Consider the following 56713-nt stretch of genomic DNA (forward strand, 5'->3'; position numbering starts at 1 on the left):
GATTTCCCTTTCCTCCTTGAGAATGCGGTTCTCGCGGCGCAGCCGATCATTCTCTTGGATGAGGCTCAAATCCTCTTTCGACACCACGTCCGTCTCTCGGTTTGCCGTGATCCACTTGTTCAGCGTCGACATGCCGACACCCAGATCGTCAGCCACCTGCCTGCGCGTCAGCCCACTGGTCAACGCGATCCGCACCGCGTCCTTGCGGAATTCGTCCGTCCGTTTCAGTCCCATAGCCAGTCTCCTTTGTTGCAGTAAATGCTATCAAAGGAGCGGCATCAAACCGCGACAGGTCCACAACGCGCTCCATGAGAAGGTGAACCCCTATGGTGCCGGTATCTCCGCCAGCGGTTTGACCAAGCGGATGGCCCAGTCCGACTTGGTCGCACAGGCGACAGGTCTCGACATGGTCGAGGCGGGTTGGGAGCCGACGGTCGATACCTACCTGAACCGCGTGCCCAAGGCACGGATCCTCGAGGCCGTGCGCGAGGCGAAAGGGGAGGGGACGGCGCAACTCCTCGATCACCTGAAGAAGGGCGAGATGGCGACCGAAGCCGAGCGTCTGCTGAAAGGCAGCGGTTGGTTGCCAGAGGTTCTTCGCCGTCACGACCTGGTAGCACTCGACGGTGCGGAAGGGCAGGGGGCGCCTGAGCCCGTTTCCGACGCCAGTCAGACCGAGGATGTCGACCTTCCCGCCTTCCTCACCGCTGACCTGCCGGGTGATGATGCGTCGATGATGGCTGCCGAGTGATCCGCGCCATCCGAGGGCGGGGAAACCCGCCCTCAATCAAATAAAATATAACAATATCAATAAGATGAATGCAAAATGACGCATTCAGGATGAGGAATCATGTCTGCAACCACCATTCTCGAAACCGCGCCCCTGGGCGCGCTCATTCGCTACACCGATAGCACAACGAAACCGCCCGCCCGGTTCACAAAGAAGCTCGCGGCCTGGGAACGCTCGAACGGCGTCGGCCGTCTTGTCAAGAAGGAGCCGCCGCGACCCTATCCGACCTGGACTGCGCCGGCGTCGTTCACGCTGCACGAGGGGAACTTCTCTTCGGACGGGGTCATTCTCGTGACGATCATGCGGACTCATTCGGCTGACAGTGCCTTGACCTTCGAGGTCGCTGAGGAACCACAGCCTGGGCAGGTGCGTGTCCTGCTGGATTTCGGCGGTTGCACGGAGCTGCTCCACCTGGCCGAGTCTGTCACGGCTGCTGAACTCTGGATCGCCAAAGAAGGCTATCGCAACGCGCGGCTGGAGATCGTCGGCAGCGAGGACGGCGATAGGGCAGGGGGCGCGGAGCTTGCTGCCTGAGCCCATGTAGAACCCAAGGGGCCCGCCAAAGCGCGGGCCTCTCACCCATCACGACCCTTTCCCGCGAGATCGCGGGGCACCATAGAATCCAATCCAACACGGAATGACGTATTCCTTGAAAAGCCTGCCCGGGAGGCTGGCACCGATGGCATCAGCGGGACACCCGGCTCCAGTCAGCCGTCGCACCATCCCCCGCTCGCCATTCCCTTCCTTGCCCCGAATCCCGTCTTCGAGATCAACCCGCGAGGGGTCGGACTACGGGCGAGCCCGTGCCGCCGGGTGGATTCGGACGAGCCGAACGCACCCGGTGATGTCAGCCAGTCTTCGGGCCTGCGGGGTCCTGTCGCGCGGGGGATGGTCCTCCGCCTCCAAGACAGGAGCCAAACAGATGTCCCGCAAAGATGCTCACGCCTTCGCCGCCTCTCTCGCCGCCACGCTCATGGTCTCGATCGTCGTCTTCCAGGCCGGTGATGGAACCTATGGCGCCGTCCCCGCGGATGAAATCGACGGCGACGAGGTTCAAGTGATCGCTGAGGTCGACCCGTGGGCATGATGCCCACGGGTTCTCCCGAGAGCTCGGCATCGGGGCAGGGTCCCCGATCCGGGCCTTGCGCCCCGGTCAACCGCTCCGGTCGACCGTACGGAAGCGCCGCCACGTCGTCGGCGGCGCGTCCTTGGAAGTCGCTTGATCATCGAAAGCGTTCGTCGGAAGTTGAACAAAACGGCGCGGGGTTCGATGGAATGCTATATAAATCATTGATTTCGTTATACGGATCGTCGCTCGCGGGTAAGTCGGGTCCTAAAGACGATCTGATATGGCACTTCGCACCGTCCGACGACCTGCGGCAGTTCCGCGTTTACGCGCTTGAAGCGCTGCAGCGGGCCAAGGTGTTCCTGCTCGATCACCAAGCGGCCGCCTACACTGACACACTTCACGATGCCGTCTCGAGGCAGGCAGAGGAAGCTGGGGTGCCCGCCATGGCGATCCTCGGTGAGGTGAAACTTCCCGGTTCCGTCGTTTGGGTAGAGTTCGACGATCGCGAGCTGGGCGTTGCACGATTTGAGCGCGCTTCACCTGTGACCCGGCACGATGAAAAGCCTTTGGGCACGGGCCTACGCGGCTATCTCCTGGACGACCGCAACGAGGGCCATCTGCGCATTACGATGTTCCACCGCCGTGAGAGCTCGCGTGTTGTCGATCCGATCTGTGCGCTGCTCGTCAAGCGGACACCGACAGGACAGCTGAACTATGACGACGTCGAGGTCGAGCTGAGCCGATCGGTGGTCGATTTCCGCGTTCGGAGCGGCGATACGATGGAAATGATCCAAGGCCGCCGCACGGTGCACCAGGTTGAAACTGGGTATGACCTGTTCATTCCCTACGCTCTGTTTGCAATGCTGGTCTCACCGGATCTTGGCGGGATCATCCCAACGGAAACCGAAACCTTCACCGTCAAGGACACCAAGACTGCCCGGAAGTTTGGCAAGTCGTGGATCCTTGGCGCCCAGAAATCACATCTGACGATCCGGATCGGCCCGCAGGCCGCTGCGCACATGGCGGAAAGAACCGCTCGCCTCGAATTCGAGAGGCAGACGCTTGAGGCGCGGAACGGCCCTGTTCGTCATTGGGTGTCCGAGCATGAGCGGCACTACCGAAGCGGCAAAGTCGTTCTGGTCAAAGGGCATCACCGGGGCCAAGCACCTGACCCCAATCTGCCGACACGGGTGATGGGGCCGAAACGCGAGGAGTTTGAGTTTGACCTCCCCGAGGTCGTCCGATCAAAATCCGAATGATCGAGCAGCAGACAGCTTAATGCGGCTAGATCGTCTTTCGACTTCCCTGCCTCCAGCGCCTCCACGAACCACTGCGGTTTGCGCCCACGACCGGACCACGTAAGTGCCGGGTTCTCAGGGTGCCGGTATTTCGCAGCGGCTGGTGCACGGGAGGATTTCGTCTCGGGTCCGACAAGTTCGGCAAGGGAGTAGCCCAGGTCCCGGGCGAGAGCTTCCACCTTGGCGCGGGCTTCCGCCTTTTGCCGATCCTCGAATGTGAAAATCGCCTTGGCGACGTCCTTCTGCATTTTCTTCAGCTCGCCGAGCGACAGTGCCTCGAGATCGTAATCAGCCATTGATGCAGTCCATGTCCTGAATGTCCCGGTATCGATAGCCCGTCGCGGCAGGCTGCCGCAACTCCCGGAAGGCAAGGGCAGGGGTGGCAAAGGCTGGTGATCGCCGTCGTCGTCGCTAGTGAGCTGCGGAACTGGGGGTCAGGCTGTCCCGATGGGCAAGGTAACTGGGTCTGGCATGGGCTCCCCGCGCATCTCTGTCTTCTGGGCCATCCCTTCGACTGACAATCCCCTAATCCCGTTCGGGCTCCTGCGCGCAACCCCGCGTCAGTCCGGGCCGTGTTGCCCCTATGGGGCTGCCCGCTCCGCCCCGGTCCTCTGGGGGTTTCCGGCGTCCGTTCCGTCCACCGTGCACGCGTCACCCGACGGGCTTTTCCCGGGTCTTGTCGAAGGGACGGTCCCGAAGACAGGACACACAGGAGCTTACCATGCAGAACATCGTCATCCTCGCCGGCAACATCGGTCAGACCCCCGAAGTCCGCACCACCCAGGGCGGCACCAAGATCACCAACTTCAGCCTCGCCACCTCCCGCCCCCGTCTCTCGGAAGGTCGCGTCCTGCGCGACGAGAACGGCTACCGGGTGATGGACACGGAATGGCACCGCATCACCTGCTTCAACGGTCTCGGCAAGACGGTCGCGGAGCATTGCGAAAAGGGCATGAAGGTCCTCGTCCACGGCCGCATCCACTACACCAAGTGGATCGACAGCATGGGCAACGACCGCTACGGCTGCGAAATCATCGCCGAGAAGGTCGATTTCCTGAGCCGCCCGAAGTCGGCCGAGAACGAAAACCCCGAGCTGGTCGACCGCGACGACGAGATCCCGTTCTGAGGAACGGGGTCTCCCCCTCGGGCCCGGTGGGAAAACCCGCCGGGTTCGGAAAAAAACTTGATCGGGCAGTCGTATTGCCAGCTATCGTCACAGCACATCTTCTACAAGCCGACCGCCCGAATTAGAGTGCGATTGTGCAAGTTTCGCTTGGATGCCCGGCGCATGACCGATGCCCGTCATCTTCGCAATTTAGCGCACATATTTGGAAGCCCGGTGAGGTTCATCTGTGAAAGTGGAAAATGATTGAACGTATTCAACTCCTTAGAAATATTGGTCAGTTCGATAGTGTCAGCCCGCCGCCGCAGACATCCCTGACCCCGTTCTCCCTAATTTATGGTGAAAACGGTCGCGGGAAGACGACGATCGCCGCTGTTCTGCGCTCTCTTGCAACGAACAATCCCAGCTTGGTCACGGACCGGCACAGGCTTGGAGCGCAGCACCCGCCCCACGTTGTTATCGGTCATGCAGGTGGGCAAAGCGTCTTTCTCAACGGTGCCTGGACACAGCCGCTGCCGCAGGTTGCCATATTCGATGACGCTTTTGTCTCTGCGAACGTCTGTTCCGGCATCGAGCTACAGACGGCACATCGCCAGAACCTGCATGAGCTTATTTTGGGGGCCCAGGGCGTTGCGCTGAACAGCACACTTCAAGGCCATGTCACACGCATCGAAGAACACAATACCAGACTTCGCGAGTTGTCTGACGCGATACCTGCGAACGCGCGGGGCCCGTACAAGGTCGATACCTATTGTAGTCTGGAGCAAGACCCGGCCATCGACGCGAAGATTCAGGACGCAGAGCGCCGTCTGGCTGCTGCACGCTCCGCTGATGCGATACGTCAGCGACCAGGATTTCAGGAAATCGGTCTGCCGGATTTCGATTTCGATGCAATTGACGCCGTGCTGGATCGCAGCTTGCCCGACCTTGATGCTGCTGCCGCCGATCGAGTTCGCGCGCACATCGCAAAGCTCGGACGCGGCGGCGAGGGCTGGGTCTCAGACGGCATGGCACGTATCGAACCGGTGTCCGAGGGTCTTGACGAGGAGATTTGCCCCTTCTGTGCTCAGGACCTCGGCCGCTCCGATGTGATTGCTCACTACCGAGCCTATTTTAGTCAAGCCTACGAAGACCTGAAGTCTGCCATCAGGCAGACAGGCGTTTCGATACGCGATACGCATGCCGGAGACATTCCGTCTGCCTTCGAGCGTGACATTCGCACCGCTGCTCAGGCTCACGAATTCTGGAAGGACTTCGCTGACCTACCGGAAATCGATGTCGATACCGCCGCAATCGCCCGTCAGTGGAACGCTGCCCGCGAGGGGGTGCTGGAGCAGCTTCGCGCTAAGGCCGCTGCGCCTCTGGATCGCATGGCACTTTCGCCCGAGGTTCGTCAGGCCGTAATGGACTTTCGCGCGCGCATTGCAGAAGTAGCTGCTCTGTCCCAGCGTCTCGGTGCCGTCAACGCGCGGCTTGATATTGTGAAGGAACAGGCGCAAGCCGATGATCTCGCGGCTCTGACCAATGACCTGGCGAAGTTGAAGGCGCAGCAGGCCCGCTTCGATCCCACCGTCATGCCGCACTGCGATGCCTACACGGCAGAAAAGACCGCCAAGGCGGCAACGGAAACTCTCCGCACCCAAGCTCGCGCGGCGCTCGACCAGTATCGGGAACAGATTTTTCCTGCCTACGAGACCGCGATCAACGAATACCTGCGGCGCTTTGCGGCATCCTTTCGTTTGGGGGACGTCCAGTCCGTCAACAATCGCTCCGGCTCATCCGCGTCTTACTGCGTCGTCATCAACCAGCAAAACGTCAACGTTACGGCAGACCAGGGGCCGTCTTTCCGAAATACGTTGAGCGCGGGAGACAGGAACACGCTTGCTCTGGCTTTCTTCTTTGCATCGCTGGATCAGGACCCCGACCTCGCGAACAAGATCGTAGTCATCGATGATCCAATGACCAGTCTAGACGAACACCGCACCCTGCGGACACGCGAAGAAATCATGGCGCTGACTGCAAGAGTGCAGCAAGTGATCATGCTGTCCCATTCGAAGTCTTTTTTGTGCAACCTGTGGGAACAGTCTGACCGGAACGTTTCGACGGCACTGCGCATCAACCGGGCTGCTGTCGGTTCGGAGATTACTGTTTGGGATGTTCGTAACGATAGTATCTCGGAACATGACAAGCGCCATGAACTCGTCAGAGGTTATTTACAGGCAGCTGATCCCGACAAAGAACGTCAGATTGCTGCGGCGCTTCGACCAATTCTGGAAGCCTTTATGCGTGTTGCGTATCCCGAGTATTTTCCGCCGGGAACGCTTCTTGGTCCCTTCCTCGGATTGTGCGAACAGCGCGTAGGCGGGAACAACGAGATATTGTCGGCTGGCGACATTGTGGAACTAAGAGCGTTGCTCGGGTATGCGAACCTTTTCCACCACGATACGAACCCCGCCTGGCAAACGGCCGCGATCAATGATGCCGAATTGACTGATTTCGCGGAGCGAGCACTACTATTTGCTTCGCGGCGGTGACCTTTTGAGAGTGAAAGGAGTGCCGGTTTCCCGGTGACGGGTTGAGGGCTGGGAGAGTGGCTTCCGGCGCCCGTCGCGGGAGATAGCCGATGGGCGTTGTGGAAGTTCTGGAACCGGTCGCACCGACGCGGGCAGGTGGCTGGAAAGTGGATGTGAGCCGGGGTGAGCGGAACGGGCGGGTGTCGTCCGAATGGTTCAACCGGCCGGATGACGAGCGGTATCTGTCGCTCGATGACCTCTGGGCCAATGTGAAGGGCCGCTCCGATCGCAGCCGCAGCCGCGTGGTGCAGACGGCTGACATCCGCGTCGAGGCCGCGCGCGACAACCCCGAGCGGCTGCACCTGATGCTGCCGAAAGCGCAAGAGCCTGTCGCGCCCACCCATTGGGCCTTCGGCCAACTGGCCAGCATCGTCGGCGCTCCTGCCTCCTACCTGCGCCAGCTGCCCGCGCCGCTGGCAGGGATCAACCTGCAATACGGCCTGACCAACCACCGCGCCGAGCAGGTGAAGACCTTCGAGACGGAAGACGGCCGGATCGAACTGCGTGCGGTGACCGGCCCCGACTATGGCCGTATCCATGACCATGAACTGGTCGAGTCGGTGCAGCGCATCGCGGGCAATGGCACGGGCGACACGCGCTGGAAGGTGCCGGGCGTGCTCGACTGGTCGACCGGGGTCTACAACCCCGATGTCGAGATCAGCCGCGACACAACCACGCTCTATGCCTCGGACCGCGACGTCTTCCTGTTTCTTGTCGACGACCGCAACCCGATCGAGGCAGGCCGTCTGCCGGACGGCTCCCCCGACCTCTACTTCCGAGGATTCTATTGCTGGAATTCCGAGGTGGGGGCCAAGACCCTCGGCATGGCGAGCTTCTACCTGCGGGCAGTGTGTCAGAACCGCAACCTGTGGGGCGTCGAGGATTTCCAGGAGATCAAGATCCGGCACTCGAAATACGCCGCCTCGCGCTTCGCCCATGAGGCGGCCCCGGCGCTGACGCGATTTGCCAATTCCTCGCCGCAGGGCTTCGTGAATGGCATCAAGGCGGCGCGGCAGCAGATCGTGGCGCGCAGCGACGAAGATCGTGCGGATTTCCTGAGGAAGCGCGGCTTCTCGAAAGCCGAGTCCGGCAAGATCATCGAGAAGGTGCTGATGGAAGAGGGCCGCCCGCCCGAGAGCATCTTCGATTTCGTGCAGGGCATCACGCGGCTTGCGCGCGACAAGACCCAGCAGGATGCGCGCCTCGACATGGAAGGGCGCGCCAAGAAGCTCCTCGACCGGGTCGGCTGACGCCGGGCCCGACAACGCGACCGCCTCGCGCGCGGCGGCGGTCGCACTTTCCCCTTCCACAGGCACGCCACTGGCCCCGCCCCGAGAGGGCAAGGGGCTTCGGCCTGCGCAATCAGCGAGAACCTCCATGACCCCCCAGGAAGAAACTGTCATCCTCGAGGCCCGTGACATCCTCGGCCGATACCTAAGCCAGAACCCGGTCATCGGCAGCTGGCAGGCGCTGCTGGACTATTGCGCGCTCACCGTCCGCGGACCGGTCGAGCGCTTCCACGTGCTCTACCTCGACCGCAAGAACCGCATCATCTCCGATGAGCTTCTCTCGACCGGCACGGTCGACCATGTCCCGGTCTATCCGCGCGAGGTGATCAAGCGGGCGCTGATGCTGAACGCAAGCGCCCTGATCCTGATCCACAACCACCCCTCGGGCGATCCGACGCCGTCGGAGGCTGATCTCAGCATGACCAAGGAGATCCAGAAGGGGTGCAAGTATCTCGGCCTGACGCTGCACGACCACATCATCGTCGGCGCCGGGACCGAGCTGAGCTTGCGGGCCCTCGGCAAGCTCTGACGCTGCGGCCAGATATATCACCGTCGCCCCTTCGAGGAAGAGGGCGGCGGTTTGGTCTTTGACGGATGAAGCGGGGAGAGCGGCTTCCCGCGCCGTCGGAGATCTTCCCATGTTTGACCTGCCCTTGCCAATCCAGCCGACCGCCCAAGCACGGGGCGTTCCGCCGCATTTTCCTTCAGGCGAGACAGACCCCAACCGCCCCTTTGCCCTGACCCTGTCGCGCCGCGCGCCGGCCGATCTCATGTCGGGCCGGGCCGCGCCGCTGATCCTTTCCCGCTTTGCGACTCTGGCCGAGGCCATGCAGGGCGCGATCGACCATGCCGAGGGCATCGTCCCGGATGCTCCGCCCCAGCTTCTGGCCATCCTCGACCGCGACGAACGCCTTGTGCTGGCCGGGGCCGCCAGCGACCACGCTGTCGCCTGGTGCCACCCGGTGACGAGCGCGACCGAGGCGCGGGACGTCGTGACCGAGGCAAGCCAGCTGCGCGCGCAAGCAGGCCGTGCGGCCGCCTGGGGTGAGCCCGATCTGGCAGTTCGGCTGCGCCACCGCGCCGATCTTCTGGATGCGCGGCTCGTCGACCCGCTCTGGCGCGCCTTCGCCGCCCGGGCGCTGCAGATCGCTGCGTGACGCCCGAGAGACAGAGGAGGGCAGGGGGAATTTGGAGTTCGTCCGGGGGAGAGAGATCGCCTCAGCCTGCTCCGATCTCTTCCCCTTACCGGAGACACAAGATGACCCTGACTGAACCCACCCTCACGCCGCCGATGGCACTCTCGTCCGTCGACATGGCGCAGATCTTCGCGGCGCATGCCGAACGCAACGCCCGGATCGAAGCGCTGCGCCCCGGCAACAAGGATCGCCTCTTCGACGGCCTCACGGCCGCCGGCATCACCCATGTCACCGTGACCTTCGACGGGGCCGGGGACAGCGGCCAGATCGAAAGCATCGGCGCGTGGTCCGGGGAGACCGCCGTCGATTTCCCCGCGACCGAGATCGACTACGCCGCGCTGACCTCGGACGACCCCGAGGTCGAGATGCGGCAGCTCTCGCTCGAAGATGTCGTCGAGCAACTGGCCTACGACTTCCTCTCCGACACCCATGGTGGCTGGGAGAACAACGACGGTGCCTGGGGCGAGTTCTGCTTCGACGCGGCCGCCCGCTGCATCCACCTTGAGTTCAACGAGCGCTTCACCTCGTCTGAACTCTACACTCACGATTTCTGAGGGGCGGCGATGGCACATCCCTATCACCACGCCCTCTCCTCGGTGAAGAAATGGGGCGGCACGGTCGACGATTTCATGGCGGTGCATGCCTGGTTCGACCAGAGCAAGGAGATCACCGCCGACTTCCGGCACCGGGCGCTGCGTCACCATGCGGAGGGCATCTTCATGGCTGAGACGATTTTCGGCCCGACCCTCACGCTCTCGACCGGACGCATCATCCCGACCCGCTGGGTCGGCGAGCAGCATGTGAAGGAGGACCTCGGCTTCATCCCGAGTTTTGCCGACTGGGTGAAGGCCATCCGGCCAGAGCCGTGGATGGGCCGGACCGCGCGGATCGAGGCCCTGGTCGATCCGCATCTCGCCTCGCCCGTGGTCGAGGTCAGCTGAGATGACCGATCCGGCCTATCAGCGCCTCGGCCTGCCGGCGACGGCGTCGCCCTATACGGTCCTGCGGGCAGCGGTCCGGGCGCTGCATCCCGACACGCGCGCGGTTCGCGGCTTCCGGGCCGCGCGCAAGCGCTTCTACCGGCAGATGCTCTGCGAGCATACCGCGCGACAGGCGGCGGGCGACACACCAACCGGCTGATCGCCCCAACCACCCCTTCATCCCGACACAACGCCCGGCCGCTCTGCCGGGTCTTCCCCATTCAGGAGGTTCCCATGGCGGATTACTTCACCCATTTCTCATGCCTGCTCGACGTCGGCACCCCCGACAACGCCGCCCGCGCACTCGCCCTGTTTCAGGAACTCCGCGCTGCGGATCAGGACGCCGACGACCCGGAGGTCGCGGGCTTCGACCTCGTGCGCCAGGACGCGCCCGAGGGCAGCGCCCTCTGGATCCATGACGACGACCACGGCGATGTCGAAGCCGTCATCCGCTTCGTGCTGCGCCTGGCGGACGAGCTCGACCTCATCGGCCTCTGGGGCTTCCAATACGCCCTGACCTGCTCCCGGCCCCGCCTCGATGCCTTCGGCGGCGGCGCGCATGTCATCGATCTCGGTGCCCGCAAATCCATCGGCTGGATCAGCACGCAAGAGTGGCTGGCCGCCGCCCTGAACGGGGAGGACGTCGATGCCTGAGGTGATCTGCACCACGGTCTACCAGTTCCCCGAACTCTCGGAGGCCGCCAAGGAGAAGGCCCGCAACTGGTATCGCGACCTTGGACCCCACGACGACTGGTGGGATGCGGTCTACGAGGATTTCGAGCGGGTCTGCGAAATCCTCGGCATCTGCCTGAAGACCACCGCCGTCCGCCTGATGGGTGGCGGGGCGCGGGCCAAGCCTTGCATCTGGTTTTCCGGTTTCTGGAGCCAGGGCGACGGCGCCTGCTTCGAGGGCTACTGGTCCCACGCCAAGGGCGCGGCCACGCGCATCCGGGACTACGCCCCGACCGACGCGACGCTGCATGGCATCGCCGACCGTCTGCAGGCCATCCAGCGGCGAAACTTCTACCAACTCGCCGCCGAGGCCAGCCACCGTGGCCGCTACTACCATGAATACACCATGTCGATCGACGTCACGCGGGACAGTCCGAGGTGGCAGCCGCCGACCGAGGACGCCGAGGAGCTCGTGACCGAGGCGCTGCGCGATCTGGCCCGCTGGCTCTACCGCCAGCTCGAAGCCGAATACGACCACCTCACCTCGGACGAGGCCATCGAGGAGGGGATCATCGTCAACGAGTATACGTTCACGGAAGGAGGGCGGCGGTTCGGGTAACAGTGATCAAAGCGCAAGGTTCATTTGATCTTTACAGTAAGTCCATATGGACTATATTAAAGCCAATGGAGGACGCCATGTACGTTGCAGAGAAAATCCGGGAACCCGCACAGATCAACACCGTCGCGTTGAAAGCTTATGCACGCGTGGCCGATGCTTGGGGTCTCAGTCTCAAGGAAGCGGCTGGCCTTGCCGACATGTCAGAGAGCACATGGAAGCGCGCCAAGAAGCCGGATTTCGCCGGAGAGCTCACCAAGGACCAACTGCTGCGGCTCAGCGCTGTAATTGGCATCTTCAAGTCGCTCGAACTCTACTTCTCGGAGCCGCTGGCAAAAAGCTGGTTCACCCGACCGAACAAGGGGCCGCTCTTTGGTGGAAGCCGACCAGTCGACACCGCCATCGACGGGGGTTTGCCGCAGATCCTCGCGGTTCGGACCTATCTTGATGCGTTGCGTGGTGGGGCATGAAGCAGACTGAGATTTCCGATCGCGGTCTCGTTCGTCTCCTGCCCGCCACCTACCACAAGCCACCATCGCTGCGCGGTCTCGTCGATACCGATGACGAGATGGAGATCTTGGCAGAGATCGAGGGCCTGACCAGTGGGCGTCTACAGGCCGAACGCGGGCGCAACCCGCATCTGGACCCGCGCGAACTCGCTTGGCAACGCCGCAGCCGCGATCTGCGCATCTATGGGGACAGTCACGTCAACGCAGCCTTCACTTACACCCGCGTCGGCGGAAACCGCTTCAACGCCGAGGAGCGCGGCGCGTGGTACTGCGCATGGGATGTGAGGGTTTCTGTCAGCGAAGTGGCCTGGCACCGCACACGCGAACTCGGCTTTACCGGCAGCTTCCACGATAGCGCCCGCTATGTGGAATTGCTGGCCGACTTCATCGGCGTCTTCGATGACATGACCGGTGAGGCAGATCATCCGGCGCTGCATCCGGATCCGGCTGTCGGGTATCCCGAGGGCCAAAGCCTGGCACAGCATCTGCGTCGGGGCGGATCCAAGGGCCTGATTTACCCTTCGGTCCGGGCTCCTGCACCGGGCGGGAATTGCCTGGTCTGCTTCGAACCCCACGCAATTCAGAACGTTCGTCCGGGCGCGTCTTGGGATCTTGTGTGGGATGGGACACCGCACTACTCGATTGCGGCTGTCGGCTGACAAGTTACAGCGCATGCGCCTTTGGGGGTCCGAAAAATGAAACAGGCAAACGACAACAGCGCGGACGTCACGAACTTGAAGCCATGTGACCATCAGCCGTTCTTTGAGGCGTTGGACTGTCCGCCCCCACCGACCGACGCACTACGAGCAGCGTTTCGTAGGCGGAAGGAAGCCTTGGTGGATTCGTGCGCCGACTCGCCATCCACCAACTGACACCCATCACTTATTCCCGTCGATCCACTTCGACATGAGCCCCTTGTCGCGGAAGCATTCGTCCGGAACGGCGCGCCGTTTGATCCGGGCGAGTTTCTCCGCGAAGGCTACTTGCTTGGACGTGGGCAGCCGGTCCATGTCCGATACAGGCTTCAGCCGGGCCTGAGCCTCGATCCAAGCGCTCAAAGATCGCCGGTCTTGCTGAACCTCCCAGGGCAGGAGCGTCCGGTTGCGCAGGGCGAGCGACCGCGCATAGGCAATCTGCTTGGGCGTTACGGGCAGAGCGTGCTTGGTGCTTTCCATGGTGGAACCCCCCCCCTTTCTGGCTTGGTTCTAAATAGAACATAGCAAGAACAAAATCAAGCCAAGCGTCGGGAACACCTTGGTGCGAGAGGGAGAGAGAGGCCGGGAAAGATCGGGTCCGAGGCTGCCCGAGAGAGGGTGTCCGGGCCTGATCCTGTCCTTCATTCCGGAGTTTCCCGATGACCCATCTTGCCCCTGTTGCGCAGGCGTCCTTGCCTGCGCCCATTGTCTCGTTGGCAGCAAATCCTGCCTCTGCGATCGTTGCTGTTGCCGAAGCGCTGCAGCCCGATCTGGCGCAAGGGCTTCAGATCGACGCGCTGCGCCTGCGCTTCGAGATGGAGCGCGCCTTTGGCGGTTCCGATGCGACCGGTGCCTGGGACTGGAAGCTCGCCTATGAGGCGGGCGAGGTGGCGCTGATCCTCTTCCTGCGAAAGTTCGGTCGGGCGCTGCTTGCGCGTGCCGGCTCGCCTGCGGCGCTGTTGCCGATCCTCGCCAAGGTGGCAGGTCTCTTGCCCACGCACACCCGGCGGTCGGAAGAGATGGAGCGGTTTCAGCAATTCAGCACGCCCTTGCCCATGGGACTGGCGGCACTGGCGGCAGCACAGATCACGCCCCGCGACCTGGTCCTCGAGCCGTCTGCCGGGACCGGGCTCCTGGCGATCCTTGCCGAGATCGCGGGCGGCAATCTTTCGCTGAACGAGCTGGCCGAAACCCGCGTCGATCTCCTTCGGCTGCTTTTCCCGGGCCGACCGGTCACCCGGTTCGATGCCGCGCAGATCGATGATCATCTCGACGCCTCCTCAAGCCCGAGCGTCATCCTGATGAACCCGCCCTTCTCGGCCCAAGCCAATGTCGATGGTCGGTCGACCGAGGCGACGGCCCGGCATCTGCGCTCGTCGCTCGCGCGCCTGGCCCCCGGCGGGCGGCTCGTCGCCATCACAGGGGCCGGTTTCGCGCCGGATGCGCCGGCCTCGGCCGAGACCTTCGGCCGTCTGACCGAGACCGCCCATCTCGTCTTCACCAGCGCGGTGTCGGGCGCCGCTTTCGCCAAGCACGGCACCAGCTTCGAGACGCGGATTTCTGTCTTCGACAAATGCCGCGGCGGCGAGCCGGGCGGCACCACCGCAGACCTGCGCCAACCCATGTCTAGGGACGTGGCGCATCTGATGTCCCGGGTCACTGCAGAGGTTCCGCCGCGCCTCGAACTGGAACAGGCCGCAAATGCAGGTCTGTTCCATTCTTCCCTCTTCCCAGGAAGTTCTGCCCGCGCCACACACACAACCACCAGCCGATCGCGCGCGACCTCTACGGCTAAAATGGCGAAACCCGAAACGCCGATTGAGGCCGAAGAACTGTACTACGATCTCCGCGACGCCGCCGGGGACGAAGATGCCGCACGGCTGTCCGACGCGATCTACGAGACCTTCCGTCTGCAGGCTATCGACATCCCAGACGCCGCATCGCACCCGACCAAGCTTGTGCAATCGGCGGCCATGGCCTCTGTCGCACCTCCGAAACCCACGTACCGCCCCAAGCTGCCCCCGGCCGTCCTGCGCGAAGGCCTGCTGTCCGACGCGCAGCTCGAGACCGTCATCTACGCGGGGGAGGCGCATGGCGCGCATCTCACTGGGTCTTGGACCGTCGATGAGACCGGTGACATGGTGTCCGCCGCACAGGACGATGACCCTGACGCCGTCCGCTTTCGCCGGGGTTTCTTCCTCGGTGATGGCACCGGGGCGGGCAAGGGTCGTCAGTCGGCCGGGATCCTGCTCGACAACTGGGCCCGAGGAAGACGCAAGGCGCTCTGGATCTCGAAGAGCGACAAGCTGCTGGAAGATGCGCAGCGGGACTGGTCGGCGCTCGGGCAGGAGCGCCTGCTGGTCACGCCGCTCTCGCGCTTTGCCCAAGGCCGCGACATCCCGCTGACCGAGGGCATTCTCTTCACCACCTATGCGACGCTGCGCTCGGAAGAACGGGGTGCCAAGAAATCCCGCGTCGACCAGATCGTCGACTGGCTCGGGGCGGATTTCGACGGGGTGATCCTCTTCGACGAAAGCCATGCCATGGCGAATGCTGCCGGGGGCAAAGGCGAGCGGGGCGATACCATGGCCTCGCAGCAGGGCAGGGCGGGTCTGCGCCTGCAGCACAAGCTGCCGAATGCCCGCGTAGTCTATGTCTCGGCCACGGGCGCGACGACGGTCCACAACCTCGCGTATGCGCAACGCCTCGGCCTCTGGGGTGGGGAGGATTTCCCCTTTCAGACCCGGGCGGAATTCGTCGAAGCCATCGAGGCGGGCGGTGTTGCGGCGATGGAGGTTCTGGCCCGCGACCTCCGAGCGCTCGGCCTCTACACGGCGCGCTCGCTGTCCTATGCCGGGGTCGAGTACGAGATGCTCGAACACGCGCTGACCCCTGAGCAGCGCGGCATCTACGATGCCTATGCCGGGGCCTTCGCCATCATCCACAACAACCTGACCGCGGCGATGGAAGCCGCGAACATCATGGGCGACAGCGGTACGCTGAACCGTCAGGCCAAATCCGCCGCGCGGTCAGCCTTCGAGAGCGCCAAGCAGCGCTTCTTCGGCCATTTGCTCACCTCGATGAAGACCCCCACGCTAATTTCCAGCATTGAGGCCGATCTGGCTGCGGATCATGCTGCGGTCATCCAGATCGTCTCGACGGGTGAGGCGCTGATGGAGCGCCGCCTGTCGGAGATCCCGACCGACGAATGGAACGATATCCGCTGTGACATCACGCCCAGGGAATATGTCCTTGACTACCTCGCCCATTCCTTCCCGGTGCAGCTCTACGAGCCTTTCACCGACAGCGATGGCAATCTCTCGTCGCGCCCCGTCACGCGAGACGGCCAACCAGTGGAGTGCCGCGAAGCCGTCCGCCGTCGTGACGCGCTGATCGAAAGGCTGGCCTCGCTGCCGCCGGTCCCTGGTGCGCTCGACCAGATTGTCCAGCGCTTCGGCACGGATCTCGTGGCCGAGGTTACCGGACGCTCGCGGCGCATCGTGCGGACGGGCGAAGGGCATTCGGCACGGCTCGTGGTGGAGAACCGGGCCGGTGCCGCGAACCTCGCGGAAACCCAAGCCTTCATGGATGGCGAGAAGCGCATCCTGATCTTCTCGGATGCCGGCGGCACCGGGCGCAGCTATCACGCCGATCTCGGGGCGAAGAACCAGCGCCTGCGGGTCCACTACCTCCTGGAGCCCGGCTGGAAGGCAGATGCGGCGATCCAGGGCCTCGGGCGCACCAACCGCACCAATCAGGCGCAACCGCCGCTCTTCCGACCGGTGGCCACCGATGTGAAGGCGGAGAAGCGGTTTCTGTCGACCATTGCGCGCCGCCTCGACACGCTTGGCGCGATCACGCGCGGCCAGCGCCAGACCGGAGGCCAGGGGTTGTTCCGCCCCGAAGATAACCTCGAGTCGCCCTACGCCCGCGACGCCCTGCGCCAGCTTTACCGCCGCATCTATCGCGGCGATCTGGCGGGCTGCTCGCTCGGGGCCTTCGAGGATGCCACTGGCCTCAGCCTGACCGATGACAACGGGCTGAAGGACGATCTGCCGCCGATCACGACCTTCCTCAATCGTCTGCTCGCGCTGACGATCGACATGCAGGCTGTGCTGTTCTTGGCCTTCGAAGAACTCCTCGATCAACGGATCGAGGGCGCTATCGTTGCCGGGGTCTATGACCTCGGGCTTGAGACGCTGCGCGCCGAAAGCTTTCGCGTCACGGATGCGCGGGTGATCTACACCCATCCCGGCTCTGGCGCGGAAACCCAGCTGCTGACCATCGCGGAGAAGCGGCGGAACAAGCCGACGTCCCTCGCAGATGCGCTCGACTGGCTCGATGACCCGAAGGCGCGGCTTCTGGTCAACAGCCGCTCGGGCCGGGCCGCGGTGCAGGTGCCCGCCACCAGTCACATGCTGGACGACGGGACCATCGAGCCGCGCCTGCGCCTGATCCGCCCGACCGATGCCAGCACAGTCCCGGCAAAGATCATGGAGGACACCCACTGGCTCGAGGCCGACCGCGCGGCCTTCTCCGCCGCCTGGACCGCGGAACTGGCCGAGGTGCCGGAGTTCTCCGAAGCCACGCTGCACATCGTGGCAGGCCTGCTGCTGCCGATCTGGAAGCAGCTCCCCCAGGATGAAACCCGCGTCTACCGCCTGCAGACCGATGACGGGCAGCGCATCATCGGCCGCCGCGTCTCGCCTGCCTGGGTCGCGACCACGCTGGCCGCCGATGCGCCCAAGCTCTCGGCCGCGCAGGTCCATGCCCTCGTTCTGGAGGGCAAGACCGTGGTGCGCCTGTCGGAAGGGATGGAATTGCACCGCTCGCGCGTCATGGGCGCGAACCGGATCGAACTGTCGGGCTTCTCGGAGGCAGCCAAGGATCGGCTCAAGGCCGATGGCTTCTTCTCGGAGATCATCAGTTGGAAGCTTCGGCTGTTCTGCCCGACCGACGCCGATGGTGTCGCGATACTGGATCGTCTGCTTGCACGTTGTCCTGTCGCAAGGCTACATGATCGCGGAGGTTGTTGACCCATGTATTCCGAGACCGAAGACCTCGTGCGCGATCTGGCAGAAAATGCCGAAGGCGTCTGTCGCGCCTACCTTCCCGCCGGACGGCGGGAAGGATCCTACTGGATCGTGGGTGACCTGCAAAACAATCCTGGCCGCTCGCTCTTCGTGCGGTTGACCGGCCCTGTGTCGGGGCCGGGGGCAGCGGGCAAGTTTACGGATGGGGCCACAGGCGAGCATGGCGATCTTCTGGACATCATCCGCGCCCGGACGGGGATCACGCGCTTCCCCGACCTTCTCGCCGAGGCCCGAGCGCATCTTGGCCGTCCGCAGCCGGTCGTCCCGGATAGGCAAGAGCCGAGGAAGGCCAAGGCGCCCGGTGGCACTCCTGCGGCGGCGGCGCGCTTGTTTGCTGCCTCGAACCCGATCAAAGGCACGCTTGCCGAGACCTACCTCCGTTCCCGAGGCATCACCCAATTCGGGGCGAAAGGCGCCTTACGCTTCCACCCGAAGTGCTGGCATCGGGAAGAGGGGCAGACCCGGAGCATCCCCAGACCGGCGATGATCGCGGCGGCTACCGATGGGGCAGGGGCCGTGCAGGGCGTGCATCGCACCTGGTTGGCGCCTGACGGACAGGGGAAGGCGGCAGTGAATCCAGAGCGTCGGGCTATGGGTCACCTCCTCGGCAATGCTGTCAGGCTGACCCCGCAGGATGACATCCTCGTCGTTGGCGAAGGCATCGAGACCATGCTGTCCCTGTCCGAGGCAATCCCAGGTCTGTCCGTCTGGGCGGCGCTCTCTTCGGGTCACCTCGGGGCGGTCCTGCTGCCAGAGGGGCTGAAGCGCCTCTACATCGCGATCGATCGCGATCCGGCCGGGCAGCGCGCGGCAGAGAAGTTGAGCGCCAGAGCCTCCGAGGTCGGGATTGGTTGCCATGTGCTGGAACCGCGGCTCGGGGATTTCAACGATGATCTTCGGGCGAACGGCAAGGACGCACTGCGCCAGCATCTGGCAGGTCAGATCGGGCCAGAGGATCGGCATCGCCTGCCCAGCTGAGCTGCATCGCGCAGGGGGGGGCTGGGAGTGCGGGGCAGGGGGCAGCATCCCAGTCGTGGCTCTGGATCGTCGTCCTCACCCCATCCCGGGCCTTGCGCATCCACCCGTCAGCCCTGCGCGGCCTTCAAGAGATGGGCAGGCCGTCAAAGCGGTTGCCCCTGCAAGGTCGGCAGGGAACCTATTTCCGCCGGCGGTGAGACCACCCCACGCGACAGGTCGCGTGGGGACCCCGATCTGCCGCCTTTGCATCGCGAGACAAATAGCTTCCCTGTCGACCTCCTCCACGCTGTTCCGGCCCCGGTGAAGCCGGGGTGAAGGGGCAACCGCTCCGACGGCTCGGGTCTGCCCATGAAGGCCGCGCGGGATGACGCGCGGACGAGACAGGCCCGGAGGCAAGAAACCGATGACGATCCACACCCACGACGACGCGTATGAACCCGCCCATAGCGCATCCCAGACCGCCCATGCGCTCGACGAGCTCCAGCTCTATGGCTATCGCCCCTTTGACGAGCCCGATCCGCGCCCGATGCCCGATGGGCAGCGCCTCGCCGTCGCCGTCGCGGACATCTTCGACGCCCTCGTTGCGACCCTGGAAGACACCCGTATGGAACCCGACCTCGAAGAGGTGCTCTGGGGCCAGGTCAACCTCTTCCACCGCGCCACGGCACGGATCGAGCGGTCACTCGATGAGAACGAGCAGGCGCAGCGCCGCCTCCAGCGCGAGCAGGACGGCTCCGAGGTGAAATCCACCGAGCTTGAGCGCCTGACGGCCGAAGGCCTGACCCTCGTCGAACGTCGCAACTGCATGGACATGATGCGCGATCACGCCGCATCCGAGTTTGTCCATCACACGGGATCGACCTGGCGACCCCGCACCGGATCGATGGTGAACCGCCAGCACATGACCGCAGCGCTCATCGACAGCCGCGACTTCCTGGCCGCCAAGCGCCGCGCCGAGACCGAGATAATGCTTCCCGCAGGCCCCAAGGTCGCCCTCACCGGCGGGACCGATTTCAACGATCACCGCCTGATCTGGGGCAAGCTCGACCAGGTCCGGACTAAGTATCCCGACATGGTCCTCCTGCACGGTGGCAGCCCGAAGGGCGCAGAGCTCATCGCCGCCAAATGGGCCGAAGCCCGGGGCGTGACGCAGGTGGCCTTCAAGCCCGACTGGACCAAGCACGCCAAGGCCGCGCCCTTCAAGCGCAACGACGCGATGCTGGATGTGCTCCCGGTCGGGGTCCTTGTCTTCCCCGGAACCGGTATCCAGGAAAACCTCGCCGACAAGGCCAAGAAGCTCGGCATCCCGGTCATGAAGTTCGAGAAGGGGGCGTGAGCCCCCGACTTCAATCCGGGACAGAACATTGTGGAAACGTCGAAGAGCGCTTGATATTGTGGTCTGGAGAGAGGCATCAACAACATGTTCGACACATCGCAGCAAATGGAAGTGTTCCCGACGACGGTCGATCTCAAGCGGATCGACCCGTCTCTCAACATGCGGCGCTTCTATCGAATGAGCGTTCAGCCGGACCTGTTTGGCGGCGCATGCCTCGTGCGGGAATGGGGCCGTATCGGGTTTCGAGGGCAGATGCTGATCGAACAGCACCCGGACGAGGGTAGAGCGGTCACGGCGCTCATGAAGCTTGCAGCGAACAAGACGCGGCGAGGGTATCGAGCAGTCGCAGAGCAGAAGATGGATTGAAAAGCGGTAAATGAGATTTCGCCAAGCGTGTATTTCGCGTTTATTTTCGGTAGTTTCCGGCGGCTTCTTTGACTACGAATAGTGTAACGAATTCCGAGGCCTGTTGATGAACCCGACTGAAATTTACGATGCCCTTGCAGAGATTGCGGCCAAGCCATTTGATCCGAATGAATTCCCCTTTGCATTTGCTGAGGCGACGGACGCGGCCAAGGCTGCGATTTCGAAACTGCGAAACGGCTCGACCAACAAGTCGGATCTTCCTGGCGGCGTTCTGTTCAACAAGAAGTTCCACTACGCGCCTGCGCTAAAGGGTCTGACCGATGTCACGCTCGATCAGCTGCGCGCTTCAAAGAAGACCAAGGCGTCCAAGCCCGCGATCCTGATCGCGTCCGATGGCGAAACCATTGCGGCTGAACATCCAGCTTCAGGCGATACACTGCATTGCACCTTCAGCGAGTTAGGTGATCATTTCGGCTTCTTCCTGCCCGCCGCGGGCAAGGAACGCTATCGCGCGGTCGAAGAGAACCCTGTCGACGTCAAAGCGACCGGCAAGCTCGCACGCCTCTATGATGCGCTGACCAAGGCCAATCCCGATTGGGGTAGCGACGATCGGCGGCACGAGATGAACCAGCTAATGATGCGGCTCATCTTCTGCATGTTCGCCGAGGACGTGGGCATCTTCCCGGACAACCAGTTCTCGCGCCTTTTGTTCACCCATGCGGGCGACAAGGGCGAAGAGGCGCGTGAAACCATCATCGCCGCCTTCAATGCCATGAACTTGCCCAAGGACAAGCGCGGCGCCCTGCCGGCATGGACGGCAGAGCTGGAATACGTAAACGGCGGGCTGTTCGCGGGCACCATCGACGCACCACGCTTTGACACAATTGCGTTTCGCTATTTGCGCGATGCCTGCGATCTGAACTGGCGCGAGATCAATCCAGACATCTTTGGGTCGATGATCCAGTCCGTGGCTGACCCCAAGCAACGCTCGGAACTGGGGATGCACTACACCTCGGTGCCGAACATCATGAAGGTGATCGGGCCGTTGTTCCTTGATGATCTGGATGCCGAGATTCACAAGGCCTGGGACCGCGCCAAAGCGTTGCAGCAGGTGCTGGATCGAATGTCGCGCATCCGAGTTTTTGACCCCGCCTGTGGCTCGGGCAACTTTCTGGTCGTGTCTTACCGCGAACTCAGGGCGCGCGAGACGCGCATCCTGCAGCGGCTGGAGGAACTCAACGGCCCTGGCTCGATGCAGATGTTCTCGGCCATCCCAATCAGCAATTTCTATGGCATCGAGATCGCGGATTTCGCGGCAGAGACGGCAAAGCTCGCGCTGTTTATCGCCGAATACCAGGCCAACGCTAGCTTTGCCGAGGTTTTTGGTCGTCGTCCCGCTGCGCTGCCTTTGAAAGATTCCGCGAACATTCAAGTTGGAAACTCGCTTCGGGAAGACTGGGAGACGATTTGCCCACCATCTAGCGATGATCATGAGGTATTCATTGCCGGGAACCCGCCTTACTATGGCGCGAAAAAGAGAGAGGATTGGCAAACGGAGGATATGGTCTGCAACGGACTTAGTGAGTTGCTGCTTCTCGACTACGTCGCGACCTGGTTCTTCAAGGCGGCAAGATATGGGGGCGGATCAAGCCCGTTTGCACTCGTTGCCACTAGCTCTATTTGCCAAGGCGAACAAGTGGCCCCCATGTGGGGGGCACTTTTTGAATATTCGCATAGAATAAAATTTGCCTATCGGCCGTTCATGTGGCGCAATTCGGCGGCAGACAATGCAGGCGTGTGGGTTACCATTATTGGAATGCAAGCAGGCACGCCCACGGAAGCGCGTTTGTTTGATGGTGATGTTGTTACTACCGCAAAAGAGATAAGTCCTTATTTGATCCCCTTCCGATTCATTCCGATTGTAGCCTCCAATAAGCAGATCTTTGATCTGTCTGAGATGGTAATGGGCAGCAATCCTGTGGACGGCAAGCGCCTTTCTGTCTCAGTTTCGGAGCGGGAAGAAATGATCTCAGCGGATGCGCGCTCTCAGTCATTTTTGTTGCCCTACATCGGCGGGGATGAGTTGATCGAGGGAAAGCAGAGATATTGCGTCTGGGTCTCCGATGAAGGGTTGGCTGAGGCATTGGACGTAAAACCAATTCGAGAACGGATAGAGGCATGTGCGAAATACAGATCAAGCGCAGGGCGCGATGCAAGGAAGGTCGCGCACGTGCCTCATCGGTTCTGCTACTCTACTTTTCAAGACAGGCCCTGCATTGCGGTGCCAAACTCTCAGTCCTCGGATCGTGAGTACGTCCCCGCCACTATGCTGTCCGCTGGCAATGTATTGAGCAAGGAGGCCTTTGCAATTTACGATCAGGAGGATTACCTTTTTGCAGTAATTTCTTCGTCACTACACCGGCTTTGGTTGGCCACGGTCGGCGGTCGCATTGGAAACGGATTTAGATATTCCGTTCGAGTCGTCTACAATACTTTCCCAGTGCCGAAATTTTCTGATGAGCAAAGATTGCAGCTTTCTACCTCGGCTCGCCGGATACTCAAATGCCGTTACTCGCATTTTCCGAAGACAATCTCTGAACTCTACGATCCTAAAGAAATGCCGGACGACCTGCGCGCCGTGCACCGTGAAAACGATGATCTCTTGGAGACGATGTATATCGGTCGCCCCTTCCGGAATGACACCGAGCGGTTGGAGAAGCTCTTCAAGCTCTATGCCGCCAAGGTGAAATCGCAAGACAAGAAGGGGGCGGGGGCATGACGGGGACCTATGTACTGTTCCAGATGTGGGGACCGTTTCGCCAGTCGCTGATCTACGGGCACCTCTTCTATGTCGAACAAGCGCGGAAGCGGCTGCTCACGCAGTTTGAGAACATCGAAGCCGAGGCGGACAAGGCCTCGGAAGACTGGCTCGAGAACAACAGCCACCGTTTCGATCCTGACCGAGACGATCCGGGGAGCTTCTATGAGGCGGCAGGAGAGGTTGGCATAGAGTTCTACCGCTTGCTCACCGATATGCGTGATCAGACCCAGCTGAGTGTGGTCGCGGGCATGTTTCATGAATGGGACAAGCAGCTTCGCGACTGGCTGGTTGCCGAGGTCAGGCACTGGCACCGGGGGGATCTGGCCGCCGAAAAGATCTGGAAGGCGAACTTTCCAGACCTCGCTGACCTGCTCGAAGGCCTCGGGTGGAAGATCCGTAGTACCGGATACTTCAAGCTGCTGGATGCTTGCCGCCTAGTCGTCAACGTCTACAAGCATGGCAAAGGGACGTCGCTGGACGATCTGAAACAGCATTTCCCCGAATATCTTCCTGACCCGAATTCAGGGACGCGCCTTGCGTGGTCTTCGATCGATGTTCTGGACCATACTGATCTGAAAGTCAGCGATGCCCAGTTTCAGGCGTTCTCTGATGCCATCGTGTCTTTCTGGAAGGACGTGCCCGAGAACATTTCTGAGGCTGACGTTGCTAGCGTGCCGGCTTGGTTCGAGAAGGCGATACTGAAAGATCGTGCTCAAAAGGCGGGTGCGAAATGACCGATCAGAACACGCCCCAAAAAACAAGCGAGGCGGCGCCCGAAGGCCCGCCTCATGATCTTGTCCACGGGAGGGGCCAGAAGCCTGCCGAAGCACCTAAAGGCAACCTCACCGCGTCTCACGAAGCAATAGATAGCGCCGATGTGGCCACGGATCAAGTTCAAACTCTGACCGATCTTAGGGTTCAGAAGCTGTTAACCGACTGCCTGAGCGACCGAAGACTGAAGCGATATGCCCCTGCGGCCGGTGATGCCGGGGTAGCGCGCGAGGACATCTACCTCTGGAACTGCGACCTGTCCGAGGCCTTCCACTTTGCTTTGCATATGGCGGAAGTGACCTGCCGGAATAGCGTCCACAACGCCCTGACGTACCGCGACCCGCGATGGTTTGAAAACGCAACTTTCCTGAGAATCCTGGACCCTGTTCGCAGGAAGGACCTCGACAACGCTATCGCTGATGAGACCGATCAACACGGTGACGTTATGGATGCCCACCACATGGTTTCGGCTTTGTCTTTCGGGTTTTGGGAGCATCTGACGACCAAGCGATTCCAGCGTTATCTGTTCCCGAAAGGGTTTCAGCGAGTGTTCAAGCACGCTCCATGGGATGCCAAGCTGGAAGACTTGCACGACTTGATCGAAAGCGTTCGCCGCTGGCGTAACCGCATCGCGCACCACAATGCGATCTTCGACAAAGGCCCATCATCGAAGTACCAAGACGCGTTAAAGCTGATCGCGTGGTCCTCTCCGGACCTGGAGGCATGGGTAGCAACCCGATGCCGTGTGAACCAGATTATCAACGCGCGCCCGAAGGGAGAATGACATGGTTGAAATGGTGAACGTGACCTATGGGCGCTCCAACTCGACAACCAACAAGTTGGGCCAACGCCCGATGCAGGCCCGTGCCTATGCCGCCCGAGCGGCGCAGTTCCTTTTGCTCAAAGCGCCGCCCGCAGCTGGTAAAAGCCGCGCGCTCATGTTCGTCGCTCTCGACAAGATGCTTCATCAGGGGCTGGAAAAGACGATCGTTTGCGTGCCCGAGACATCGATTGGCGGGTCATTCCGCTCGACGGATCTGACCCGCTACGGGTTTGAGGCGGACTGGGACGTCGATGATCGCTGGAACCTCTGTTTGACGGGCGAGGACGCAGACAAGCAAAAGGTCAAGGCATTTCAGGCGTTCCTGGAGAGCGATGCCAAGGTGCTGGTCTGCACCCATGCCACATTCCGCTTCGGTTTCGATGAGGTGGCAAGAACTGCGGGTATCGAGGCTTTTGACAATTGCTTCATTGCCATTGACGAATTCCACCATGTCTCTGCCTCCGACAACAACCGGCTGGGCGTGATCCTGCGCAGTTTGATTTCCCGAGCGGAATGCCATGTGATGGCAATGACCGGCAGCTATTTCCGCGGGGATGCGGATCCAGTGTTGCGGCCAGAGGATGAGGACCGGTTCACCAAGATCACCTACAGCTACTACGAGCAGCTGGAAGGCTACGAATTTCTCAAGGCACTCGGGATCAACTACGAATTCTACAAGGGCAATTACGTCAACGGATTGCCAGGGGTGCTGAACCCTGACCAAAAGACGATCATCCATATTCCTCACCGGGGGTCGTCCGAGGCATTCGACGACAAGTACAACGAAGTCGGGAAGATTCTCGACCTCTTGGGTGTCCATGAAGGTCGCGATCCTGAGACCGGATTTGATCTGGTCCGCAGGCCAGATGGGCAGATTCTGAAAATCGCCGATCTGGTTGATGACGGACCAGGCCGGGACATCGTTAAATCTGCGCTTTCGCGAGAGATCAAAGGCGCTGATGGTCGTCGAGACGATACGGCGGACCGCGAGAAGGTCGACATCATAATTGCGCTTGGTATGGCGAAAGAAGGGTTCGACTGGGTCTGGTGTGAACATGCCCTGACGATCGGCTACCGGTCATCGCTTACAGAAATCGTGCAGATTATCGGGAGAGCCACTCGCGATGCGCCGGGTAAGCCGCGTGCGCTCTTCACCAACCTGGTTGCCGAGCCGGGTGTGGAAACCGGCGTTGTGACGGACGCGGTCAACGACATGCTGAAGGCCATTTCTGGTTCTCTGCTTATGGAGCAGGTGTTGGCACCCAACTTCAAATTCTATCGGCGCGAGGATGGCGACGTGCGTGCCCCGGTCGGGACTGACGCCGAAGGCAACGTTACAATCGGTATCAAGGGACTGATTGAGCCACCCACTGATCGAGCTCGGGAAATCTGCGAGAAGGACATGCACGACTTGATGGCTACCGCCTACCAGGAAATGGATAGACGGGTCCTTTCTCCCGACACGGCGCCTGAGGTTGCCACGCAAATGGTTCTGACGGACATCATCGAGCGCAGATACGAAACTCTGGATTCAGAAGAGGCCGAGTCTGTTCGGCAACACCTTGCGGCGCATATGAACGTGCTAACTTTGGCGCGGCGAGAAGCTGAGCGTGGCTTCGCTGAAGGGCAGTCACCTTTGACCGGCAGCCCCGGCAAGGCGGACGCTTCTGACGACGATGGGGATGAAGCCGGAGACAGCGCCCCCAATACGCTGCTGCAGATGGTCAAGAAATTCATCAACGTCCGCGACATCGATGTTGAGCTCATCGATAGCGTGAACACGTTTCGTGAACGGTTCGAGGTCGCATCGAAGTCTTTGAACTCGGAGCTCTTGGCACATGTACAATCGGCGATGGTTGCATTGCGGGTCAATATGACCGGCGACGAGGCTCGAACACTTTGGCCGAGGATCAAGGCGTTCCGGGCCAGTGAGGGACGTGAGCCGAACGTTCACTCTGCCGATCCCCTGGAGAAGCGGATGGCAGAGGCACTGGCCTGGCTGAAAGCTGAGAAGGCGAAGCGGCTGCGCGAGGGAGCGATGTAATGACGCGGCCGAGCTTGGATGACATATTTGCGGAAGACGATGAATTCGGACTGTTGGACGTTAGGCTGCGCGGCAGCCGCGCCACTGTAGCTTCCGACCAAGGGGCTGGCGCGCTGCGAGAAGTCTCAGCGTTCTTTGAGAAACACGGGCGCGTTCCCGATCCTGATGCGGTGGACCATGACGAGATGCGGCTCGGTTCGATCTGGGCATCGATCAAGTCTGCGCCGACAGACCAGATGCGTCTGGAGGACCGGCTTGGACTCTTGGACGACGAGACAGCGCAGGCATTGAAATCATGGCGAGATGAGCCGCTAGTTTCTGACGTGCCTGACAGCCTAGATGATATTTTCGACGATGAAGAGCTTTCCGTCGATGCGTCTCTGATCGATTTGAAACATACGACGCCTGCCGCAGAGCGACACTTGCCCGATCATCGGGCTGAATTTGTTCCCTGTCGCGATTTCGACCAGTTCGCAGAGCGTTTTGAAGCGGTGCAACAGGCTTTGGAAGCTGGCGACCGCCAAGCACTGCCTGTAAAGAAATGGTCCGTGATTGAGCCCATAGAAGGCGACTTCTTCATCCGCAACGGCCTTCTCGCGATGATCGCTGAGAAATCCGAAATGTCCGCGCGAGGGGGCTCGCGTGACCACAGACTTCGGGTCATCTTTTCCAACGGCATGGAGAGTGATCCTCTCATGTCTTCGTTCCGCAAGTCGCTCAATGACGATAAGACGGCCCGAATGGTTCAGAAGGTCGGGCTTGGTCCCCTCGATCCGGACTGGGAATCTGATCAACTCGAATTGTCTGGGACAATTTACGTCGCTCGGTCGCGCTCGGATGATCCTTCGATCAGAACTCAGCGAATGATCCTGCACAAGATCGGTGTCACCAGTCAGGATGTTTCGCGCCGGGTTGCAGATGCTCGCAACGATCCAACTTTTTTGCTAGCACCAGTGGACATCGTCGCGACTTACGAGCTTCAAAACCTGTCCCGCCGCAAAGTTGAGAACCTTCTCCACCGCTTTTTCGCGGCGGCCAGGCCGGCAGAGCTCTTTGTGACGGACCGCTTCGGGAAGAAGGTCTTTCCAAAGGAATGGTTTTACGTTTTGCCGGACCATGTCGGCCGTGCGGCGAAACTGATTGAAGAGGGGCGCCTTCATTTGTTCGAGTACGACGTTCAATCCCAAGAAATCGTTGCGAAGGTTTGACCAGGAAAAGGCGCGGCGGGCTACCAGCGCGACGGAAAAAATAATGTTGGTTGGCTAGGTCTGATAAGTCGATCTTTGATAGAAATACGCGTTCCTGCCCTTTTCGGCGTTCCGTTGGCCGATAAAACCTCTAATTCACGCGCTTGTGCCAAGTCGGATAGTACCTGAAAAATGTCGTCGTTGGTGCCCGCTGTTCGATTGCCAATCTCATCCAACAGGCGTGCGACGTCCAACTGCCCATTTTCCATCATTTGGTGGACTTCGGCTGGCAGGGCGTTCACGAGCTCCGTACTCAATTTGGTTCGATCGATCTCTGAAAAATTGAAGAGCGAGTCGCAACTTTCGATCAACCGCGTGTCATACCCCAAAGAAAATAAGCTGCCAGAACCAATGTGAGTGAAGCTGTTCTGTTCCTGCCAGTGCACGCTGAGCATCTTGTCGCGGGCAGCTTGGTGTTGCGATAGGTGTGCAAGCATCATCCATCGGTTATCCGTGCGCGACCACAGCATGAATGGCGTGAAAAACTTGGCTCCGCTTTTTGCATGAATGTGTGCCATGAGCGCACGCTGTGTAAGGGCGCGGCCCATATTCTCATCTTTTCGCTGTCTCCAATCAGCGATGAAGCGGGAATCGATGCCAAATTGTTGGTATAGAGGAAGCTCTGCCGAAGCGTCCTGTAGGTAGTTCAAGAGGCTATCTATGGCGAAATTGAGGACGACCTCTGCTCTATCAAGGGCAGTGAAGATCGTCTGTATCGCTGACATTGGCACGTCGGAGTAGCCAAACTGATCCAAAAAGAAAATGGATCGGCCTTTGCGCTGAGTCTGCGTGATCTCAGCCATGATTGTCGGCAAGTGTTCTACAAACTTTCCTTCTAATACAGAGATCTGCGGGTCGTTCTCTTTGTACCCTCTCCCGCGCAGCTCCCTCTTCAGGGCGGCCACATGCTCGCGTTCGTCATCCACAAAGATAAAGCGTGCATTGATTTCCAGAGGCTTTGCGCGACCTTCGTTCAGTCTTACGGTCGCCTCTTCAACAGCATTGAGGAGAACAAGCGGGCTCCCGGCTCGTGTGTCGTTTCCATCGGAATATGCGCCGCCTCCACTGAATCCATCCACGAGAGTAATATTCAAACGATCTTGTGCTGGGTTGCGAACCACTGTGTCGAAATAGACATCAAGATAGTTCTTGAGGACATCGAGCTTACGCTTGGTATGTTCCTCAATTCGCGGGAGATTGCCATCAGGTCCCCAGATGAAGTTCGTCGCCATCGCGTTCCTAACTCGTCAGCTCTGCCATTATTTCTTTGGGAACAATCTGCCATGGAAAGCCGTTCCACTCAGCTCCCTCTAGAAGCCGTCCGCCAGACTTTGGACGGGCTCCCCCCCACTGCTTGAAAAAGAATGCAACGTCGTATTTTTCACATGCAAGGCGTAATTCTGTTGCCCATGACGGTTCCATCGGCCTCGCCTTTGGTCCACTTTCCCCCCCGACGATTGCCCAGGCTATGCCACTCAGATCCACGTTCCCGATCCTGCCAAGCAATGGCTCAAACGAAATAAATCGCGCTTCTGAGTTGATTTGGCGCAGGTGTTCGATTCGGCTCTTGTGTGCGCTGTCCTCGACGGACACGCCGAGCCAAATGTGCGAAGGGACTTTTTCTCCAGAGTACCTCTTCTTCACATAGTTTCGCATTAGCGAAGAGCGTTTGGTAAGAACCTGATACACATGCCAATTGGCCCTCTCCATCGCGTCAAAAACGGCGTCGATGTGACTAATTGGAATATCCTTGTGAAATAGATCGCTCATTGAATTGACAAAAATCATACGCGGCTTCTTCCAACGAGCCGGTTGGTCAAGTCGTGACGGCCAGAGACGCAGATCAAATCCTTGTTCGTAAGGATGCCCTTCTATACCACGCCACCGCTCCGCAAAGCGTTCCGCATAGCAGTTGTCGCAGCCCGGACCGATTTTTGTACAGCCGGTAACGGGATTCCACGTCGCGTCTGTCCACTCGATTTCAGATTTTTGTGCCATCCTGCTCAATCCTTTTTGACGGCCACTCTACGCCGGTTGGCACAAAGAGGGAACATCCAATCTGGGCACTGCGCGTCGTGCCGTATGTGCCAATAGTAAAGATCTCGGGCTTTCTACCAACCATTCACGCTCTCCCATCTAGGTTCAACCAGTACCTCGTATGGCGTCTCTCACCGGTTCGGCTGAGCGCACCTTTCTCGACTAGATCCTGCAGATCGCGGGTTGCGGTTGCGCGTGAAGTTCCGGTGATCTTGAGATAGTTGTCGGCGCTGAGGCCGCCTTTGAAACCGCCAGGGCCTTCCCGAAACATTCGAGCGATGGCCTTGGCCTGGCGTTCGTTCAAGTGGTCTCTGTGCCGATCGTAGAAGTGTGCCTTGCTGATGAAAAAGCCGACGCGGTCGAGTGTGACCTGTTGGGCCTTTAAGACAACTTCTGCGAACCAGACGAGCCAATCGGTCACGTCGAGCGTTTTTTGATGCTGCTCGAGCTGATCGTAGTATCCCTTGCGCTCCTTCTCGATGGTGAAGGCGAGCGAGATGAGGGTGGGCTGGCCAATGTTCTGCGCCAGCGACTTTTCAGCGAGGGCGCGACCCAGGCGACCGTTGCCGTCTTCGAATGGGTGAATGCTCTCGAAATAGAGGTGGCTTAGCCCTGCGCGCGTCAGCGCTGGAAGCGGCTCTGCTCCCCCCGGCCCGGTCTTGTTGAACCATTCCGCGTATCGCTCCATCTCGGGCATGACCCGCTCTGAAGGCGGCGCTTCGAAATGGATCGTGGGGCGGTCGAGGCGGCCGGAAACGATTTGCATCGCCTCGGCGTGGCGTCGGTAGGCCCCGATGGTTTCCAGCCGACGGTCATGGGACAGGAGCATCCGATGCCAGCGGTACAGTGTCTCATGGGTCAGCGGCTCTGCAAAACTGGAATAGACGTCCACCATCATTTCCGCGACGCCCTGTTCGCGCGGTTTGGCAGGGTAGCTGTCCGGATCGAGGCCCAGATGGCGGCGCAGCGAAGACTGGACACTGAGCCGATCGAGGATTTCACCCTCGATGGCGCTCGTCTGCATCGCTTCCTCGCTGAGCAGTTCGATGCGGAGTTGCTCGCGTTCCGGCTGACTGACATGATGGACCGCGCCGAGGATTTCCCCGGACGACAGCAGGAACGTCTGCTCAAACGGCTCCAGAGCGGAGGCGTCATATCGGAAATCCGGCCAATCGGGCAGCGTCCAGTTCCAAGCCATGAGTTATAGATATCCTTTCTATAACTCATATCTAGATCACTAATGAGGTATAGAAGTCAACTCTATCGCTCAAAGGACCTACGGGATGGGATGACCCACAAACCGACGCGAGACTTTGAGCTAGGCCTTTTCAAGGTGCGTCAGATCTTGCTGACGCGGTCTGGGGGTCTTCGGATCGACAGGGTTCTGTTCCGGCGCTTGAATGAATGGTTCATAGCGAACGTTCGCCATGGGGCGGTCGAACCAGGCAGGCTGCACGTCACCATTGTTCCATTGGTAAAGGTAGCCAACCAGATTTTCAGATGTCTTGCAGAGGATGCGCATGATCGGTTCGCCAGTCAGGCGGGGCTTCGTATTCATAATGCGTTCCTCCTAAATGGACCTCGTAACTCGTCACCACTGAGGTCTGAAATTCCTGTTAGCTGGTGTTAGGACTAGGTTTCTGCAACTGCAAGATGAACTGTTCTATGTGGGCAGAAATCCACCGGTGAAATGCAAGTTGTCTTTTCAGATAGGTATCTTACGGCGCGTTCGGTTCATGCGGCGATGCAGCACGAATGGCAATTTCTTCAAGGATCGCATCGATCTCGCCCCATATGCGTGGTTCCACCTGGCCGCGGATCAGAGCCCATTTACTCAAGACGTCGAGGGGGTCGTGGTCCCGTAGGAGGACACCCAGGCTGGCCGCATCTACTGCCAGAGATGTACGGGCCTGCCACTGCGTGTTTCGAGTGCGTCGCTCCTCCGCGACTGGGGCGAAGACCGGCGACAGTTGCCAGCCTTTGACTGCACGGCGCAGGGCGGCACGCACCACATGTGCTGGCTCAACACCACAAGTCTCCAGCGCTGCTTCCTGTCGTTCGAGTGCGTTGACCCTGATGTCGATCTTCCGGGTCGGGTTCAAAGCTCGCGCCGATACGGGAGCTCTCAGGCTGGTATGCAGGGCAGAGCTTTCCGCGGTGACTTGGTGCGGCGCCACGGCACCTTCCGGCGTACGCTCTGACTCGTGCCGATCAGCGTCAACGTCAGCGGCTGGGGTGCCTGTATTTGTTGCTGTGACCTGTGCCTCATCTTCCTTCCCGGGAATCTCGCGGTCACCCTGTCGCAGGGTGGCGGCGTAGGCTGGGTCGGGCCTAGTGATGGTCGGGATCTTCTTGCGCAATCGACTGCCCTCACGCAGCAAGAATGTTGTTGAGGATGTCCGTCGCCTCCTCGAGCGCCTCGACAACATGACGTACATGTGGACGCATCAGAGGGTTTGGATCAGATTGCTTTTCCAGCGCCAAGGCGTGGAGAAGCCCCTTCTGGTCCATCTCCTTGTAAGTGTTTCGTCGCATCATGACGGTCTCAATCACCGGAAAACGGGTGAGCGCTTCTTCAATCAGGGCGGCGTCAGCACGGGTTGTTTTCGGGTCGACCATGTTGAGGACGACGTGGTGGCGCGGAAGGCTGGAGGGGTCGTCAACACGGGATTTCAGCTTCTCAAACCAATCAGCCGTCTGCGCGCCGACATCGAAATCAGACGTCGACAGCATGACGGGCGTCACAATGTGGTCCGCAAGCACCGCAATGCCGTCTGACCATTCGGCACCGACCCCTGCGGTATCGATGAAGATGAAGTCTGCCGTGCCTGCCATGTAGACCTGATCGATCTGATCCTCGACACCCGCCACGCTTTCGACGGTGGCCGAGCAGAGAAGCGGCGAACTCAACCCACCGGCTTGCGCCCGAGCATGCCAGGCCCCGAGTACTCTCGTGCTGTCCGTGTCGATCAACATCACTCTGCGTCCGGCGGCGATCGCGGCGCTGATCAAGGCGCGCGAAAGCGTCGTTTTTCCACTGCCCCCTTTCCGGGCCATCGCTGCGATCACCACAAGATTTTCGTTCGGCATTCTGATCCTCCGCAAAAATAGTGAATCGCAACGATAATACCAAAATGTCGCTAAACGCATGAGACTGAGGGGTCAAGCAGAAGTCGGGATGCGACCCGCGTTTGGCATGCAGCGGGCGGCGTTGTGCGATGACCGTGCGACGTCTGCCGTGGCGCCTTCAGCATTCGTCGCGGGGCACCACACACCCTCCAAATGTCGGGATGCGCTCGGCGATGTACAGCGGACGGAATGCAGGTGACGGATAGCGCGCTCCAGACGACGGGAGGCAGTCTCGCGTATGTCGTTCCGCGGGTGACGCGAGACGGTTAGCACGCGGCAAAACCCGTCTTGCGGGGTGCAAGAGACGGGGCGCAAAAGACGCGATGCGCGATGCGGAGACCGCATCGCGTGGTGCAATGAGCGCGAAGCGCGATCCATTTGACAAAGGACGGGAAATCGCCCTTGTAGGGCGATTTTCTACATTGAGTACAAGCCCTTATAGCCGACCCCACTTGCGTTGGGAGTCGGCGGGCTTGTACGAAGTTGGCAAGAAATAGGAACGTTAACTTCAAAATGCCCCGCCGTCGTAGACTATCAGAGATCGAGCGATCGACCATCGCCCAGGACCGCCGGAACGGCGTCTCTGCGGCGTCGTTGGCAGCCCACTACGATGTCAGCCTTAAGACGATCTACAACGTGGTGAACCACCGGGATGAGCGTCAGACAGCGAACGGCAGCCGATCGCGGGTTGTGGGGATCCGGGTCTCGGACGACGACCTGCGCCGGTTCGACGCGGCGCTGTCGCGGCGCGGGATTGCGCACCGCTCGGATGCAATGCGCCGCCTGATGCTGGCGGCCGAAGGTGTCTTCCTGCCCGACGACGAGATGTGCGACGAGTTGCGCAGCCTCGGCGCCGCGCTCAACCGGATCGGCAACAACGTGAACCAGATCGCGCGACGTCTGAACGAGGCCAAGGTGCGGGGCGAGAGATTGTCCTACCCGGCCTCAAGTCACCGTGACGTCCGCGCCCTTGCAGGTCTGGTCTTCGATCTGGCCGACCAGGTCCAGGAGATGTCGCGTGCGCGGCGCAGCGTGCTGGACCTTGAGATCAGCTCTGCCCTGGCGGGCCTCGCCGAGAGGAATGAGAATGGCGCGGAGTGACCGGGTCCGTGGCATCGACCCGGCGCTATTTGACCGCGGCTGGAGCCGGGTTTCGGGATCCTGGCAGGGGCTTTCCAAGGGCGCGCAGATGGTTCGGGCCGCGCGCGGCTATTCGCCAGCGATCTTCAAGGCTATCTCGAAAGGGGGCTGCCACACCGGGGTGCAGTTACGGGCGCAGCTCACATATCTCACGACGAAGTCGACCCATATCCTCGACAGCCGCGGCACCCATGACGGGAAGAAGCAGCTCTCGGAAGCCGAGATCAACCGCGTGGCGCGGCGGTTCGAGAACCAGTGGAACGAGCGCTACAGCCCCAAGCTTGGCCATACGTCGCATCTGCTGATGGCATTCCCGGTTGGGACCAGGGGTGAAGAGGTGCGCGATATCACCCAGGCGGTCTGCGAGAAGTTCTTTCAAGGTGAGGGGTCGCAATTCGACTATATTGCTGCAATACACCAAGATCGCGCGCATCCACATGCGCATATCGTTCTGAACCGCCGCAGCAAGGATGGCGAAATGTTCTTTCTCGGGAAGGATCATCACTTCAACTACGACGCCTTTCGCGAGGCGATGGTCGAAGCGGCTAGAGGACATGGGATCCGCCTTGAGGCGACGCGTCGTCTGGATCGCGGCGTCACGACCTACCGCGCCGAGATCGATGAAATCTACAAGGCCCGCGACGAAGGCCGTCCCCCTGTCGAGCGCCAGAGAACCGGCGCTGACCTGGCGGCCGCTCTGGAAACCGTCCGACAGAATGCCCTGATCTATCGCGGGCTCGCGGCGGAAGCGTCACGTTCGAATTTCGAAGACGTGGCCGAGGCGCTCGAGAGGGCCAGCACCATCCTTGCCAGTGGCGGTCAGATTCAATCTGACGGAGCCATCTATATGTCCCAAGACGAAGCAGCGTTCGACACACTGATCACCGAGTTTTCTCAGAATATTCGCCAGATCGAGGCGGCGATCGACAGGGCGCCGGCGGCCGAGAAGCCGGTGATCGAGCGCAAGCTGACCGACGTTCTGGCCTCGGTCGCGCATCTGAACCCGCTTGGGGATCGCTCCGCCGCCCTGGTCGATGCCCCATCCCGGGACGGCATCTATGCAAGGCCGAACTTAAGTGAAGAACACCTCGCGCGTCTTGACGATGGAGAGGTGGCACCAAAGCTGGCCGAGGCGTTGCAAGGCACGGGCATCGATGCCGAGGCTGTGGCCGCGCGCCTGCGGGAGGGGGCAGGCAATGCCGCATTGGAGCGCCAGTGGCTGGCACAGGATCTGCAAGGGATTGCCAAAGCAAGCGACCTCGATCTGGAGAAACCTGCGGACCGGGAAGAAGCGCTCGACCGGCTGGAAGCCGTGCATGTTCGGTTGGGCGATGTCCTGACCGACGTAAGCGTCCTTCGCGCGCCAACCGAGATCGACGAGGTGGACAACGCTGAGCCAGCGCTCGGCGAGCGGTTGGCGGTACCAGAGGGTGATCTCGAGAATGACGGGCCCGACATTTTTGCCCCATCGGAGCGGCAGGCGTTCAGGGCGCTGGTGGCGCAGTTCCGTCGGACGGATTTCGATCATCCGTTTTCCGACGACCCCTCTGTACGGCGGGCAGGCGCTGTGGAGGTGGAAGAGGCCCGCGCCGCGTTCGATGCCTACGCGCAGAAATCGCCGCAACATGCCGAACTGGCGTCGATGGCCTGGGACCAGATGACTGACAGCCGAAAGCCGCCGCAATACGCGGTATCGAAACAGGACCGCACGCTTCATGCTGGCGACATGGACCTCGCCTTGCGGGATCCTTCGGATCATCTCGGTCCGATCACCGAAGAGCTCCGCACCCTCGCTCGCTATCGCACGGAGATGCCGGATGATGAATTCGGTGCGGCCGTTCAGGACGAAATCAACCACCTTCGTTCGCTCGGCGCGTCGCGTGCCTATATCAGCGAGCGCAGTTTCGAGATCGAGGACCAGGCGCGACAAGACTACGCCGAGCGCCGGTATATGGAAGAGACCGCCCCAACCGTCATGGCCTTTGTGCGAAACGCCGACGTCGAGGGCCCGCTCTCCGAGTCAGAGCAGCAGGGCATCGTCCGGCAGATAAACGCGCGACTAAGCCCAGACGCAATCGACGCGCTGCGGGCCGGCAACGCAGAAGTCCTCGACAAGTTCACTGAGGATCCGCTGCGCCAGCTAGAACTCGCCAGGACCTATCTTCAAAGCAGCGAGGTCACTGCGCACGGTCCGGCGATGGAGCGCGTTCTCGATGCATTGGCCGAAGAGCAGATCGAGGCGCAGCGCGCGCGCCACGCCGCGGCACATGGTGAGAAGGGAATCACCCATGGATAAAGGCAAGATTGCCCTCGGAGTGTTGAGCCTCGTGCTGGTCGGTCTCGCCATGGGCTATGTCGTGGCGACCGACTTTGTCATGTTCCGATATGGGCTCTCACCCACGCGTTTCGACGTCACCCTGCTTGCCCGCGAATATCGGGGTCTGTCTCAGTCTGCGCCGAAGGACTTCCTCTGGGTGAACCTCATCCTTGGCGGCTTCGGCCTGGCATCGCTGATGCTGAGCGTCACGCTTCTGGGGGATGCATTGACCCGCTTCGGGACGACGCATTGGCAGACCCGCAGCGAGATGAAGAGGAACGGTTTCTTTGCCAAGCCCGGTGGCGGCTTCCTTCTGGGCAAGCTTGGCTCCCCGAAGTCCAAGCGCCCGTTCCTTGTCTCAAAAACCTTCCCCCACGCACTGATCGTGGCGCCCACGGGCCGCGGCAAGGGCGTGGGATTTGTGATCCCGAATCTGCTCACCTACAAAGGCTCTGCCGTGGTACTCGACGTGAAAGGCGAGAACTTCCGCGAGACCTCGCGCTTCCGCGCCAGCATGGGGGACAAGGTCTTCCGCTTCGCACCGACCGACTGGGATCGACCGACCCACCGTTACAACCCGCTGGCGCGCATCGCGGCCATGACCAACCCTGACCGGCAGCAGATGGAGCTAAAACTCACCGCCAAGCTCTTCCTGCAAACCGACAACGAAAAGCTGAGCGGGCTTTTGGCCGGGGGCATCGACCTTTTTGTGGCAGCGGGCCTTCTCGCCTTCGAGCGCGGCGTGCCGACCATCGGCGAGATCTATCGCATCACAGCCTCGGGGGGCGACAAGCAGAAGGAATACTTGAAGCGTTCGCAGGAGGTGAAGAACAAGTCGGCCAAACTGATCTTCGAGCGTATGGCATCGACCAACAATGACACCCTCACTTCCTACCTCTCCCTCCTGATGACATCGGGCCTCGACACCTGGGACAACCGCGCGATCGACGCCGCCACCGCGACCTCTGACTTCTCATTCCGGGAAATCCGCCGCAGCCCACATGCGATCTATCTTGTGGTCGAGTCAGAGATGATCCGCCCGTTGGCTCCGCTGATCCGTCTCTTTTTCTCAGACCTGATCGCCTCGCTGCAGGCACAGGAGCCCGCGGACGATGAACCCTGGCCCGTGATGATCATGCTCGACGAGTTCGACCGGCTGGGGAAAATGCCGATCATCGCCGAAAGCATCAAGACGCTGCGCTCCTTCGGCGGAAACCTCGCCATCGTCACCCAGACCATCCCTGCGCTGGACGAAATCTATGGCGAGAATACCCGCAGGTCGCTTCAAGGCGGCGCGGGTGTGAAGCTCTACCTCACCCCGTCAGAGCAGAAGACGATCGAGGAGTTGAGCCAGGCCGTCGGCAAGACCACCAAGCGTGTGGTGACCCGCTCCCGCGCTGTTGGCCGCAATCCGTTCGAAGGGCGCAGCGTCTCAGAGCGAACCGAGGATACCCCGCTCCTGACAGAGGATGAGGCCCGACGCATGGATCTCGATGAGGTCATCCTTGTGATCGACGCGCAGATGCCTATCCGCGCGAGAAGGGTGAAGTATTTCGAGGACCCTGCCCTGAATGTGCTGCACGCGGGTCAATCGGGGAGCTTCCCGTATCCGGACGAGGATAGACTGCGGCGGGATCGGCAAATGTCCGAAACCCGCGAGACTGTAGAAAAGCTGAAGCTGGAGCTACAGGAGGTGCGGGCGTTGAATGTCGCGCCGGACGCGGACCCAAACGCGGCGAAGCCATCGAAGACTGATCCTTTTAGTTCAACGAAGGCCCGCGGCCGCGCGGCTCGTGCTGCTGCGAGCGGCGGTGTCCAGGATCAGCTGTCGCTTGATATCGAGGGATTGGGTATCACGAGCACAGACCGGACGGCGCTTGCTTCGGCAGTTCAGACGACGAGGGCGATAATTGCCGAGCACGGGTGAATTCTCAACTGCGGACCTTCGCGCAAGGCCCGGCGAATAGCGGTTCCGAGCCCATTTCGACCGATGCTGCGATCGGCACGAATGTCAGCTCATTTTTTGCGACCACAAGCGGAGACCAAACAGGCTATGCTAGCTACAGCGAGATGCGTTCGTCTTCGTACAGTTGCCGCTATGTGAAATAGATATTGGAAATGCTTCGGATTCCTCTTAGATATCTCTCGATCCTCGTCAGCGTCGCCCTGCTGGTTATCGGTAACGGCCTTCAACAGACGCTGGTCGGTCTGCGCGCGGGCATCGAAGGATATGCCGAAGAAACGGTCGGCGTGATGATGTCGGCCTATTTCGTCGGGTTTGTATTCGCCTCGATTCAGGCGCCGCGGGTGATCCAGCGGGTCGGGCATATCCGCGCCTTCGCTGCTTTCGCTTCGGCCGCGTCTGCCTTTGCGCTTTGCTTTGCGATCTTCGTCTCGCCGCCGGTCTGGATCGCGCTCAGGGTTGCACAGGGTGCTTGTTGGGCCGGGCTGATCATCATCGTGGAAAGCTGGCTCAATGCCTCAGCGGAACGCAGTTGGCGCGGACGTGTGCTCGCGATCTATTCCATCGTGATGTACGCGGCCTGGGCGGCGAGCCAGCCGATGGTCGGACTGGCGCCGACATCGGGCTTCGTTCTTTTCGCCGTCGTGTCGATCTGCATGTCACTGGCACTGGTCCCGATCACGCTCAGCCGCGCGGGCGGTCCGGGCGTCGTGCTTGCAACGCGCCTGGAACTGAAGCGCCTCTTCGCGATCTCGCCGACGGCCCTTGCTGGGGCCTTTGTATTGGGCGCAACGGTCGCGGCCTTTTTCGGGATGGCGCCGGTGGCGAGCCAGCAGGCCGGCTTCACAGATACTCAGACCGGCACAATCCTCTCGGCGGCCCTGATCGGGGCTCTGGTCTTGCAATGGCCTTTGGGCTGGCTGTCGGACAAGGCCGATCGCCGTCTCATCATCCTCTGCAGCAGCCTCGCCGGTCTTCTCGCCGCACTTCTGCTCGGCCTGCTCCTGTCGAGTGCTGCGCAGATAGTTGCGGTTGTATTGTCCTTCGTTCTAGGCGGCACGCTTCTGCCGCTTTATTCGGTCTGTCTGGCCGAGGTGAACGACCGGATCGACGAGGGTGAGCTGATTGCCGCGGCGAGCGGCTTTGTGTTGGTTTACGGGGTCGGCTCCGCCGCCGGACCGTTCGCGGCAAGCGTGACGATGGGATGGGTGGGACCGTCCGGCCTGTTCTACTTCATCGTTGCGATCCTGGGCCTGTTCGCAGCCTACGGCACCTTGCGTATCCGGCTTCGGGAAAAGACCGTCATCGCGGACAAGCAGCCCTACGTCGCCACGCCCAGCACCAGCCACGCGGCATTGCCATTGCATCCGGACGCGCAGGATCGGGCCACAGGAGAACCCGCGCCGCGGTGATCTGTTTCACGCTGCCTCGGCCGGCTGTTTGACGCCGTCGGCGATCCGCTTCAGATCCGCGTCTTCCAGCGTCTCGCGCTCCAGCAGTTCGGCCGAAGAGCTTTCCAGCAACGCGCGGTTCTCGTCCAGAAGCGCGAGTGTGCGCTCGAAAATGCTGTCGATCACGTCCTTTACCGCCTGATCCATGCGTTCGGCAGTGGCGTCGCTGTAGCGACGATTCAGCCACGAGCCCTGGTCGCCCTGACCCAGGAAATTGCCACGTTCGGTGTCGTAGGCCACGTGGCCCAGTTCGTCGTCCATGCCGTAGCGCGCCACCATCGACCGCGCGATGTCGGTGGCGCGGGCGAGATCGTCGGAGGCGCCGGTCGAAAGGTGGCCATAGATGATCTTTTCCGCCGCGCGGCCGCCCAGCAGGACGGCGATCTTGTTCTCCAGCTCCTCGCGGGTCATCAGGTAACGGTCCTCGGTCGGCCGCTGGATCGTGTAGCCGAGTGCGCCGATGCCGCGCGGGATGATGGAGACCTTGTGCACTTCGTCCACGCCCGGCAGGGCCATGCCGACGATGGCGTGCCCCATCTCGTGATGGGCGACGATCTCGCGCTCCTTCTCATTCAGCCGACGGTTCTTCTTTTCCAGCCCGGCGACGATGCGCTCTACCGCTTGCGTGAAATCCTGCATCTCGACGTGGGTAGCCCGGCGCCGTGTCGCCATCAGTGCGGCCTCGTTCACCAGGTTTGCTAGGTCCGCGCCGGAAAACCCCGTGGTCAGCGCCGCGATCTGGTCCGGGTCGACGCCATCGGCCACCTTGATCTTCTTCATGTGCACTTCGAGAATCTGCACCCGCCCGGCGCGGTCGGGGCGGTCCACCAGCACCTGCCGGTCGAAACGGCCCGCGCGCAGCAACGCCGGGTCGAGGATTTCGGGCCGGTTCGTTGCGGCCAGCAGAACGACGCCCTCGGTCGGATCGAAACCGTCGAGTTCGGTCAGAAGCTGGTTCAACGTCTGCTCGCGTTCGTCATGGCCCCCGCCGGGATGCTGGCCCGCGGCGCGGGACCGGCCAAGCGCGTCCAATTCGTCCACGAAAATGATGGCCGGCGCTGCCTTCCTCGCCTGCTCGAAGAGGTCGCGTACCCGCGCGGCGCCGACGCCCACGAACATCTCCACGAATTCCGAGCCGGATATCGAGTAGAAAGGCACGCCCGCCTCGCCGGCAACGGCCTTGGCCAGCAACGTCTTGCCGGTGCCGGGCGGGCCGACGAGAAGCACGCCCTTGGGCATCCGCGCGCCCAGGCCGCCGTAATGCTCGGGGTCCTTCAGGAACTCGACGATCTCTTCAAGTTCCTGCTTGGCCTCGTCCACGCCCGCCACATCGTCGAAACCGACCTTGGTGTCGCTCTCGACATAGATCTTGGCCTTGCTCTTGCCGATCGACATGAAGCCGCCCATCCCCTGCCGCTCGGCGAACTTGCGGATGAAGAAAATCCAGATGCCGACGAAGACAAGCGCCGGCAGCACCCAGGATAGCAGCGTTGTGAGCCAGGTGTTCTCGACCGCCCCGGTATAGGTGATATCGGCCTCTTCAAGACGCTCGATCATGTCGGCGGGCACGGTGGTGGCGACAAAACCGGTCTTGCCGTCCTGCGGCTCGCTGAACGTGCCGCGGATCGTATCGCTGCCGATCACGACTTCCTCGATGACACCCTCACCGAGATAATCCTCGAACTGGCTGTAGGGGATTGCGGCAATGGTCTGGGACTGCACCCAGAGATCGCGAAGCAGAACGACCCCGAAGATCGCGAGCAGGACATACCAGAAATTGATCTGTGTTTTCTTGTCCATTGGCGGCAATCCTCCTTTCTTGATGCTGCCAAACATAATTCCTGACACACCCTCTTGACAAGATTTTACACCCTTCCCAAATGCTTGAGTGCGGGATGCCGCTGAATGGGTCCCGGAGATGTTGGTGAGATACGAGGCGTGTGCATGATGCAACGCTTCGGTCCCGTCATCGGCCGCGAGGTGCATCTGTTGGCCTTGCGTATCGAAACACGTGGTCGCCATGCGTCTTCGTGCAGGCTCGCAACCGGGCCCCTCCCTTCGCGACAGTCCCGCAACGTGAAACGCGGTCCGCCCGCTGCGGACCCCCGATGTTGTGACCAGGAAGAGGAGGATACGATGCTGAACTACGGACTGTCCCAGGCGCAATGGGATCCCTTCGCGGAACTGCGCCAGCTTCAATCGCAGATGAACCGCATGTTCGAAGGCGGCGGGCGTAGCCAGCGTGCAAGCGATGGCAACTGGCCCCCGGTCAACATGTGGCTGGGCGACGAAAGCGTGGTCGTCACCGCCGAGATGCCCGGTGTGGGCAAGGACGACATCGACCTGACGGTGCGCGAGAACACCCTGATCATTTCGGGCAAGCGCAATCCGTCCACCGATGACGAAGATGCCGCATGGCATCGTCGCGAGCGCCCGCATGGCGAGTTCTCACGTTCCGTCCGCCTGCCGCTGCGCGTTGATCCCGACAAGGTCGAGGCACGCGCGAAGAACGGCGTGCTGGAGATCGAGATGGGCCGCCCCGATGCGGAACGGCCGCGCAAGATCAAGGTCAAGGCAAGCTGACAGCTGAAACGAGAGGAGGAAAGAACCATGGCAAACGAAATGCAGAAAACCGGCGGCGATGTGGCCCGGTCCGAAGCGGAAGAAACCCGCGATACCGGCCCGACTTTCCGTCCCGCCACGGACATCTTCGAGAAGGACGATGTGGTGACGCTGACCATCGACATGCCGGGCGTTGTCCCGGACAGCGTCGATGTCTCGGTCGAGAACCGCTCGCTCACGGTGCGGGGCACGATCGAGGCGCCCGTGCCCGAAGGCTATCGGCGCATCTATGCAGAATACGCGCCCGGCACCTTCGAGCGGGCCTTCAGCCTGCCCGACACCATCGACGCCGACAAGATCGACGCCACCCATCGTGACGGCGTCCTCACGCTCACCCTGAAGAAGAGCGAGGCCGCCAAGCCGAAACAGATCAAGGTCAAGGCCGCCTGAGGCGACCCGGACCGAAACAGGAAAGGAGGAAATGACAATGGCATTCAGCGATCTCATTCCCTGGGGCCGCGACCGCAACCAGCCGTCCGGCCGACGCAATGAAGACGACAACCCCTTGATGTCGCTCCAGCGCGACCTCAACCGCGTGTTCGAGGATTTCTGGAGCCGGTTCGACAGCCCATTCGGCAGCATGGCCACCAATGGGCCGCGCACCGACATCTCGGAAACCGACGAGGCGATGCTGGTCTCGGTCGATCTGCCCGGCCTCGACGACAAGGATGTCGAGGTGAACGTCACCGACGACATGCTTACGATCCGCGGCGAGCGCGAGGAGAAGGCCGAGAAGGATGGCTTCACCTCGCAGTCCCGGCGCAGCTTCCACCGGATGATCCCGGTGCCGCCGGGCGTGGACGCCGAAAAGGCCGAGGCGGAGTTCAAGCGCGGCGTGCTGACCGTGACCCTGCCCAAGACCGAGGAGGCCAAGGCGCGCGTCAAGCGGATCGACGTCAAGTCCGGCTGACTTGGCTAGGGGCGCGGGGATTTGTCCGCGCCCTGACTCGCCCCATTTCACTGCTCGGCGTGTCGCTAACCGCCACATTTTGATGCCGGTCAAGGCAAGGCTCCACAACTTTGAATAAAATTGCGCCATAGCAAATAGTCAGGAGGAAGACAGGATGGCAAACGGAATCTGTGACATCTGCAAGCGCCGCCCGGCCTCGTTCCGGGCGCAGGTATCGGTCAATGGCGAACGCCAGGTAATGGAGCTTTGTGACGATGATTACCGCAAGCTCGCACGCCAGCAGCGGCGGTCGTCCTCGCCGCTGGAATCGCTCTTCGGCGGCGGATCGCTCTTCGACGAATTCTTCGGTGACAGCCCGCTTGGCGGGATGGACCGGCGTATCGGCGACGAAAGCGAAGGTCAGCGCATTCCCGTAAATCGTGGCAGTCGGCGCGGCCAGGGCGGGGCGAGCATCGCCGATCGTCTTAGCGAACAGGGCAACAAGCTCTTGCAGGAGGCCGCGCAGAAAGCAGGGGAACTCGGCCGCTCCGAGGTCGATACCGAACATCTGCTCTTCGCGCTGAGTCACAGCGATGTGGTCAGGACGCTGCTGGAGCAATTCAAGATCGACGTGGACGACCTGCGCCGCCAGATCGACAAAGAGGCCCCTCGCGGCGAAGACAAACAGGATGGCGAGATCGGCGTCAGCCCGCGTCTGAAGGATGCGCTGAACCGCGCCTTCGTCGCCTCGAACGAGCTGGGCCATTCCTATGTCGGCCCGGAACACCTGCTGATCGGACTCGCCGAAGAAGGCGATGGCCTGGCCGCCGACATCCTTCGCAAGCTCGGCCTGACGCCGCAGTCGCTGCGCCAGCAGGTCACGAAGGTTGTGGGCCAGGGGGCCGAGGAGGGTCGGGTCGAGACGCCCTCGAACACGCCCGACCTCGATGAATTTTCTCGCGACCTCACGAAACTGGCTCGCGACGGCAAGCTCGACCCCGTTATCGGCCGCGCCCGCGAGATCGAGACCACGATCGAGGTTCTGGCGCGGCGCAAGAAGAACAACCCCGTGCTGATCGGCGAGCCCGGCGTCGGCAAGACCGCGATCATCGAGGGCCTGGCACAACGGATCGTGGCTGGCGAGGTGCCCGAAGCTCTGCGCGACAAGCGGTTGGTCGAGCTGAACATCAACTCGATGGTCGCCGGATCGAAATATCGCGGCGAATTCGAGGAACGCATCCAGAAAGTGCTGAAGGAGATCGAGGCCAACAAGGACGATCTCGTGCTCTTTATCGACGAATTGCACACGATCATGGGCGCGGGCCAGGGCGGCGGCGAAGGCGGGCTCGATGTGGCCAATACCTTCAAGCCGGCGCTGGCACGGGGCGAGTTGAACCTGATTGGTGCCACCACACTCAATGAATACCAGAAGCACATCGAGAAGGACGCGGCACTGGAGCGGCGTTTCCAGCCGGTCTATGTCGATGAACCCACGGTGGCGCAGACCATCATGATCCTGCGCGGCCTGCGCGACACGCTGGAGTCTCACCACAAGGTGACGATCACCGACGAGGCCATCGTCGCCGCGGCCGAATTGTCCGATCGCTATGTCACCGGCCGCTTCATGCCCGACAAGGCCATCGACCTGATCGACCAGGCCGCTGCGCGCGTGAAAATCAGCGCCACCGCACGGCCGGTGGACGTGCAGGAGCTGGAAGCGGAGACGAAGCAAATCCAGCGCGAACAGGATTACGCCGCCGCCCGCAAGCAATTCGACCGTGCAGGCGAACTGAAGAAGGAACTGGAGGAAAAGCAGACCGAACTGGATGCCCTGCTGGAAACCTGGAAACGCGACCGTGCCTCGGCCAGCGCCGAGGTGCGCACCGACCACATCGCGCAGATCGTCTCCAAGCTGACCGGCATCCCCGTCACCGACCTGACGACCGAGGAGCGCGAGAAGCTGCTGAAGCTGGAGGACCAGTTGCACGAGCGCGTCATCGGCCAGGATCAGGCGATCGGTGCGGTGGCCGACGCGGTGCGGCTGGCGCGCGCGGGGTTGCGCGAAGGGTCCGCCCCCACGGCGACATTCATGTTCCTCGGGCCCACCGGCGTCGGCAAGACCGAACTCGCCAAGGCGCTGGCCGAGACCGTCTATGGCGACGAGGATGCGATGATCCGCATCGACATGTCGGAATACGGCGAGCGCCACGCCGTCGCGCGGCTGGTGGGCGCCCCGCCGGGTTACGTGGGCTATGACGAGGGCGGCCAGCTGACCGAGCGCGTGCGCCGCCGCCCCTATTCGGTGGTTCTGCTGGACGAGATCGAAAAGGCCCACGCGGATGTCTACAACATCCTGTTGCAGGTCTTCGACGACGGGCGGCTGACCGACGGCAAGGGCCGGGTGGTGGATTTCACCAACACCATCATCATCGCCACCTCGAACCTCGGCTCGGACATCATCCAGCGCAACCTCAAGAAGCGCGGCACGAAGGAGTTCGACGAGGGCAAGCAACGGGGTGAGTTGATGGAGGTGCTACGGCAGCATTTCCGCCCCGAGTTCATCAACCGGATCGACGAGATCATCGTCTTCCATTCGCTCAACCGCCCGGAAATCCGCCGGATCGTGGAGTTGCAGCTCGACCGCGTGGCGCGCACCGCGCTTGGTCAGGGCGTCGAGATGGCGTTCGATGAAAGCGTGACCGATCATTTCGCCGCCGTGGGCTTCCAGCCCGAATTCGGTGCCCGCGAATTGCGCCGCCTGATCCGGTCGGAACTGGAAACCGAACTGGCCCGCGCAATGCTCTCCGGCTCGGTCGAGGATGGCGACAAGGTCCGCGCCGCCTGGTCGGCGGAGGAGCAGAAGATCACCTTCGAGAAACAGGAGGTCGCGGAGGAGGACAGCGCCGAACCGGAAGACAAACCGGCTGACACGTCCGGCACCGCCGATGGCGATGAAGACAGTGAAGCCACGGACGCAAAAGGGGAGTCCGATGCGTCCGAGGAGGCTTCCGCGAAGTAACTGGAGGGTTTTGAAGATGACACATGAAACCAACCCGATCCCCGGCTTCTGTTCCCTGTCGAAGAACTGGTGGGCCTTCGTGCTGCGCGGTGTGCTGGCGCTTGTCATCTCCGTGCTGGCCTGGTTCATGCCGGCCGAGGCGGTGCTGACGCTCACGCTGGTCTTCGGTGCCTTCGCCTTTGCCGATGGCGTCTTCGGCCTGATCGCGGCCGTGCGCCAGATGCGCGAGGGCGAACGCTGGGGCTGGCTCGCCTTCAGCGGCATCCTCGGCATCCTGACCGGCATCGTCGTGATCGTCTCGCCCTTCGTGGCGACTCTGGTTCTGGCCGTATTCCTCTGGGCCAGCATCGCCTTCTGGTCGGTCTTTTCGGGTCTGCTCGAGATCGTCACTGCGATCCGTCTGCGCAAGGAGATCGAGGGCGAGGTCTGGCTCGGGCTGAGCGGCATCGTGTCGGTCCTGCTGGGCGTCCTGATCGTCTGGTTCCTGGCAACAAGCCCCGTTGAAACCCTGCTGGCCCTCGGCTGGCTGCTGGCGATCTATGCCGCGATCTTCGGCGTGACGATCATTCTGCTGGGCTTGAAGCTGCGAAAATCCGGCGGCGGGGCCGACCATACCGCATCGGCGGAAACGGCCTGAGACATCTGAAAGCAACCTGTTCTGAAAGGAGGTCACGATGTTCAGCATGAGAGGTCATAACCGGCCGATGTCCCGGCCGACGATCCCCGGAACCGACCTGTCGTCGCCGGACGTGCCCACGGCGATCATCTATCGCCCGTCGCGCAGCGCGACCCAGTCGGGGCCGCGCCCGCGGCACTGGATACTGGAGTTCGAGCCCGCCGCATCCCCGGAGATCGAGCCGCTGATGGGCTGGACCGCCACGCGCGATCCCTACCGGCCGATCCGGCTCAGCTTTCCGGATCGTGAAAGCGCCATCGACTACGCCGAACGGCAGAACTGGGATTACATTGTGCGGGACGAAAGCCAGCGCCGCCGCGGCCCCCGGCGGGAACCGATCTTCCGGCCCCTTGAAAGGTTGGACGGGCCGCAACCGCGCGTCCGGACCGAAGACCGCAAACCGCCCGCCGAGGACGAGACCGATCCAGTGACCCTGGCCGCGCTGGAATCCTTCCCGGCCTCCGACCCGCCGGCCTGGACGGGAACGACCCTGGGGGGCCGCTGACGTATTGGACGTGCGAAAACCGGCCCGCCGCATGTTCACATCACGATGAAGGACCGGACAACAGGAAACCGCAAAGGAGAAAGGAGATGCCCATGTTCATTCGCAAGACACTCGCCTCGTCCGTCAGTGCCCTGGCGCTGACATCCATGCTGGCCCTTTCGCCAGCCTTTGCCCAGGAGACATCGCAGCCCCCGACCGCCCAGACCAATGAGGCGGTAAGCGAAGCGGTGCAGGATGAAGCGTCCGCACAGGTCGACGAGAAACGGAAGAAACTTCTCAATGACGCAACTAGGGCACTTGCGGAAACGGAGACCGCTCTCAAGGCTCTCGATGAAGGAGACAGCGAGGCTGCGCTCGAAGCGCTGGCAGTCGCAACCGGCAAGCTTCAAAGCGTCGTCGCCCGCGATCCCGACCTCGCTCTTGCGCCTGTCGATGTCCAGCTGCTCCAACGTGATTTGTTGGGTGACGTGGAAACGATCGACGCGGCCCGCGAGGCAATCGAAAATCTGGTGGACGAAGGCAACCTCCAGGAGGCCCGCCCCCTGATGCGCGATTTTGCCAGCGAAATCGTGGTGGAGACCACCAATCTGCCGCTTGCCACCTACCCCGACGCGCTTCTGCGCGCGACCTCCCAGATTGATGCAGGCGATGTGGAGACCGCGAAACAGACGCTTGCGACCGCGCTTGGAACCGTGGTCGTGACCGAGGAAGTGATCGCGCTTCCGGTTCTGAGGGCGCAACTCCTGATCGACGCTGCGGAAAATGCGCTTGGCGACGGTGAAAGCATGACTGCGGATACCGAAGCCGGGGAATCCGCGGCGGCCGAGACCGAGGATGCCGACGCCGCCGTCGATGCGGAACCGCTTTCGCCCGGCGAATATGTCGAGGCTGCGCGTAACCAACTCAGGATTGCCGAAGCGCTCGGCTACGGCAACGAGGACGATTTCGAGGAACTGCACGAAAACCTCGATGAACTCGACGAGAAGATCGACGCCGCGCACGATACCGGCGGCATCTTCGACAAGATCGGCGACAGCTTCATCCGTCTCAAGCAGAGGCTGTTCGGAACGGATTCGGAATGATGCGCTGCCCTTCCACAATCAACTGCCTTGCAACACCGGTGGCCGGATACCTCCGGCCACCTTTTCCACCGGCTTGAAGGAGATCGAAGATGCCCGCACTTGTTTCTCGTCTTGGCCACATTCTGGTGGCTCTTTGCATCGTTTCGCTGACATTCGCGGCGCCGGTCGCGTCGCAGACGGCCGACCGTCCGCTATTTCGAAGCGACAGCGGACTGCCCACTCTGGCACCCCTTCTGGCCGAGGTCACTCCGGCCGTGGTCAATATATCCGTCGAAAGCCGCCAGACAGCGGAGATGAACCCGCTCTTCAACGACCCGTTCTTCCGGCGGTTCTTCGATATGCCGCCCGTGCCGCAGCAGCCCACGCCGCGCCAGCAGATGAGCGCCGGGTCGGGTGTGATCATCGATTCCGAAGAAGGCTATGTCCTTACCAATCACCACGTGATCGAAAACGGCGACCGGATCGTGGTCACGCTCAAGGATAGACGACAGTTCGATGCTGAACTCATCGGCAGTGACCCCGGAACCGACATCGCATTATTGCAGATCGAAGCCGAGGATATCTCCGCGCTGGAGCTTGGGGACAGCGACAGCCTGCTTGTCGGGGACTATGTGCTCGCTATCGGAAACCCTTTCGGCCTCGGACAGACGGTGACTTCCGGTATCGTCAGTGCATTGGGGCGCAGCGGCCTCAATGTCGACGGCTACGAGGATTTCATCCAGACCGACGCGTCGATCAACCCCGGAAACTCGGGCGGCGCGCTGATCACCCTCGACGGGCGATTGGTCGGCATCAACACCGCGATCATCGCGCCGTCCGGCGGCAATGTCGGAATAGGATTCGCTGTGCCCGCCAACATGGCCAGCGCGGTCATGGATCAGCTGATCGAGTATGGCGAAGTGCGCAGAGGCCAGCTTGGTGTGATGATTCAGGATTTCACGCCCGATCTTGCCGACGCATTGGGCATCGAAGCGGGCGTCGGCGCAGTGGTCACACAGGTCGAGCCCGACAGCGCGGCCGAGGAAGCCGACTTGCAACCCGGCGACCTGATCGTCGCCGTCGATGGCCGCCCCGTAGCGGGCTCCGCCGATCTTCGCAGTCAGATCGGGCTGAAACGGATCGACAGCGATGTCGAGTTGCAGGTCATTCGCGACGGCGAGGAACTGACTTTAAGTGCGACCCTGCGTGAAGGCGGGCTGGTCGCCGCCGCAACCGGCGAGCGCGCGTTCGACCGGCTTTCGGGAGCGGAGCTTCGCGACCTTCAACCGGGCGACCCGTTCTATGGCAACCTTTCCGGCGTCGTGGTTGCGCGGCTCGATCCGGGAAGCCGGGCGGCGCGTTCGGGATTGGAAGCGGGTGACATCATCCTCGCTGTCAACCGCGTGTCGGTCGCTTCGGTTGCGGATTTGCGCCAGCAACTGGCGCAGGTCGATGGGGCGCTCGCCCTCACCATTCAGCGAGGCGCGGCCCGCATCTTTCTGGTCATGCGCTGAACCTTGGTGGATATCGAAGAGGAGGGTTCCATGTCCGAGACTGAAAAGAAACCCGAAGCCGTAGCGATCACCGATGACATTGGCCAAGACGCTAAGGGCCTTGGAACGATGCCGAAGGCGGAGGACAAAAGCCCGGAGGTCGACATCGCGCGTCTGACCGACAAGTGGAAGCGCGCGCTCGCTGATGCCGAAAACACCCGCAAGAGGGCAGACGCGTCGTACGCGGAGGGGCGTGAACACGGTATCGCCTTGGCCGTCGAGGCTCTCGCGCCTGCCCTTGACGCCCTGGCGCTCGGGATCGAGGCCGCGCGAGCAAATCCGGATGCCGAAGATCCCAGGATCGTTTCGCATCTTGAGGGTCTGTGCAATGCCCGGACGGCCTTCGAGACCGGACTGAAAGCACTCGGCGTGAGAACCATCGCGCCCGAGAACGCGCCTTTCGACGCGGCCCTGCACGAAGCGATGCAGATGCAGGAAACAGACAAAGTCAAACCCGGACAGGTCATGGTCTTGCATCGCCCCGGCTATGCCATCGGCCAGCGCCTGATCCGGCCTGCCCGCGTCACTGTGAGCGCCGCACCAGCCAAAGCGGCGGAGGCATAAGTAATGCTGCGACTTGCGCTCTATCTCGGTGCGAACTTCGCGATCCTCGCGGTGCTGTCGGTGGCGTTCCGCCTGTTCGGCATCGACAGCCTGTTGCAGGCAAACGGCGTCGATCTGAACCTGACGGCGCTGCTGATCTTCGCCGGGGTGCTGGGCTTTGCCGGATCGCTGATCTCGCTCATTCTGTCCAAGAGCATGGCAAAGGCTGCGATGCGCGTGCAGGTCATCACCACTCCACGCAGTGCGGTCGAGCGCTGGCTGATCGAAACCGTCCACGCCCAGGCGGATCGCGCCGGGATCGGGCGGCCCGAAGTCGGCATCTTCGATCACCCCTCGCCCAACGCCTTTGCCACCGGCTGGAATAGCAATGACGCACTGATCGCCGTCAGCACCGGCCTGTTGCATCTTATGGACCGGGGCGAGGTCGAGGCGGTGCTAGCCCATGAGGTCAGTCATGCCGCCAATGGCGACATGGTGACGCTCGCGCTGATCCAGGGCGTGGTGAACACCTTCGTCATCTTCCTGTCACGCATTGCCGGACTGCTGTTCGATCGGCTGATCCTGCGGATCGAGCGTGGCTATGGGCCGGGCTTCTGGATCGTGTCGCTGATCATGGAAATGGTCTTGGGCGTGCTGGCCATGGCCATCGTCATGTGGTTTTCGCGCTGGCGCGAGTACCGGGCCGATGCAGGCGGCGCGGCACTGGCAGGACGGCGCAACATGATCGCGGCGCTCGAACGGTTGCGGCAGGCGCAGAACGCACCGCCACTGCCCGAGGAAATGCGCGCCTTTGCCATCAGCGCTGGCCGCGTTCAGGCGCTCTTTGCCAGCCATCCCCCGCTGGAGAAACGCATCGCCGCGCTGAGGCAGGGTGTATGATCGCGATCTTCTCGCTCCTGCTTGTCATCGCCTTGTCACTGCTGATCGTTCGTATCGGCACCATCGCGTTGACGATGACCGGCCTGACCGAAGAGGTTGCGAAGTTTCAGGCGCTCTCTGCCTTTTCCGGCGCGGGCTTCACCACCGACGAGGCCGAACACGTGGTCTCCGGGCCGGCACGCCGCCGCATCATCGGCCTGTTGATCCGGGCCGGCTCGGTGGGGATCGTGACCGCGATCTCGACGCTGATGCTGTCGATGATCGGGGCGGAGCTGCAGGCGACCGCGGATCGGTTGATCATACTCTTGCTCGGTGTGGCCCTCATCTTCGCTCTCGCCCGCTCTGAGCGGCTCGAACGGTGGGCCACCCCGTTGATCCGCCACGCCCTTCAGAAATCGACGGACCTCGATCTGCGGGACTATGCCCATGTGCTTCACCTGCGGGAGAATTTCGCGGTCGGGCGCGTCGAGGGGGCAGAAGGATCGGACTGGTCCGGGAAAACACTGAAAAGCCTGAACCTGCCCTCGCTCGGGATCAATGTTTTGGGGATCGAGCGTATGGATGGAAGCTATGTCGGCGTGCCCGACGGGGAAACGGCACTCAAGGCTGGGGACCGGGTGGTGCTATTCGGAGATCGGGACGAAATGGATCGTCTGGGGTAAGAGCGGGTCGTTCATAGAGAGCCGTTGATCGAACCAGGCTAGAACGCCCCTCTGTAACTACTCGCTTCCGATAGCTGCCATTGGCGCAACGGTAGCGAAGTGCACTTTGTCCGCATTGTGGGCTTTGCCGAAGGCCTTGGCGAACGGCAGCTCATCGGCGTCTATCCTGTCAGCCGTTTTGCCCTCTCCGCTATCCGGACCACTTGCGCACCTGCCTTCGCCGCAGCGCTCCGCACAACCACAGGCGCCTGCACCGCACCTCGTCCGATCGCTTCGCCTGTCGTGAGCGCACCGATCCGCGATCTGCCCTTGACGCCGTTCGTATTGAAGATGCCTCGCATGATCCCGGTCGAGCCAGCGACAACGGCGGGCGCGGCCACCACCATCAGGTTGCCCGAAATCCCCCGTACGATCAGGGGCGTTGCTGCGACAAAGCCCTTCGCCAGGAAGACCATGACGAAGAACGGCACCAGCGATCCGATGTTGGCGGCGGAGTTAGGATCGCCAAGCTGTGCCAACAGAGAATTTGCCATGCCGACCACAGTTGAAAACATAGCTGCGATGACGATGGGGTAGAAGGCATAGCTGACCGTCGTCGAAACCCACCTATGGAAGAAATCCTTGGTCGCGTCGAAGAGCGACAGTGCGATCATGATCGGAGCGAGGCCAAGCATGAGTGTCAGCATCATCTTGGCGAAGATGAGTACGATGCCGGTCATGAAGCCGAGAAGGCTGAGGAGCACCAGGCCAATGCCGCCGAGGATCGCTCCGGTCATCCAGTTGAGGTTGTTGCCGATAGCGTTAAGGTATTGGCTGAACTCTGTAATCAGTCGGTCGAATTCGGCTGCGAAATAGGTAGCGCCCGCCCCGCCGCCCCCGACTGATGAAATCAGTGCGCCCGCCACATAGTCGAGCCCGCCAATGACTGCATTTGCGACAGTGTTGAAGTTGGCCCAGTTGAAGGCGAAGAGCCCTATCAGCATCAGCTTGATCAGGTACCAGAAGAAACTTGCCCCATCCATGCTGCGGAACTGGAATGCCATGTTGATGCAGACGCCGATCAGCGAAAGCGTGACCATCAGCAGGACGATCGTGCCGGTATTGCTCGCCACGGCCCCGAACTGGGACTCGGCCGCATCGGCGAGGAAGCCGTCGGCGGTTCCAACCATCCAGCTGACGATGCTCATTACCAGTTGCCTTGCGCTTCGCAGATATCCTGGACGGCGCGGGCGATCTGGTTCTGTTCGTTGCGGAGGGCCAATTGGGCTTGAGTGTGCTCCGCTTGGGTGTCGCTCGCGAACTGTTCCTCGTACTCGGTCGAAGCGGCATCCCAAGACGGGAAGCGCACATCACAGCCGCAATCGCCACTTTCGTTGATCGTCTCCCATGACCGCAACTCGTAGAGACGCATCAACGTCAGCGCCTTGTAGGCTTCCCGCGGATTGATTTCGTCCATCCAGGTCGGGCGCGCCGGACGATCGTTGCAGATCCGGTATTGTTGAGGCGACATATCGACCGTGAGATCGTTTGAGATCGGAGGCGAAGTCTGCGCCACAAGTGGGCCCGCAAGGGCGGCAAGCATGACTGCGAGGATTGGTTTTCGCATCTGGGGGGTTCCTTTTTTACTCAGCGGCAACGGAGGGGCTCTTGTTGCCTCTGCCGTCGACCGTGTCGAGGTTCAAATCTGTGGTTTGGCCCGGGAGAAAGAACTCGGTGATTCCGCGCGCGCCTTCATGGCGGCCTGCCTGAATGATCACGTCGATCGAGCCCTCAATATAATCGATCATGTCGGCATAGGTCATCGGCACATCGGTTTTCAGGGCAGCGATGGCGAGGCGACGAACAGCAAGTTTTGGGGTCTCGGCATGCAGCGTAGTCAGCGATCCACCGTGACCGGTGTTGATTGCCTCGAGAAACGTCATCGCCTCGCGCCCGCGGACTTCGCCCAGGACGATCCGGTCGGGTCGCATGCGAAGCGTTGAGGCCAAGAGCACATCGGCACTGCGGGCATCCGTGTCCCGGTCCGCGATCAACGTCACGACATTGGGCTGCTCGGGGCGCAGCTCGGCCGCCTCCTCGATGGTGATGATCCGCTCTTCGGGCGGGATCAGCGAAAGGATCTTGCGCGCCGCGACCGTCTTGCCGGTCGATGTACCGCCCGAGACGATCATGTTGAGCTTGTTCTCGACGCAAAACCGCAGCGCGGCGTCGATGTCGCCGGACCTCACCACATTGCGCAGCGCGGCGTTCCGTTCCCGGCGCAGACCCTCAAGGCTGCGTTCCTTGCCGAAAAGGAATCCGAGTTTGATCTTCTCAAGCGGCAGGGAGGAGAAGAACCTAAGAGAAATCGAGAAACCGCCCTCGACTGCCGGCGGCTGGATCACCTGCGCACGGATCGGGCGATCTCGATACAGGATCGAGACAGAGACGATGGGCTTCTTGGTGCTGAGCGTGGTCGAGGCTGCTGAGGCGATCTGGTTGCCGAGGTCCTTGATCTCGGTCTGGCTCAGCAGGCTGCCGAGACCTCGCATGAAGTGATCGCCCTGGAATTCGCCCCAGACTTGTCCGTCGGGATTGATGCAGATCTCGATCGTGTCGTCGCGCAGGACCTCGGGGCCGAAACGGTCGAGCGACGCTTCCAGATAACTTGCAGCCATGTCAGAAAATCTCGAGGTCACGATCGACCATGACCGTGATCCGTGTACCCTGATCGACATGCATCACTGGCCGGATCGCCAGATAGTCCTGCATCACGCTTTGCGTACTATCGCGCAGATCCGTGCCGACGTCACTCGCAACATCGGCCGCCGCCTCGCTGTCGATTTGACCCGCTGCAGCCGCAGGCAGGGCGCCGATCAAGGAGATCAGCGCGGCGGAGCCGAAGCGTTGCGCGAAACGGGTGTCGACAAACCCGGTGGTGCCAGTGCGGCCGAGTTCGTCTCCACCGAAGGCGCTGATCTGCACGGTCTGATTATCGGGCAAGATGATCCGGTCCCATGCCACCATGACGCGCGATTGGGCGAGTGCGACATCGGAGCGGTAGCGCCCGATCAGCCGCGCGCCGCGCGGGATCAGGATACGCGTTCCGTCGAAAGAATGGACGTCTTCCGAGACGATGGCGCGGATCGCGCCGGGCAGTGTGCTGTCGAGGGCGGTCTCTGTCACAGCCTGAATCATGGTGCCCTGAACAACCGTGTTCGATGGGTTCGCGATCACTTCGGCACGTGTCGCCTGCGCAGGTTGTGCGCCCGAACGAACAAAGGCTTCATCTGCATTCAGTCGCGCGGCTTCCAGCGTATTCTCCCTATCCGCACCCGCGCCCATCCCGGAGAAGGCGATCATAGGAGACGCGATACGCTCTGCGCGGGCCTCGGCTTCGGCTGCGCGACGCCTTTCGAGATCGGCCAGCCGCAATTCTTCTTCACTTGGTCCCAATGAGGTCGGCTCTGGTGGTGCAAGCCGTGCAAGTTCCAAGTCCATGCGGAGCTGATCCAATTCGCGATCCCGCTCGGTCAGCTGCCGCTCGAGGGCACGCTGAGCCTCGGCGGATGCTTCCTGTAAGGTGGCAATTTGCGCCGTCAGGTCCGCAATCGCCTGCTCCGCCCCGCTATCCGCGGCCTCGGCCGGTCTTGCGCGCAGTTCCTCGAGTTCCGCTCTCAATGTCGCAAGACTTTCCATCAGCGCGAGTTCCGACTCGCTCGGACCTGTGTCCGTAGGCGGGGCTTGGCTGGGCTCCGGGGCAGAAATCGGCGCCAGATCTCCGAATCCGGGGCCGCTGCTCTGGAACTCTTCAGGCGCGGCGGTCGCCATTGGTGCTTCTGCCGACGGCTGCAGGGCAGCCCACGCCAGACCACCTGCTGCCGCGATGCCGACAACTCCAAGGATCGCGGCAAGCGGTGCAGGCCGCTTGCTTGCCTTCGCTTTGCCTGTCGAACCTTCGAGAGCCGCGAGGCGCGC

Annotated in this window: 52 protein-coding genes and 2 pseudogenes (1 of these 54 cut by a window edge); 40 read left to right on the top strand and 14 right to left on the bottom strand. The window is 61.6% G+C overall.

Translation table 11 applies throughout. The features are described 5' to 3' along the window. A partial coding sequence (locus ABWV23_RS16280; protein ID WP_353349664.1) for a transposase occupies positions 1-234 on the bottom strand: 234 nt, incomplete at its 3' end. 64 nt (positions 235-298) lie between these two features. Between ABWV23_RS16280 and ABWV23_RS16285 the strand changes: the two are divergent. The 4 genes and pseudogenes from ABWV23_RS16285 to ABWV23_RS16300 all read left to right on the top strand — a co-directional run. Then, positions 299-751 (top strand): annotated as a pseudogene (locus tag ABWV23_RS16285) (DNA-binding protein); the annotation flags it as partial. Positions 752-850: 99 nt separating this feature from the next. Next, on the top strand, positions 851-1324 hold the full coding sequence (locus ABWV23_RS16290) for a UCP036055 family protein (RefSeq protein ID WP_353349666.1): 474 nt from the start codon (positions 851-853) through the stop codon (positions 1322-1324). A gap of 388 nt (positions 1325-1712) precedes the next feature. Continuing rightward, positions 1713-1877, top strand: coding sequence for a hypothetical protein (locus tag ABWV23_RS16295; RefSeq protein ID WP_164628020.1), 165 nt, complete (start codon positions 1713-1715; stop codon positions 1875-1877). Positions 1878-2065: 188 nt separating this feature from the next. After that, positions 2066-3118 carry a hypothetical protein gene (locus tag ABWV23_RS16300; RefSeq protein ID WP_353349668.1) on the top strand — a complete coding sequence of 351 codons (1053 nt, stop codon included), beginning with the start codon at positions 2066-2068 and terminating at the stop codon, positions 3116-3118. Positions 3119-3141: 23 nt separating this feature from the next. Here ABWV23_RS16300 and ABWV23_RS16305 read toward each other — a convergent pair. After that, positions 3142-3453, bottom strand: a pseudogene (locus ABWV23_RS16305) (H-NS histone family protein); the annotation flags it as partial. Between the two features lie 425 nt (positions 3454-3878). On the opposite strand from ABWV23_RS16305, the gene ABWV23_RS16310 reads away from it, so the two are divergent. The 12 genes from ABWV23_RS16310 (at position 3879) to ABWV23_RS16365 (ending at position 12774) form a co-directional block, all read left to right on the top strand. Continuing rightward, the gene (locus ABWV23_RS16310; RefSeq protein ID WP_090271194.1) at positions 3879-4283 is read left to right on the top strand and encodes a single-stranded DNA-binding protein; all 405 of its coding nucleotides are present in this window, start codon (positions 3879-3881) and stop codon (positions 4281-4283) included. A gap of 239 nt (positions 4284-4522) precedes the next feature. Further along, entirely contained in the window at positions 4523-6814 is a 2292-nt protein-coding gene (locus ABWV23_RS16315) for an AAA family ATPase (protein WP_353349670.1), read from the top strand. An 89-nt stretch (positions 6815-6903) separates the two neighbouring features. After that, complete coding sequence (locus tag ABWV23_RS16320) at positions 6904-8103, top strand: DUF932 domain-containing protein (protein WP_353349672.1); 1200 nt, start codon at positions 6904-6906, stop codon at positions 8101-8103. A 127-nt stretch (positions 8104-8230) separates the two neighbouring features. Next, positions 8231-8671, top strand: a complete 441-nt coding sequence (locus ABWV23_RS16325; RefSeq protein WP_353349674.1) for a JAB domain-containing protein — start codon at positions 8231-8233, stop codon at positions 8669-8671. Positions 8672-8780: 109 nt separating this feature from the next. After that, positions 8781-9299 (top strand): DNA repair protein RadC, encoded by a 519-nt coding sequence (locus ABWV23_RS16330; RefSeq protein ID WP_353349676.1) that lies wholly within the window; start codon positions 8781-8783, stop codon positions 9297-9299. A 101-nt stretch (positions 9300-9400) separates the two neighbouring features. Next, positions 9401-9892: a DUF6878 family protein gene (locus ABWV23_RS16335; RefSeq protein WP_353349678.1), complete on the top strand. Its 492-nt coding sequence runs from the start codon at positions 9401-9403 to the stop codon at positions 9890-9892. Between the two features lie 9 nt (positions 9893-9901). After that, a complete protein-coding gene (locus ABWV23_RS16340; protein WP_222257039.1) occupies positions 9902-10279 on the top strand; it encodes a DUF6915 family protein in 378 nt (125 codons plus the stop codon). A gap of 1 nt (position 10280) precedes the next feature. Further along, complete coding sequence (locus tag ABWV23_RS16345; RefSeq protein ID WP_097147500.1) at positions 10281-10478, top strand: hypothetical protein; 198 nt, start codon at positions 10281-10283, stop codon at positions 10476-10478. Between the two features lie 74 nt (positions 10479-10552). Further along, positions 10553-10972: a hypothetical protein gene (locus ABWV23_RS16350; RefSeq protein WP_097147501.1), complete on the top strand. Its 420-nt coding sequence runs from the start codon at positions 10553-10555 to the stop codon at positions 10970-10972. Then, a complete protein-coding gene (locus ABWV23_RS16355) occupies positions 10965-11609 on the top strand; it encodes a DUF8835 domain-containing pootine (protein WP_353349681.1) in 645 nt (214 codons plus the stop codon). The genes ABWV23_RS16350 and ABWV23_RS16355 overlap by 8 nt, the downstream gene beginning before the upstream one ends. 65 nt (positions 11610-11674) lie before the next feature. After that, on the top strand, positions 11675-12076 hold the full coding sequence (locus tag ABWV23_RS16360) for an MbcA/ParS/Xre antitoxin family protein (RefSeq protein WP_043872363.1): 402 nt from the start codon (positions 11675-11677) through the stop codon (positions 12074-12076). Beyond that, on the top strand, positions 12073-12774 hold the full coding sequence (locus ABWV23_RS16365; RefSeq protein ID WP_353349683.1) for an RES family NAD+ phosphorylase: 702 nt from the start codon (positions 12073-12075) through the stop codon (positions 12772-12774). The genes ABWV23_RS16360 and ABWV23_RS16365 overlap by 4 nt, the downstream gene beginning before the upstream one ends. Before the next feature lie 219 nt (positions 12775-12993). On the opposite strand, the gene ABWV23_RS16370 is transcribed toward ABWV23_RS16365, so the two are convergent. Further along, on the bottom strand, positions 12994-13290 hold the full coding sequence (locus ABWV23_RS16370; protein WP_353349685.1) for a hypothetical protein: 297 nt from the start codon (positions 13288-13290) through the stop codon (positions 12994-12996). Positions 13291-13469: 179 nt separating this feature from the next. Here ABWV23_RS16370 and ABWV23_RS16375 point away from each other — a divergent pair, with 179 nt between their 5' ends. The 9 genes from ABWV23_RS16375 to ABWV23_RS16415 all read left to right on the top strand — a co-directional run bounded on the left by ABWV23_RS16375 (position 13470) and on the right by ABWV23_RS16415 (position 28250). Continuing rightward, the gene (locus ABWV23_RS16375; RefSeq protein ID WP_353349687.1) at positions 13470-17846 is read left to right on the top strand and encodes a strawberry notch-like NTP hydrolase domain-containing protein; all 4377 of its coding nucleotides are present in this window, start codon (positions 13470-13472) and stop codon (positions 17844-17846) included. A gap of 3 nt (positions 17847-17849) precedes the next feature. Further along, complete coding sequence (locus tag ABWV23_RS16380) at positions 17850-18881, top strand: DUF7146 domain-containing protein (RefSeq protein WP_353349689.1); 1032 nt, start codon at positions 17850-17852, stop codon at positions 18879-18881. A 403-nt stretch (positions 18882-19284) separates the two neighbouring features. After that, on the top strand, positions 19285-20217 hold the full coding sequence (locus tag ABWV23_RS16385; protein WP_353349691.1) for a DUF2493 domain-containing protein: 933 nt from the start codon (positions 19285-19287) through the stop codon (positions 20215-20217). Between the two features lie 84 nt (positions 20218-20301). Beyond that, positions 20302-20583 carry a WGR domain-containing protein gene (locus ABWV23_RS16390; RefSeq protein ID WP_353349693.1) on the top strand — a complete coding sequence of 94 codons (282 nt, stop codon included), beginning with the start codon at positions 20302-20304 and terminating at the stop codon, positions 20581-20583. Between the two features lie 106 nt (positions 20584-20689). Beyond that, positions 20690-23362, top strand: coding sequence for a class I SAM-dependent DNA methyltransferase (locus ABWV23_RS16395; RefSeq protein WP_353349695.1), 2673 nt, complete (start codon positions 20690-20692; stop codon positions 23360-23362). Beyond that, the gene (locus ABWV23_RS16400) at positions 23359-24138 is read left to right on the top strand and encodes a hypothetical protein (protein ID WP_353349697.1); all 780 of its coding nucleotides are present in this window, start codon (positions 23359-23361) and stop codon (positions 24136-24138) included. The genes ABWV23_RS16395 and ABWV23_RS16400 overlap by 4 nt, the downstream gene beginning before the upstream one ends. Next, the gene (locus ABWV23_RS16405; RefSeq protein WP_353349699.1) at positions 24135-24959 is read left to right on the top strand and encodes an Abi family protein; all 825 of its coding nucleotides are present in this window, start codon (positions 24135-24137) and stop codon (positions 24957-24959) included. Before ABWV23_RS16400 ends, ABWV23_RS16405 begins: the two co-directional genes overlap by 4 nt. A 1-nt stretch (position 24960) precedes the next feature. Continuing rightward, positions 24961-27042 carry a DEAD/DEAH box helicase gene (locus ABWV23_RS16410; RefSeq protein ID WP_353349701.1) on the top strand — a complete coding sequence of 694 codons (2082 nt, stop codon included), beginning with the start codon at positions 24961-24963 and terminating at the stop codon, positions 27040-27042. Continuing rightward, positions 27042-28250, top strand: coding sequence for a GIY-YIG nuclease family protein (locus ABWV23_RS16415; RefSeq protein ID WP_353349703.1), 1209 nt, complete (start codon positions 27042-27044; stop codon positions 28248-28250). The genes ABWV23_RS16410 and ABWV23_RS16415 overlap by 1 nt, the downstream gene beginning before the upstream one ends. A gap of 20 nt (positions 28251-28270) precedes the next feature. Here the strand turns inward: ABWV23_RS16415 and ABWV23_RS16420 are convergent, their stop codons facing one another. The 6 genes from ABWV23_RS16420 to ABWV23_RS16445 all read right to left on the bottom strand — a co-directional run bounded on the left by ABWV23_RS16420 (position 28271) and on the right by ABWV23_RS16445 (position 33416). Then, positions 28271-29521, bottom strand: coding sequence for a three-Cys-motif partner protein TcmP (locus tag ABWV23_RS16420; RefSeq protein ID WP_353349705.1), 1251 nt, complete (start codon positions 29519-29521; stop codon positions 28271-28273). A 7-nt stretch (positions 29522-29528) separates the two neighbouring features. Further along, a complete protein-coding gene (locus tag ABWV23_RS16425; protein ID WP_095590964.1) occupies positions 29529-30287 on the bottom strand; it encodes a DUF5131 family protein in 759 nt (252 codons plus the stop codon). Positions 30288-30411: 124 nt separating this feature from the next. After that, positions 30412-31524 (bottom strand): Fic family protein, encoded by a 1113-nt coding sequence (locus ABWV23_RS16430; protein WP_353349708.1) that lies wholly within the window; start codon positions 31522-31524, stop codon positions 30412-30414. A 120-nt stretch (positions 31525-31644) separates the two neighbouring features. Then, on the bottom strand, positions 31645-31884 hold the full coding sequence (locus ABWV23_RS16435) for a hypothetical protein (RefSeq protein ID WP_353349710.1): 240 nt from the start codon (positions 31882-31884) through the stop codon (positions 31645-31647). Between the two features lie 160 nt (positions 31885-32044). Continuing rightward, positions 32045-32686, bottom strand: coding sequence for a hypothetical protein (locus ABWV23_RS16440; protein ID WP_353349712.1), 642 nt, complete (start codon positions 32684-32686; stop codon positions 32045-32047). A 10-nt stretch (positions 32687-32696) separates the two neighbouring features. Then, positions 32697-33416, bottom strand: coding sequence for a nucleotide-binding protein (locus ABWV23_RS16445; protein WP_096807329.1), 720 nt, complete (start codon positions 33414-33416; stop codon positions 32697-32699). A 552-nt stretch (positions 33417-33968) separates the two neighbouring features. Between ABWV23_RS16445 and mobC the strand changes: the two genes are divergently transcribed. The 4 genes from mobC to ABWV23_RS16465 all read left to right on the top strand — a co-directional run bounded on the left by mobC (position 33969) and on the right by ABWV23_RS16465 (position 40287). Then, positions 33969-34556, top strand: a complete 588-nt coding sequence (gene mobC / locus ABWV23_RS16450) for a plasmid mobilization relaxosome protein MobC (protein WP_353349714.1) — start codon at positions 33969-33971, stop codon at positions 34554-34556. Then, the gene (locus tag ABWV23_RS16455) at positions 34543-36891 is read left to right on the top strand and encodes a relaxase/mobilization nuclease domain-containing protein (protein WP_353349716.1); all 2349 of its coding nucleotides are present in this window, start codon (positions 34543-34545) and stop codon (positions 36889-36891) included. Before mobC ends, ABWV23_RS16455 begins: the two co-directional genes overlap by 14 nt. Beyond that, complete coding sequence (locus ABWV23_RS16460; RefSeq protein WP_353349718.1) at positions 36884-38839, top strand: type IV secretory system conjugative DNA transfer family protein; 1956 nt, start codon at positions 36884-36886, stop codon at positions 38837-38839. Before ABWV23_RS16455 ends, ABWV23_RS16460 begins: the two co-directional genes overlap by 8 nt. A gap of 191 nt (positions 38840-39030) precedes the next feature. Further along, positions 39031-40287 (top strand): MFS transporter, encoded by a 1257-nt coding sequence (locus tag ABWV23_RS16465; RefSeq protein WP_353349720.1) that lies wholly within the window; start codon positions 39031-39033, stop codon positions 40285-40287. Between the two features lie 6 nt (positions 40288-40293). Here ABWV23_RS16465 and ftsH read toward each other — a convergent pair whose 3' ends face one another. Continuing rightward, complete coding sequence (gene ftsH, locus ABWV23_RS16470) at positions 40294-42126, bottom strand: ATP-dependent zinc metalloprotease FtsH (RefSeq protein ID WP_043870013.1); 1833 nt, start codon at positions 42124-42126, stop codon at positions 40294-40296. A gap of 336 nt (positions 42127-42462) precedes the next feature. On the opposite strand from ftsH, the gene ABWV23_RS16475 reads away from it, so the two are divergent. From ABWV23_RS16475 to ABWV23_RS16525, 11 genes are all read left to right on the top strand, one after another. Then, positions 42463-42909 carry an Hsp20/alpha crystallin family protein gene (locus ABWV23_RS16475; RefSeq protein ID WP_043870014.1) on the top strand — a complete coding sequence of 149 codons (447 nt, stop codon included), beginning with the start codon at positions 42463-42465 and terminating at the stop codon, positions 42907-42909. Positions 42910-42936: 27 nt separating this feature from the next. Further along, positions 42937-43338, top strand: a complete 402-nt coding sequence (locus ABWV23_RS16480; RefSeq protein WP_043870015.1) for an Hsp20/alpha crystallin family protein — start codon at positions 42937-42939, stop codon at positions 43336-43338. Between the two features lie 37 nt (positions 43339-43375). Further along, on the top strand, positions 43376-43858 hold the full coding sequence (locus ABWV23_RS16485) for an Hsp20/alpha crystallin family protein (RefSeq protein WP_043870016.1): 483 nt from the start codon (positions 43376-43378) through the stop codon (positions 43856-43858). A gap of 154 nt (positions 43859-44012) precedes the next feature. After that, positions 44013-46856, top strand: coding sequence for an ATP-dependent Clp protease ATP-binding subunit (locus tag ABWV23_RS16490; protein WP_043870017.1), 2844 nt, complete (start codon positions 44013-44015; stop codon positions 46854-46856). A 16-nt stretch (positions 46857-46872) separates the two neighbouring features. Then, positions 46873-47493: an HdeD family acid-resistance protein gene (locus tag ABWV23_RS16495; RefSeq protein WP_043871727.1), complete on the top strand. Its 621-nt coding sequence runs from the start codon at positions 46873-46875 to the stop codon at positions 47491-47493. 37 nt (positions 47494-47530) lie between these two features. After that, positions 47531-48037: an NADH dehydrogenase ubiquinone Fe-S protein 4 gene (locus ABWV23_RS16500; RefSeq protein ID WP_082033239.1), complete on the top strand. Its 507-nt coding sequence runs from the start codon at positions 47531-47533 to the stop codon at positions 48035-48037. A gap of 92 nt (positions 48038-48129) precedes the next feature. Then, on the top strand, positions 48130-49119 hold the full coding sequence (locus ABWV23_RS16505) for a YfdX family protein (RefSeq protein WP_052453273.1): 990 nt from the start codon (positions 48130-48132) through the stop codon (positions 49117-49119). Positions 49120-49208: 89 nt separating this feature from the next. Next, the gene (locus tag ABWV23_RS16510; protein ID WP_353349726.1) at positions 49209-50612 is read left to right on the top strand and encodes a DegQ family serine endoprotease; all 1404 of its coding nucleotides are present in this window, start codon (positions 49209-49211) and stop codon (positions 50610-50612) included. A 30-nt stretch (positions 50613-50642) separates the two neighbouring features. Beyond that, complete coding sequence (locus ABWV23_RS16515; protein ID WP_052453274.1) at positions 50643-51215, top strand: nucleotide exchange factor GrpE; 573 nt, start codon at positions 50643-50645, stop codon at positions 51213-51215. Positions 51216-51218: 3 nt separating this feature from the next. Continuing rightward, positions 51219-52094, top strand: coding sequence for a protease HtpX (gene htpX / locus ABWV23_RS16520; RefSeq protein WP_353349729.1), 876 nt, complete (start codon positions 51219-51221; stop codon positions 52092-52094). After that, entirely contained in the window at positions 52091-52756 is a 666-nt protein-coding gene (locus tag ABWV23_RS16525; protein ID WP_353349731.1) for a cation:proton antiporter regulatory subunit, read from the top strand. Before htpX ends, ABWV23_RS16525 begins: the two co-directional genes overlap by 4 nt. 161 nt (positions 52757-52917) lie before the next feature. Here ABWV23_RS16525 and ABWV23_RS16530 read toward each other — a convergent pair whose 3' ends face one another. The 4 genes in view from ABWV23_RS16530 to ABWV23_RS16545 are tightly spaced (at most 16 nt apart) and all read right to left on the bottom strand, a layout consistent with a single transcriptional unit that may run on beyond the window. Next, positions 52918-53943, bottom strand: a complete 1026-nt coding sequence (locus ABWV23_RS16530) for a TrbL/VirB6 family protein (protein WP_353349733.1) — start codon at positions 53941-53943, stop codon at positions 52918-52920. Continuing rightward, positions 53943-54362 (bottom strand): hypothetical protein, encoded by a 420-nt coding sequence (locus tag ABWV23_RS16535; protein ID WP_057821014.1) that lies wholly within the window; start codon positions 54360-54362, stop codon positions 53943-53945. Before ABWV23_RS16535 ends, ABWV23_RS16530 begins: the two co-directional genes overlap by 1 nt. A gap of 16 nt (positions 54363-54378) precedes the next feature. Next, positions 54379-55413: an ATPase, T2SS/T4P/T4SS family gene (locus ABWV23_RS16540; RefSeq protein ID WP_353349736.1), complete on the bottom strand. Its 1035-nt coding sequence runs from the start codon at positions 55411-55413 to the stop codon at positions 54379-54381. A 1-nt stretch (position 55414) separates the two neighbouring features. Continuing rightward, on the bottom strand, positions 55415-56713 hold the 3' portion of the coding sequence (locus ABWV23_RS16545) for a TraB/TrbI/VirB10 family type IV secretion system protein (RefSeq protein ID WP_353349738.1). 27 nt of this gene lie beyond the right edge of the window; 1299 of the gene's 1326 nt are visible here — the last part of the coding sequence; the start codon falls outside the window, past its right edge — the gene reads right to left on this strand; the stop codon is at positions 55415-55417.

The sequence above is a fragment of the Aquicoccus sp. SU-CL01552 genome, assembly GCF_040365005.1.
Taxonomy (GTDB): domain Bacteria; phylum Pseudomonadota; class Alphaproteobacteria; order Rhodobacterales; family Rhodobacteraceae; genus Antarcticimicrobium.

Coding starts and splice junctions, on each gene's coding strand:
- ABWV23_RS16405 (WP_353349699.1), top strand. CDS start 24,135: ATGACCGATCAGAACACGCCCCAAAAAACAAGCGAGGCGGCGCCCGAA.
- ABWV23_RS16505 (WP_052453273.1), top strand. CDS start 48,130: ATGTTCATTCGCAAGACACTCGCCTCGTCCGTCAGTGCCCTGGCGCTG.
- ABWV23_RS16525 (WP_353349731.1), top strand. CDS start 52,091: ATGATCGCGATCTTCTCGCTCCTGCTTGTCATCGCCTTGTCACTGCTG.
- ABWV23_RS16345 (WP_097147500.1), top strand. CDS start 10,281: ATGACCGATCCGGCCTATCAGCGCCTCGGCCTGCCGGCGACGGCGTCG.
- ABWV23_RS16425 (WP_095590964.1), bottom strand. CDS start 30,287: ATGGCACAAAAATCTGAAATCGAGTGGACAGACGCGACGTGGAATCCC.
- ABWV23_RS16325 (WP_353349674.1), top strand. CDS start 8,231: ATGACCCCCCAGGAAGAAACTGTCATCCTCGAGGCCCGTGACATCCTC.
- ABWV23_RS16490 (WP_043870017.1), top strand. CDS start 44,013: ATGGCAAACGGAATCTGTGACATCTGCAAGCGCCGCCCGGCCTCGTTC.
- ABWV23_RS16380 (WP_353349689.1), top strand. CDS start 17,850: ATGTATTCCGAGACCGAAGACCTCGTGCGCGATCTGGCAGAAAATGCC.
- ABWV23_RS16390 (WP_353349693.1), top strand. CDS start 20,302: ATGTTCGACACATCGCAGCAAATGGAAGTGTTCCCGACGACGGTCGAT.
- ftsH (WP_043870013.1), bottom strand. CDS start 42,126: ATGGACAAGAAAACACAGATCAATTTCTGGTATGTCCTGCTCGCGATC.
- ABWV23_RS16290 (WP_353349666.1), top strand. CDS start 851: ATGTCTGCAACCACCATTCTCGAAACCGCGCCCCTGGGCGCGCTCATT.
- ABWV23_RS16365 (WP_353349683.1), top strand. CDS start 12,073: ATGAAGCAGACTGAGATTTCCGATCGCGGTCTCGTTCGTCTCCTGCCC.
- ABWV23_RS16540 (WP_353349736.1), bottom strand. CDS start 55,413: ATGGCTGCAAGTTATCTGGAAGCGTCGCTCGACCGTTTCGGCCCCGAG.
- ABWV23_RS16320 (WP_353349672.1), top strand. CDS start 6,904: ATGGGCGTTGTGGAAGTTCTGGAACCGGTCGCACCGACGCGGGCAGGT.
- ABWV23_RS16295 (WP_164628020.1), top strand. CDS start 1,713: ATGTCCCGCAAAGATGCTCACGCCTTCGCCGCCTCTCTCGCCGCCACG.
- ABWV23_RS16310 (WP_090271194.1), top strand. CDS start 3,879: ATGCAGAACATCGTCATCCTCGCCGGCAACATCGGTCAGACCCCCGAA.
- ABWV23_RS16480 (WP_043870015.1), top strand. CDS start 42,937: ATGGCAAACGAAATGCAGAAAACCGGCGGCGATGTGGCCCGGTCCGAA.
- ABWV23_RS16415 (WP_353349703.1), top strand. CDS start 27,042: ATGACGCGGCCGAGCTTGGATGACATATTTGCGGAAGACGATGAATTC.
- ABWV23_RS16410 (WP_353349701.1), top strand. CDS start 24,961: ATGGTTGAAATGGTGAACGTGACCTATGGGCGCTCCAACTCGACAACC.
- ABWV23_RS16445 (WP_096807329.1), bottom strand. CDS start 33,416: ATGCCGAACGAAAATCTTGTGGTGATCGCAGCGATGGCCCGGAAAGGG.
- ABWV23_RS16500 (WP_082033239.1), top strand. CDS start 47,531: ATGTTCAGCATGAGAGGTCATAACCGGCCGATGTCCCGGCCGACGATC.
- ABWV23_RS16460 (WP_353349718.1), top strand. CDS start 36,884: ATGGATAAAGGCAAGATTGCCCTCGGAGTGTTGAGCCTCGTGCTGGTC.
- ABWV23_RS16350 (WP_097147501.1), top strand. CDS start 10,553: ATGGCGGATTACTTCACCCATTTCTCATGCCTGCTCGACGTCGGCACC.
- ABWV23_RS16330 (WP_353349676.1), top strand. CDS start 8,781: ATGTTTGACCTGCCCTTGCCAATCCAGCCGACCGCCCAAGCACGGGGC.
- ABWV23_RS16420 (WP_353349705.1), bottom strand. CDS start 29,521: ATGGCGACGAACTTCATCTGGGGACCTGATGGCAATCTCCCGCGAATT.
- ABWV23_RS16530 (WP_353349733.1), bottom strand. CDS start 53,943: ATGAGCATCGTCAGCTGGATGGTTGGAACCGCCGACGGCTTCCTCGCC.
- ABWV23_RS16485 (WP_043870016.1), top strand. CDS start 43,376: ATGGCATTCAGCGATCTCATTCCCTGGGGCCGCGACCGCAACCAGCCG.
- ABWV23_RS16430 (WP_353349708.1), bottom strand. CDS start 31,524: ATGGCTTGGAACTGGACGCTGCCCGATTGGCCGGATTTCCGATATGAC.
- ABWV23_RS16510 (WP_353349726.1), top strand. CDS start 49,209: ATGCCCGCACTTGTTTCTCGTCTTGGCCACATTCTGGTGGCTCTTTGC.
- ABWV23_RS16455 (WP_353349716.1), top strand. CDS start 34,543: ATGGCGCGGAGTGACCGGGTCCGTGGCATCGACCCGGCGCTATTTGAC.
- htpX (WP_353349729.1), top strand. CDS start 51,219: ATGCTGCGACTTGCGCTCTATCTCGGTGCGAACTTCGCGATCCTCGCG.
- ABWV23_RS16370 (WP_353349685.1), bottom strand. CDS start 13,290: ATGGAAAGCACCAAGCACGCTCTGCCCGTAACGCCCAAGCAGATTGCC.
- ABWV23_RS16435 (WP_353349710.1), bottom strand. CDS start 31,884: ATGAATACGAAGCCCCGCCTGACTGGCGAACCGATCATGCGCATCCTC.
- ABWV23_RS16535 (WP_057821014.1), bottom strand. CDS start 54,362: ATGCGAAAACCAATCCTCGCAGTCATGCTTGCCGCCCTTGCGGGCCCA.
- ABWV23_RS16400 (WP_353349697.1), top strand. CDS start 23,359: ATGACGGGGACCTATGTACTGTTCCAGATGTGGGGACCGTTTCGCCAG.
- ABWV23_RS16385 (WP_353349691.1), top strand. CDS start 19,285: ATGACGATCCACACCCACGACGACGCGTATGAACCCGCCCATAGCGCA.
- ABWV23_RS16340 (WP_222257039.1), top strand. CDS start 9,902: ATGGCACATCCCTATCACCACGCCCTCTCCTCGGTGAAGAAATGGGGC.
- ABWV23_RS16475 (WP_043870014.1), top strand. CDS start 42,463: ATGCTGAACTACGGACTGTCCCAGGCGCAATGGGATCCCTTCGCGGAA.
- ABWV23_RS16360 (WP_043872363.1), top strand. CDS start 11,675: ATGGAGGACGCCATGTACGTTGCAGAGAAAATCCGGGAACCCGCACAG.
- ABWV23_RS16335 (WP_353349678.1), top strand. CDS start 9,401: ATGACCCTGACTGAACCCACCCTCACGCCGCCGATGGCACTCTCGTCC.
- ABWV23_RS16355 (WP_353349681.1), top strand. CDS start 10,965: ATGCCTGAGGTGATCTGCACCACGGTCTACCAGTTCCCCGAACTCTCG.
- mobC (WP_353349714.1), top strand. CDS start 33,969: ATGCCCCGCCGTCGTAGACTATCAGAGATCGAGCGATCGACCATCGCC.
- ABWV23_RS16300 (WP_353349668.1), top strand. CDS start 2,066: ATGCTATATAAATCATTGATTTCGTTATACGGATCGTCGCTCGCGGGT.
- ABWV23_RS16515 (WP_052453274.1), top strand. CDS start 50,643: ATGTCCGAGACTGAAAAGAAACCCGAAGCCGTAGCGATCACCGATGAC.
- ABWV23_RS16465 (WP_353349720.1), top strand. CDS start 39,031: ATGCTTCGGATTCCTCTTAGATATCTCTCGATCCTCGTCAGCGTCGCC.
- ABWV23_RS16315 (WP_353349670.1), top strand. CDS start 4,523: ATGATTGAACGTATTCAACTCCTTAGAAATATTGGTCAGTTCGATAGT.
- ABWV23_RS16375 (WP_353349687.1), top strand. CDS start 13,470: ATGACCCATCTTGCCCCTGTTGCGCAGGCGTCCTTGCCTGCGCCCATT.
- ABWV23_RS16395 (WP_353349695.1), top strand. CDS start 20,690: ATGAACCCGACTGAAATTTACGATGCCCTTGCAGAGATTGCGGCCAAG.
- ABWV23_RS16495 (WP_043871727.1), top strand. CDS start 46,873: ATGACACATGAAACCAACCCGATCCCCGGCTTCTGTTCCCTGTCGAAG.